This window comes from Anaerococcoides asporogena (assembly GCF_029590275.1).
GTDB lineage: Bacteria > Bacillota > Clostridia > Clostridiales > Clostridiaceae > JG1575.
Genome location: NZ_CP120965.1, coordinates 1781680 through 1839350, shown reverse-complemented (window position 1 = coordinate 1839350; position 57671 = coordinate 1781680). Strand labels below are relative to the sequence as shown.

The following is a 57671-nucleotide window of genomic DNA, read 5'->3' as shown; positions in this document are numbered from 1 at the left end:
CAGGCGCTTGTCATCCAGAACCAGGATGCCTTCCACAATGATGATGTCCCTGGGTTCAACGATTTTGACCTCTTTGGTCCGGTTATGGATGGTGAAGTCATAGGTGGGCATTTCGATGGGCTGGCCGGCCAGCAGACGCTGCAGATGATCGATGAGCAGATCCGTATCGAAGGCCATCGGGTGGTCATAGTTGGTTTTCACCCGATCCTCGAAGGACAGGTGGCTCTGATCTTTATAGTAGGAATCCTGTGAGATCATGCAGATTGATTTTTCACCGAAGCTGTTATAGATGGCGTTGGCTACCGTGCTTTTCCCTGATCCGGTGCCGCCGGTTATTCCGATTAAGACTGGTTTCTTCATTGTTACATCCCCTCATCAGGCTGATTTGGAACGGAATTTCGGCCAATTCAGGTTGGCCTCAGCCCATTCCGGCGGCTTCTGGAAGCCTTGCTTTCCTTTTCAGTTTACAGGAAAAGGGCGGTCCTGTGACCCCCCTTTTGCTTAAAACACGTATTTCACTTCGCCGGTGGTCTGAATGATCAGATCCCCTGCTTCCAGCTGATCCGGGCAGTCGCAGCTGAAATACATGGCCGCCTTGTTGGCCACTTCAATGGGGCTGCCCTCTACATCCCGGAAATTGGTGAGCGTCGTCCGGAAGACATCGCCTTTGGCGCGCAGCACCTCCACTTCCGTATTGGGGAAGATGCGGTTCTTCTCATGCATGAAATAGCGTCCGTCCGCTTCCCGGCGGACAACGGCAGCGACGATGTCATAATCCCGGACATAGGTCGAGGATTCATAGATCTGCGAGTTGCCGCGGCCAAAGTAGAAGCCGGTATGGTACTTGCGGTGGCTGACCTTTTCCAGCAGTTCCATCCATTTGGGGTCATAGCGGTAATTGGCCGGGTCGGCCAGATAGGCATCCATGGCGGCGCGATAGGCCTTGACGATGGCTGCGACATAATACTCAGACTTCATCCGGCCCTCGATCTTGAAGGATACAATGCCGGATTCCATCAGCTCGGGAATGTGCTGGATCATGCACAGGTCCTTGGAGTTCATGATGTAGGTGCCCCGTTCGTCTTCGAGAATTTCCATCGGCTGATCCAGCCGCTTTTCTTCGACCAGGTAGTACTTGTAGCGGCAGGGCTGGGCGCATTCGCCGCGATTGGCGTCACGGCCCACCATGTAGCTGGACAACAGGCAGCGGCCGGAGTAGGCCATGCACATGGAGCCGTGCACAAAGGCTTCAATTTCCAGCGTATCCGGCGTTCTGGCAATGAGATCGCGGATTTCCTCCAGGGTCAGCTCCCGGGCCAGAACGATCCGTTTCACTCCGTTTTGGTGCCAGAACATGGCAGAACGGTAGTTGACGTTGTTGGCCTGGGTGGACAGATGGAGCTCCATCTCGGGAATGACTTCCCGGCAGGTCATGATGATGCCCGGGTCCGACACAATCAGGGCATCGATGCCCAGGTCCCGGACGCTGCGCAGGTAGTCCTCCAGCCCCTCGAGATCTTCGTTGTGCGGGAACACGTTCAGCGTCATGTAGACCTTGCGCCCCCGGCTGTGAGCGTACTCGATGCCTTCCTGCATCTCCGCATCGGAGAAATTGTCGGCAAAAGCCCGCAGATTCAGGCGGTTTCCGCCCAGGTAGACCGCGTCGGCGCCGTAGTCGATCGCAACTTTTAATTTGGACAGGCTTCCGGCTGGAGCCAGAAGTTCAGGTTTCGTATTTCGATTCATCGCTTATTCCTTACATTTGATAATGAGAAGTCCGTCTCCCACCGGCAGCACCATGGAATGGAACCGCTCGTCCTGAGAAACCTCCTCGATAAACTGCCGCATGTTCATGATAATGGTGGAGTGCTTGCGCTCCACGCCTTCGTGCGCAATCAGACCTCGAACCAGAATGTTGTCGCAGATGATCATCGCCCCGGGTGAGATCAGCTGCAAAATTTTTTCCAGGTACTCGCGATAATGGCTCTTGCCGGCATCGATGAAGACAAAGTCATAGGGACCGGTCAGATCGTCCAGCACCTGGAGGATGTCCCCCTCGTGCAGAGTGATGCGATCATCCAGACCGAAGGCCTTGATATTCTGCCGGGCCAGGGCAATCATGCCGGGGTCCCGCTCAATGGTATCGATCGTTATTTCAGGGGATGCTCCGGCCATGACAATGGCGGAGTACCCCATGGCTGCACCCAGTTCCAGAACGCGTCCGGCTTTCTGCGTACGCAAAAAATAGAGCAGACAATCGGCCGCTTCCTTGTGGATGATGGGAATGAAGCGGCGCGAGGCATACTCTTCGAGGGCGGTGAGCCTGGGGTCGCCTTTGAGCGCGGCGATTTCCCGGAGATATTGTTTTGTTTGTGGATCCGTGATGCTCATGGGTCCTCCTAGGGTACTGATGGAGTGGTTGTGGTGGGCGCAGTCGTCTGAGACGGCTTGGTAGCGGGCAACACTTCAAAGGGGAGCCCGACCGGTCCCGGATAAGGATTCTGCGGCTCGGTCTCCACCGGCTGCGTCCCAGGCGTGGTCACCGGAGTGGTCGATCCGCCGCCGTTAAATTCTTTCTTTTTTGCCAGGAACTCATCATAGGAAGCGGTGAAGAAATGTTTGCCTGTCTGAGGATTCAGAACATAGTAGATGTAGTCCGTGGTAGCCGGCGCCAGGACGGCCCGGATGGAGTCCGTGGATGGATTGCAGATCGGACCGGCCGGCAGGCCTTTGACATGATAGGTGCTGAACGGGCTCTCCAGGCGCATGTCCTGGTTGGTGACCGCCTTGGAATCCACGCCCAGGGCATACAGGATGGTCGCGTCCAGCTGCAGCTTCATGTCGATGGCCAGCCGGTTTTCAATGACCGACGCGACCAGGGCGCGTTCATCAGCATTGTTGGTCTCCCGTTCGATCATGGCTGCCTTGTTGATGATGGCATCGTAATCCGCGCTCGTGATGTTCGTCCGACCGCTCTGGTCCAGGATGGCCTTCAGATTCCGGTCGAACTCCGCGCTGAGCTTGGCAACGATGGCATCCGCCGTTGTCCCTCTGGCGAAGGTATAGGTGTCAGGTTTCAAGTATCCTTCCATTCGGTAGCGCCGTTCGCCCTTGACCGGCACATAGTCCGGCGGGGTGAACGCTTCCACCGCGTTCAGAAATTCATCTTTCGTAACGAGGCCCGACTTGTCGAATCGGGCTGCCATATTGGCAATGGTAAACCCTTCGGGCAGCGTAACCCGGACATTGTCCAGATTTTCCTGCTTCAGGGCATCCAGAAGATCCTTCAGCGATCCGGTCAGAGCCACTTCATGCCGGCCCGGCTCGATGTCCAGATTCAGCCCGGACAGCCGGTAGTAGAGCTTACTCAGCCAGGCATTTTTCAGCACACCGTCTGCCGCCAGCTGATCCACGACCTGATAGAGCGACTCCTGATCCCGCACCAGAATGGACAGTGGATCTGAAGCCCCCTGCAGGGGAGCACCGGCATTGGAATGATAGACGTAGAGGGAACCAAAAATAGTTCCCCCCAGAAGGAGTATGACGATCAACAAGGTTACGAGTACTTTTTTCACAAAGAATCACCTGATCCGCTCTAATGATTTCACGGCCAAGCCGCGATGGGTTTACTCTATTTCCGGGCAGCCCGCTTGCGCATGGTCGTATCAAGGATCCGTTTTCTCATGCGAATGGTTTTCGGGGTAATTTCAACCAGTTCATCGTTATTGACGAACTCCAGACAATTTTCCAGGCTCATGACTCGGGGAGTGGTGAGTTTCAGCGCCTCGTCCGAACCCGAAGACCGGGTGTTGGACAGGTGCTTTTTCTTGCAGACATTGACTTCAATGTCCTCGGCCCGGGAGCATTCGCCGCAGATCATGCCGGCATAGACTTCCATGCCCGCGTTGATGAAGAGCGTACCGCGTTCCTGAGCGTTGAACAGTCCGTAGGTAATGGCTTCGCCGGTTTCAAACACGACCAGTGAACCGCGCGAGCGTTCCTGAATGTCACCCTTGTAAGGACCGTAGCCCTTGAACACATGGTTCATGATGCCGTTGCCCCGGGTGTCCGTCATGAATTCATTCCGGAAGCCGATGAGGCCGCGGGCCGGAATATCGAATTCCAGGCGGGTATAGCCATTGACCGAGGAAGTCATGTTGGTCATCTCAGCCTTGCGCGGTCCGAGCTTTTCCATGACCGGCCCGACGTATTCTTCCGGTACGTCGATGGTCAGATATTCCATGGGCTCCATTTTTCTGCCGTCTACTTCCTTGAAGATAACGGACGGCTTGGAAACCTGCAGTTCATAGCCTTCGCGGCGCATGGTTTCCAGAAGAATGGACAGATGCAGTTCTCCGCGGCCTGACACTTCAAAAGTATCCGGCGAGAGTTCCTTCACGCGCATGGATACATTGGTCTCGATCTCACGCATCAGGCGGTCGCGCAGATGGCGGGACGTAACAAAATCGCCTTCCCGTCCGGCAAAGGGCGAGTCGTTGACCATGAAGTTCATGGACAGCGTCGGCTCGTCGATGTGCATGAAGGGCAGTGCTTCCGGATTCTGAGCGTCGGCAATGGTATCTCCGATGCTGACGCTGCCAAGGCCGGCAATGGCAACAATGTCGCCAAGGCTGGCTTCCTGGGCTTCCACGCGCTTGAGTCCCTCATTGACAAACAGAGCGGACACGGTATTTTTGACGATCCGACCATCCCGGTTCATGATCGCCACATTTATGTTCTTGCGGATGCGACCCCGTTCAATCTTGCCGATGGCCAGCTTGCCCATGTACTCGGAGGAGTCCAGGGTGGAAACAAGAAGCTGAAGCGGGCCTTCCAGGTCGCCCTGGGGCGCTTTGACCTTGCTCAGGATCGTATCGAATACGGGCGTCATGTCACTTCCCGGCTCATTGGCTTCAAAGCTGGCATAGCCTTCCCGGGCCGAGGCATAAAGGACCGTGAAGTCGCACTGCTCGTCCGATGCGCCCAGTTCCAGGAACAGGTCAAAGACTTCGTTGATGACTTCGTTGGGGCGGGCATCCTTGCGGTCAATCTTATTGATCAGAACGATGGGATCGTGTCCCAGTTCCAGAGCCTTCTTCAAGACGAACTTCGTCTGCGGCATCGGTCCTTCATAGGAATCCACGACCAGGAGTACGGAGTCGACCATCTTCAGGACGCGCTCGACCTCTCCGCCGAAATCGGCATGGCCGGGGGTATCCACGATATTGATGGTATGATTCTGGTATTTTACGGATGTGTTCTTGCTCAGGATCGTAATGCCGCGTTCGCGTTCAAGGTCATTGGAATCCATGACCCGTTCGGCCACTTTTTCATTTTCACGGAAGGTGTGACTCTGCCGCAGCAGCGCATCCACCAGCGTGGTCTTGCCGTGGTCAACGTGGGCAATGATCGCTATATTTCTGATATCTTCTCTTGTGTACATAGTTCCTCCTGGTGTGTGGAAAGATCAACACAAAAATTGGATACTCCAGATACAGGGTATCCAATTTTGCATGTTGTATGGATTAACCGATGATGTCAACACCAATGGCTTCGTTGATGATTTTCATGATGTCATTGAACAGAATCGAAAACCGCTGTTCAATTTCCAGGTAGCTGGAAATTTCCGGATTCAGGGTGATGACCGAAACCAGGTTCTCCATCTGCTCTTTGGTCTTGGCAGATACTTCTCCAGTGGTCATTTTATCCTGATAAGCGGCAAACTGGACGGAGCGGAAATCTTCCACCATCCGTTTCTTGGCTTCATCCTGCTCAATTTTCTGAACGGCTTCGCGGTAGGCGATCACCGTCTCGTCCTGCTTCATGGCGCTGGCCAGTTCATGGGCCTTATCATGTACGTTGGTCATTTGGTATGATCCTCCCCGATCTTTGATATTTTTCATATCTTTGATATTTTTCATCTCTCTGAGATTTAACATATCCTGGAGATTCTGCATCTCCTGTCAACTATTGCTGGAGCCGCTCCCAGGGAACGGGACCGGGCGATCCAAGGTTCTTGTTTTTCAGAAAACTCTGCCGGATGATCGATCCGGACTAAATTTCCATGATGATCGGCACGATCATCGGACTGCGCTTGGTGCGGCGGAACAGGAAGTTCCGCAGCTGTTCGCGGATCTGGTTCTTCACGAACTCCGTATTCTTCAGGCGGGTGCCTTCGGCTTCCGTCAGAAGGTTGCGGACGATAATCCGGGAATCCTCCATCAGCTGCTCGGCCTCCTTGATGAAGACAAAGCCGCGGGAGATCAGGTCCGGGCCCGCAATCACGGTGCCGGAAGTCATATCGACCGTCACAACCACCGTAACCATGCCGTCTTCGGACAGATGCTTGCGGTCACGCAGCACAATGCTGCCGACATCGCCGACGCCGAGGCCGTCCACCAGAATCTGGCCGGACTGAACCTTGCCGTTCTTGCGCAGGCTGGTCTGGGACAGTTCAAGGATGTCACCGGTTTCCGGAATCAGAATGTTTTTGGATTCCATCCCCATTTTTCTGGCCAGATCCGAATGGATCTTCAGCATGCGGTACTCCCCGTGAACCGGAATGAAGTACTTGGGCTTGACCAGCGCCTGGATGAGTTTGAGCTCTTCCTGGCAGGCATGTCCCGAAACATGAACGTCTTCCTTGGAATCGTAGATGACCTCGGCTCCCAGTTTGTACAGGAGGTTGATCGTCTTGAAGATCCCCTTCTCATTTCCCGGAATGGGATGAGACGACAGGATGACGGTGTCATTGGGCTGAATCTGAATCTTGCGGTGTTCGCCCAGTGCCATCCGGGACAAGGCGGCCATGGGTTCGCCCTGGCTGCCCGTGGTCATGATGACCAGCTGATCGTCGCGGAAGCGCTTGATTTCGTCCACCGGCACGATGCTGCGATCATCGATGTCCAGATAGCCCAGTTCCCGGGCCACGTTGACATTGTTCTCCATGGACCGGCCGTTGAAGACCATCTTGCGGTTCGTCTTGAGGGCCGCGCCGATGACCTGCTGAATCCGGTCGATGTTGGAGGAGAAGGTTGCTACAATGATGCGGCCCTTCGCTTCCATGAACAGTTTTTCAAAGCTGTTGCCGATGGTGCTTTCCGACTGCGTGTATCCGGGCCGCTCCGCGTTGGTGGAGTCTGCCATCAGGGCCAGAACGCCCTGAGTTCCCAGCTCGGCAAAGCGGGCCAGGTCGATGACATCACCGGCTACCGGAGTCAGATCAACCTTGAAGTCACCGGTATGAATCAGAACGCCGGCGGCAGTATGAATCGCCAGAGCCGACGCGTCGGCGATGGAGTGGTTGGTTTTGATGAACTCCACGCTGATGTGGTTGAAGCGCACGATATCCCGCGGCTTAACCGTCTGCAGCTTCACCTTATTGAAGATGTTGTGCTCGCGCAGTTTAACCTCAATGAGTCCCAGGGTAAGCCGGGTGCTGTAGACCGGTACATTCACTTCCTTGAGGATATGGGGCAGCGCTCCAATATGATCCTCATGGCCGTGGGTGATGAAGAAGCCTTTGACCTTATGAAGATTGTTCTTCAGGAAGGTGACGTCCGGAATGACGCTGTCGATGCCCAGCATCTCGTCTTCCGGGAACTTCAGGCCGCAGTCGATGACGACGATCTCATCCCGGTACTCAATGGCGGTCATGTTCTTGCCGATTTCATCCAGTCCTCCCAGGGGAATGATCCGGACAATGTCCTTGTCGCTGGGATTGGATACCGTGAAGTTTACCGCTTCCGGTCTTGGCTTGTTCCACATGCCCCCTCTGGGGTTGCGGCCCCGCGGGGCTTCGCTCCGGCGGCGATTTTCCGCCTTTGCCGGACCCGGGATGGCTGCCGATGGTTCCGTCTTTACGACAGGTTCGGTTTTCACCACTGTTTCATTTACCGGCTTTGGCTGCTGTTCGCGGCGCGGTCTTGGCTGCCGGCGGCCTTTGGGTGCTTCGACTGCGCCAGTCTGAGCTTCCGGTGCGGGTGCCTGGCCCTTGCGGCGGTTTTTAACCGGGGCTTCCGGCTGCGGCTTCTGGGTCTGCGCGTTGGGCGCTGCTCCAGCTTCCGGCTTGGGCCGGGGGGTCCGGCGTCTGGATGGCTTGGGCGCTTCGGCCGAAGTCTGAGCCTGAGCCGGTGCCTGAGCCGGTGCCTGAGCCGGAGCCTGATCGATATCCGCGATCAGCGGCTTCTGCCGTTTGGGGCGGATCGCCTTTACTACGCTCTGGAGGCGGCTTTCCTTCGGCTCTTTGACTTCCGGCGCGTTGGAAGAATCCTGTTTCTGGATCTTCTCCCCATACTGGTTGCGCCCTCTGTCTTTGGACTGATTGTTTTTATTTTTCTTTGGTTCGTTATTTTGATTTTCGTTCATTCGTTTCCTCGCTTTCATTCAGATAGCAGTCACTGCATAAGCCATAGAATTTCAGCGAATGGTCCTTGATCCGGAATCGGTAATCCTTCTCGATGATCTGTTCGACAGAGTCGAGCAGATCGTCCCGGACTTCTTCCACTTTGCCGCAGGCTGAACACACCAGATGGTGATGCCCATGGAGCTCTTCCTCGTGGTTGAGTTCGTATCGGTAGATTCCGTCATTTAAATCTAATTTCTTGACGATGCCCAGTTCCTCGAAGAGCAGGATCGTGCGGTAGACCGTGGCTACGCCCGTCTCCGCCTTAACTTCCTTGACCTTGTTGTAGATCTCTTCGATGGTCAGATGCTTCCCTTCCTGCTGGATGATGACATCCAGGATGGTCAGGCGCTGCGGGGTCAGCTTGGCCCCGGCTTCGCGCAGCATAGTCTTGAGGTTATCCACATAACCGCTTTCGTTAATTTTCATTAAATCTCTTCCTCGTCAATTAAAGCCAGGCTGTAAGCCTCTTCCACTGCGTTCAGTTCCTCGTCGTCCTCGACGACCGTAAAGACCTCATTGCCGTCATCATCAAGGTCTACCCGCAGCGCGGTATAAACATCCTCTTCTTCCACGGGTCTGACAATAAAGTATTCCTGTCCTTCCACTTCCACGCGGTCAATGACTTCCACTTCAAAGGTTTCGCCGTCTTCTCCGGACAATACGATTAAATCGGTGGTGTTTTCCATTCATTTCACCTTCTTTCCTTGCTGTTCTCAGTCCGCTTAGCGCGACTGGTCCTGTTCTTTCCGCTTTTTGAATTCTATGGAGTCAAGAAAGCCCTGCAGGATAAAGCAGGCAGCGATCTTGTCGACATCATTCTTGCGCTGGTTGATTTTGGTTTTTTTCTGAGCCATGACCATATGAGCGCTGACCGTAGTCAGCCGTTCATCCCAGGTCAGGACCTCGCCGTCCCAGACTTTTTTCAGTTCTTCAATAAAATCCAGAACTTTCCTGGCCTGGAAGCCGACGGTGCCGTCCATGTTCTTCGGCAGTCCGGCTACCACGAGCCTGACATCGTACGCCTTGATCTGCTCCAGCACCTGCTGGACAGCGGCAATATTGCCCTGGGAGGACCCATCCCGTTTAATGACGCCAAGACCCGTGGCCAGAAAACCGGTGGGATCCGAAACGGCGACACCGATGCGGCGATCGCCCACATCAAGACTCAATACTCTCATCCAAAAACCTCTTTTTTCTAAAAAATCATGCAGTGACTGCTGACTAAATCAGTAGCAGCAAACAGCGTGCTTCCACCCGGGGGTGGCTTTGCCGGTCTATTTGTTCCTATTGATCTGGTTCCAGTCACGGGGGTGTCCGGCACTGCCGGCTGGCCAGTCCGGAAAGATCTGGCGCAAATTAACGATTAACTTAAATATAAGGGTGCCAGATTTTATGGCACCCTTAAAAAATCACTCAATATCCAGGTAAGTCCTTAAAACTTCTTCCAATATTTCGTCGCGTTCCAGTTTTCGGATCAGTGCCCTGGCTCCATTATAATTGGTAATGTAAGTAGGGTCTCCGGAGATCAAATAGCCCACCATCTGGTTTACAGGGTTGTATCCTTTCTCAGACAAGGACTGATACACTTCAGACAGGATCTCTTTTGTTAGAGTAACTTTATCCTTTTTGAAGTCCTCAAACTGCATGGTGTTCTGTAGATTATCTTTCTTTTCCATAGCGGTGCTTAAAAAAGTCCCACCTCCTTCGACTAACCTTACATCTCATTATAAAGCTTTTGCGAGCATTTGTATACAGTGAGATTGATTATCATTGAAAATCACGAATTCACCGGAAAGCCCCTTTCAACCGGCCGGTCAAAGGAGGGTCCAAGGGGCTCGGGCGGCGATTTCGAGTCGTAAGTTCCAGCGGCCGATCCCCGGTTTGAATTAGACCAGGGCGTCAGCCTTAACCAGAGTATTCAGCAGCACATTGGCGCCGTTGGCGCAGTCTTCCAGCGGAGTGTATTCATCCGCCCGGTGGCTGTAGCCGTTGACGGAGGGCACAAAAATCATGCCGATGGGACAGAGTGGTCCAAAGTGCATGGCATCGTGGCAGGCGCCCGACGGCATCCGCAGGCTGGGCAGCGAGAACTCGCCGGCGGTCTCTTCGATGACATTCATCAGAGCGTCGTTGCACAGGACCGACGGGGTGCGCACACGGTCACTGAACTCGATGGTCACGCCCATTTTTTCCTCCAGAAGTCGTGCTGCCGCCTTGATCTCGGCTTCCGCCTGATCACGGTCTGCCATGCTGACGTCCCGCAGGTCGATGGTAAAGTCCACCTGAGCCGGAATGACGTTGGTCGTTCCCGGGTCAGCCTTAATGTAACCGGTGGTGGCGACGGTGTCCTGGAACTGGCGTGCGATGCGGTCGCATTGATCAATCAGGCGGGCGGCCGCAACCATCGGATCGTGGCGGATCCGCATGGGGGTTGATCCGGCGTGGCCGGCCTGTCCTTTAATGTTGACAGCAAACCAGAGCGGTCCGGCGATACCGGTGACAATGCCGATGGGAATCTGCATGGTTTCCAGAACACGGGCCTGTTCGATATGAAGTTCGAGATAGGCGGCGTAGCTGCCTGGCTCTACTTTCGAGTTGAAAATGCCCTGGGGATCATAGCCGGCGTCGGTCATGGCCTGGCGCAGCGTGATGCCATCCCGGTCGGTGCGGTCAAGGAATTCTGCCGGGAGGGCTCCGAGCATAGCCTCAGTTCCGAACATGGTGGAACCAAACCGGGTGCCCTCTTCATCCTTGGAAATAAAGATCACAATGGGGTGATTCAGTCGAATCCCCTGCTCATGGAGACACTGGACTGCCTCCAGCGCGCCGAGGACGCCCAGGTTGCCGTCGTAGCGGCCGCCGTTGCGCACGGAGTCGATGTGCGATCCCGTGACGATGGGCTTCAGCTCCGGATTGAGTCCTTCATAGCGGGCAAACAGATTCCCGAGCGGATCTTCCGTCACCGTCATGCCCAGAACGGCAAATACTTCTTTGAGGTAATTCTGCGCATCTTTCTCTTCCTTGGTGTAGGAAAAGCGGTTCATCCCCTGCTCGCTTCCTCCGAACTGTGCCAGTTCCTCCAGGCGTCGTCCCAACCGTTCCTGATTGATTTTCAACATAATCGTTCCTCCTGTTGTCTTTCATCGTTGGATTCATCGTATCCCCGGCTGTATCAAGATTTTGCCCTGACGCAGCCCCGGGGATGGAAACGGCTTCTCTCCCGCCGCACCACTACCTCCAATTATGACACAAAGACCTTGCCCTGGGCTGAAATTCCTATGGCCTGTCTCAAAAATAACGATTTATCAATCCAATCCGATCTGCCTTTTCACATGCACGAAAACCGCCTGATAATCAGGCGGTTTTCTATCAGTCTATCATGATTTTCGCTTACGTCTTGTTAAGCCCGTGACATTTTTCCGACCAGGCATTTACTTTCCGCCCGCTGCGGCAGTCACTGGATCCTGACCCCGGTCCCATTCCTGCATGGCCTGATTGATCAGTCCCGTCAGTTTGCGGGCTCCGGCGGCATTGACATGGTCGGCATCGTAGAAGTCAGATTCGGCAAAGTGCGGATCCTCCAGAAAGTTGAGGTAGATCACCTCCTGGCTGGACCGGTCCAGGGTTTCGGCTAGCTCCTTCATCTGTCGGACCGCGGCCGGATCGAGCCGCCCGACATATTCGTCGTGTCCCGGCGGCGTGTATAGAATCACCCGGGCGCCGATGGAACGCGCATCCTGCAAGAGCGCATCCAGAATGTGCCGGTTTTCGGTCTGATGCACCGGATTCATAGCGTTATGCCGTTTGGCCGCTCGGATTCCGGTTGCTTCCAGATCCTGCGGATCCTCGGGCGGGCGGGCAAGAAATCCCCTCTCGTCGCAGTTCACGCCCTGCCCGGTCCTGAGGTAGTCGGCCACCCGCTTGAAATTGGTAAAGCCGTCGTTGCCGGTCACTTCATACAGCGGCGTGATCCCCTGGGGTACCGCCAAATCATAGTACAGGTGATAGCTGCGCACCCGCCAGGCTTCGGTCCCGTCTTCAATCCGATGGGACAGCGTAAAGGACGAGATGGGCAGCAGAATGTATTTGAGCTGAGTCATGTCGTCCTTGAATTTATCCAGAATACCCAAGTCATAGAACAGCGACTGGGAGACATGGCTGGCGTTGAAGGAGGGCCGGTCAAAATAAGCCGGATCAATGCCGTAGTAGCTGTGGGAGGACCCCAGGCTCAGCACTTCCAGGGAGGAGGCATGCTCTTCCAGGTAATGGTTTTTATAAGCGTAGTCATTGGGAATGCTTCGCAGGCCCAGCTCCAGCGCGCCAAACAGGGCGGCCAGGAGCAGAATAAAGCAGCCGGATCGCAGTAAAAATCGCTTCATGAATTGTTCCTCCCCCTAAAACTGAAAATAGATGAACTGCTGCGACCGGCCGCTGAAAAAGTAAATCACCAGCACCAGCGAGTAGTACAGCGACCAGCGGGCCGGCCAGGGCCAGTGGAATCCCGCTCCCTCCAGGGGATGGGCCTTCGTCCGGCCCCGCCACTCGATCACGACGAGCAGCAGGATCAGTCCCAGGGTATAGATCGTGCGTTCCGGCAGCAGCGGCATGGTAAACAGGCTGGGCGAGAAAATCCGGTCGATATAGGCGAAGGCATCGGACAGGTGATCAGACCGGAACAGGATCCACCCCAACACCGTCAGCAGAAAGGTGCGCAGGATGGCCGGCAGATCGCGCAGCGTCGCGACAACCGCCTCGTTCCGCTTAACAGGAACCCGGCGGCCCATGAGGGATGGAACCATATAAAACGCATGGAGGGCTCCCCAGGCGATGAAGGTCCAGTTGGCGCCATGCCAGAAACCGCTGACCAGAAACAGGATCAAGGTGTTGACAGCCGTACGGGCCAGGCCGCGCCGGCTGCCGCCCAGCGGTATGTAGACATAGTCCCGGAACCAGGTGGACAAAGAGATATGCCAGCGGCGCCAGAACTCCGGAATACTTCGCGAAAAATACGGATTGGCGAAGTTGCGCATCAGGCCAAAGCCGAACAGGCGGGAGGTTCCGATGGCGATGTCCGAGTAGCCGGAAAAATCCCCGTAAATCTGGAAGGCAAAGAGAATGGCGGCAATGGCCAGGGCACTGCCCGGCTGATTGGTGTAATTGCCGTAGACGCTGTTGACATACTCGGCGCAGTTATCGGCGATGACGATCTTCTTGAACAGTCCCCACAGGATCTGACGCAGACCGTCCACTGCCCTCTCCCGGTCAAAGGTACGGTCCTTCTGGAACTGAGGCAACAGGTTGCTGGCTCGTTCAATGGGGCCCGCCACCAGCTGCGGAAAAAACGAAACAAAAGCGGCAAATTCGACAAAGCTCTCCGTCGGCTCGAGCTCCCTTTTGTAGACATCAATGGAATAGCTCAGGGTCTGGAAGGTATAGAAACTGATGCCCACCGGCAGCACAATGTTGAGCACAGCCGGTGAGAACGGCAGGCCCAGGAAGGAAAAAGCCCGGGCAAAATTCTCGCTGAAAAAATTATAATATTTAAAAAAGCCCAGTGACCCCAGATTAAAGAGCAGGCTTACGCCCAGCAGAAGCTTTCGCCGCACGTTATCTTCAGTCCGTGACAGAGCGACCCCCACCCCGTAATCCAGCACCGTACTCAAAAAAATCAGGATCAGGAATTTCCAGTCCCACCAGCCATAAAAGACATAGCTGGCCACCAGAAGCAGCGCATTCTGCAAGGTTCGCCGGGGCAGTACAAACCAGTACAGCAGGAACACAATGGGCAAAAACACCGCAAAATCGATGGAGTTGAACAGCATCCTGCCACCCCCTTTCAAAAAATTACCATTCTGATTCTACCACTTTTCACCCCAACTGCAAGGCGGGAGAAAAAATGATACCTCACCAAAAATGATTCATCCTCAGATTTGACTTAAATCCTTTCCTATTCGGATTAAATCAGCCTCAGATTCGCTCTCAGATTCGCTCTCAGATTCGCTCTCAGATTCACTCTCAGATTCGAAAGTTGGGTTCAATCTCAGATTCGCCTCATATTCGAAAGTTGGGTTCAATCTCAGATTCACTCCCAGATTCGAAAGTTGGGATCAATCTCACTTTCGAATGCTTTGTGTGCTCACCACTAGTTTCAAAGACCTGTTCGAGCAGTCAGGTACTGGGCCGATCCAGCTTTCGGAGTGAAAAAGAGCAAAGCAAGACCGCTGCGGTCTGAATCCGTTCAGTCCACAGCGGTCGAAGGTTTATGGGATTGTCAAACCAAGGGATATTACCCTTAGCTGACTAGAGCAGTTCGAAGATTTTGTTGACTGCTTCCTGCGCTTTCTCGGGGGACTTGCCGCCGGCCTGAGCCATATCGGGGCGTCCGCCGCCTTTGCCGTCGGCAACCTGAGCAATCTGGCCGATGAGTTTGCCGGCATGGGCGGTTTTTCCGGCCAGATCCTTGGAGACCATGACGCAGAAGGAAACCTTGTCTTCCTGGCGGGAAGCCATGACGGAGACACCGGATACGATCTTGTCCAGGGCTTTTTCAGCCAGGTTGCGCAGGTCTTCTCCGCTCATGTTGTCCACGACACCGGTGACGACCTTGATGCCGTTGACTTCGCTGATGTTGTTGAGGATGTCCTGCAGGCTGCCGGAAGCCATGGTTTTCTTGATGTCGGCGATCTCCCGGTCCTTGTCCTTGAGTTCAGCGGTGAGCTGACGGGCCCGCCGCACCAGTTCATGGGGATTGGTCTTCATGATCTGGGCAGCTTCTTCCAGGACGTCCTCCTGGTTGCGGACAAAGTGCAGGGCATTGAGTCCGGTGACAGCTTCGATCCGGCGAATGCCGGAGGCTATGCCGGTTTCGGAAATAATCTTGAACAGACCGATTTCCCCGGTATTGGCGACATGGGTGCCGCCGCACAGTTCCTTGGAATCCTGACCGGCTGACACGACGCGGACGGCTTCGCCGTACTTGGCGTCAAACAGGGCCATGGCACCGGCTTCCCGGGCTTCATCCAGGGTCATGACGTCCGTCCGGACCCTGGAGGCTTTCAGAATCATTTCCATGACCAAATCTTCCACGTTACGGATCTCTTCTCTGGTCATCGGGGTGAAATGATTAAAGTCAAAGCGGAGCCGGTGGCTGTCCACCAGGGATCCGGACTGGTTGACGTGGTCGCCCAGAACCTGTTTCAGCGCTTTGTGCAGCAGATGGGTGGCGGTGTGGTTCTTGCGAATAGCATCCCGGTAAGGTTTGGCGATGGTACTGACCACCGGTCCGGTGACGGCGGTGCCGTCGGTGACTTCTACCAGGTTGACGGTTTCGCCGAACAGGTTTTTCTTGGTGTCCAGCACGTTAAGGGTGAAGTTCTCGCCCCGGATTTCTCCCAGGTCGCCGACCTGGCCGCCCATTTCAGCATAGAACGGAGACCGGTCAAGAAGGACATAGCCGCTTTCACCCTGCTCCAGGGTTTCCACTTCGCCGTCTTCGCCAGCCAGCAGGAGCAGGCTGCCCTTGGAGGATTCTTCTTCATATCCGGTGAATTCGAAGGTGGTGCCGGTCTTCAGGGTATTGATGATGTTGGCATCCTGACCCATGAAGTTGCTCTGACCGCGGGCGGCCCGGGCGGTTTCCTTCTGATTTTTCATATTGGCGTGGAACTTGTCGTAGTCGAGCTTGAGGCCTCGTTCGGCCACGATCTCCTCGGTCAGTTCCAGGGGGAAGCCAAAGGTATCATACAGCTTGAAGGCATAGTCGCCGCTGAATACATCCCCTTCGGTCTGCTGAATGTAGTCGTTGAGCACAAGCGTTCCCTGATCGATAGTCTGGTTGAATTTCTCCTCTTCCAGGGACACGATCTTCTTGATGTATTCCAGTTTTTCGACGATGGCCGGATAAGGCTGACCGTAGTTTTCAGCCACGGCATCCAACATCTGAGCCAGGAAGGCTTCCTGCCGGCCCAGAACACGTCCGTGCCGGGCAGCCCGTCTCAGCAGGCGCCGCAGGATGTAGCCGCGCCCTTCATTGGAGGGCAGCACACCATCGGAAATCAGCATGGCGGCTGATTTAATATGGTCGGTGATGATGCGCAGGGACACATCGGACTTGGCATCGGTTCCGTAGGATACGCCGGTCAGTTCTTCTGCCCGGGTCATGATGGCCCGGATGGCGTCCGTTTCAAAAATGCTGCGCACGCCCTGCATGATGGTGGCCAGTCGTTCCAGGCCCATGCCGGTATCAATGTTGGGGTTGGCCAGCGGCGTGTAGTTGCCCTCTTCATCCCGGTCAAACTGCGTGAAGACCAGATTCCAGACTTCCACGGTCTTGTCGGCTTCCGAAGCCGCTTCAAATTCTTCCCGGGTGGTCAGAACGCCGGCATTGCCGTAATCATAGTGGATCTCGGAGCACGGTCCGCAGGGTCCAACGCCGATTTCCCAGAAGTTGTCCTTCTTGCCCAGGCGGAAGATGCGGTCTTCGCCGATGTCGGTCATGGTGGCCCAGATTTCGAAGGCTTCATCATCATCTTCGTAGATGGTGGCATAGAGCCGGTCCTTGGGCAGTCCCAGCACCTGAGTCATATATTCCCAGGCCCATGGAATGATCTCTTTCTTGAAGTAGTCGCCGAAGGAGAAGTTCCCCAGCATCTCAAAGAAGGTGGCATGACGCGAGGTCTTACCGACATTGTCGATGTCCAGGGTTCGGATGCATTTCTGGCAGGTGGTGACCCGCTTGCGGGGCGGGACCCGGGCACCCGTAAAATATGGTTTTAAGGGGGCCATGCCGGAGTTGATCAGCAGCAGGGATTTGTCATCCTTGGGGACCAGCGAAAAGCTGTCCAGAGCCAGATGGCCCTTTTCCTCAAAAAACTTGAGGAAGCTTTCGCGCAGTTCATTCATCGTCGGTTTTTTCTGTTCCATTGATTATTCCTCCAAATCAAAAAGTCCTTTTGTCCCTGATCATAAGGGACGAAAGGACAAAACTTCCGCGGTACCACCCTGCTTACGGTACAATCATACCGTCACTCACAAAGCCAGGACTCCAAAGCTGCTTCCCCTTCAGACTCAACGGAACATTCACACCGGCGGTTCCTCTCTTTAGTCTACCTCTCAAGGCTACTTCTCTTCTTCAACGTCCATATGTAATTACAAGTATTATAGGGAGCGAAGGCTTTCTTTGTCAATGAGATTTCGATGAACAACCTCTAAATAATCCGGTATTTTTTCGCAAGGCCGTCCGGTGCTGCCTCCCACGAGTCGGGTTTCTCCTCCCCGGGCGGGACCGGATGACTCGCTCCGTCCCGCCTGAAAAGCCCTGAGTGGACGAACGCTAAGCCATGACCCGAATCAGAATCATATAGGCCGCGGTTCCCAGCGCGATGGATAAGAGCGTATTGCGCTTCCAGGCATGAACTGCCGCCGTCAGGCCAATGCCGATGAATTCAGGCAGGCCATGAGTGCCCGCCAGAAGATCCACATGGCGCAGGGTCATCAGGATGAGGATCCCCATGATGGCCGGAGGCAGCACACCGCCCAGGAAACGAACCGATTCGGGAATGCGGCGTCCGCGGTGAAACAGCGCAAAGGGCGCAAAGCGGATGGCCAGGGTCACCAGACCGGCCACCAGAATGATCCAGAATGCCTTATTCATTAATCCACCCCCGTTTCCGGCCGATCAGGAGCAGCCCCACCGTTGCCACAAGGGCCGGCGGCAGAAACTGCTCCGGACCAAGCACCACCAGCAGCAGCGTGGCTGCCCCAATGCCCATCAGAGCGGGTAGGTGATTTTTCGCTTTGATCCACTGCTCTTCAAAAACCACGGTAAACAGCGCCGTCATGGAAAATTCGATGCCGGCCAGATCCCAGGGAATGGCCTGTCCCAGCAGCGCGCCGGCTAAGGAACCGGCCACCCAGTAGAACTGATCCAGGGCACTGACCAGCAGCATGACGCCGTGCCGGTCGGTCTCCGGATCCGTTTCCAGTCCGGTAAGCAAGGAATAGGTTTCATCGGTCAGGGTATGGATCATATAGGGCTTCCAGGCTCCCATGGCTGAAAATTCATCCAGAAAGGAAAAGCCGTAGAATAAGTGTCGGATATTGACCATAAACGCCAGCACCGCCGTTTCCCAGAGCGACATCCCGCTGACCAGCAGCGGAATCAGAAGAAACTGCAGCGCTCCTGTATAAAGATACGCACTCATGAATATTGCCCAGATCCAGGAGAATCCGGCCTGGTTCAGCACCAGCCCGAAGGCTACCCCTAAAAACAGGTATCCTGTCATCACCGGCAGTGTCCAGCGCAGGGCTGACTTCCATTCTTTTTTACTAATAACCATACTTTCTGACCTTTCTCGTAAATCATTGTATAATTATACATTTAAAAGAACGAAAGCGAAACCCTCCTTAATGTTTATTATTTTAGAATTAATTCGTTGTCCTGTCCTATGATCGTTCCGATCCTGGAACAATTAGTAAAACTCCCCCACAAGAGCCTACAGCTGAGTCCTGTCCAGTCGCATCAAATGCCTGGCATTCCTTTGGTCCTAATACTGAAACTGAGAAAACGAGAATATTTTAAGAATGATCCTTTGGATTGCAGGCGATAGTAAAACTGAAAGCCGACCTTTCATCCTACGGGGAAAAAGGTTGGCTTTCAGTCAAAGCTATGGTTCGTCCAATGAACCAGACTCGCTGCATCTGGTCTTAATAGATCTCCCGAATGATTCCGCCGCCAAAGACCTTCAGCCCGTCATAGAAGACGGCACTCTGTCCCTTGGTGATGGCGCGCTGCTTGACGTCGAATACGGCTTTGAGGCGTCCGTCAGGCAATGGGTAGAGGGTACAGGCCGCCGGTTTGGCAGCATAGCGAATCTTGCCCATCAGGCGGACAGGCTCGGTCAGAACATCGGTCAGAATCAGGTTGACCTCATCCATAATGAGGGTATCATGCATCAGGTCTTCATCCGAGCCGATGATGACTTCATTTCGGTCCTTGTTGATGCCCATGACGAACACTGGTACGCCCAGGGCCAGTCCCAGGCCTTTGCGCTGACCGATGGTGTAATAAGCAATGCCTTTGTGAGTGCCCAGCACCTTGCCGTTCTTGTCCACGAAATTCCCGGGATTCTTCTTTTCGGGAACCATGGAATAGACGAAATTTCCGTGATTGCCGTCTTCCACAAAGCAGATATCCTGAGAATCCTTTTTGTCAGCGACAATCAGCCCGATCTCATGGGCAATGGCGCGGATTTCCTCTTTGGTGTAGTCGCCGCAGGGCATCAGGGTCTTTTTCAGCTGCTCCTGGGTCAGGTTGTACAGCGCATAGGTCTGATCCTTATGGTCATCTGCCGCTTTTTCCAGAATATAGCGGTTGTTCTCTTCATAGATTCTCGCGTAGTGGCCGGTGGCGACATAGTCGGCACCCAGCCCTTCGGCTCTCCGAAGCAGCTCGTCGAACTTGATGTACCGGTTGCAGGCGACGCAGGGGTTCGGAGTTTTGCCTTCGAGGTAGTCCTCGACAAAGTAATCAATGACTTTCTCCTTGAAGATCTCCTTGAAGTTCATGACGTAGAACGGGATCCCGATGCGGTCGGCGACCATGCGTGCGTCGTTAACGGAAGAAAGGGAACAGCAGCCGCCTTCCCTCTCCGAAAATTCTTCATTTTCCTGCCATACCTGCATGGTGATGCCGATGACATCATAGCCCTGCTGTTTCAGAAGATAAGCCGCAACGGACGAATCGACTCCCCCGGACATGCCGAGGACTACTCTGTTTCCCATTGTGCTCTCCTTCTTTCATATGGTTTGATTATGGCTTGTATTTGGTTTGATGGTTTGAATTTGGCTTGATGGTTTGAATTTGGCTTGACTTTGTTGTTTCACTTTATCCGGGCTTTCGATTAAACCTCGTCATCCACTGTGGTCGGTTCTTCGGCCTCGTGGTGATCATGATCATGTTCGGTATAATCCCATGGTTCACGCCCCTGCGACTTGAGGTAATTGTTGATGGCGATATGGATCGCGTCCTCCGCCAGAACGGAGCAGTGCATTTTTACAGCCGGCAGGCCGTCCAGCGCATCAGCTACCGCTTTGTTGGTCAGTTCCCAGGCTTCTCTCAAGGGCTTGCCCTTGATCAGTTCCGTTGCCATGGAAGACGAGGCGATGGCCGAGCCGCAGCCATAGGTCATGAATTTCACATCAACGATAACATCATTCTCCACCTTCAGGTAGATTCTCATGATATCGCCGCATTTGGCATTTCCGACTTCACCGATGGAGGATGGGTCTTCCATCTCTCCGACATTTCTTGGATTTTTAAAATGGTCCATTACCTTTGGGCTGTAGATCATCATATATAGTTCCTCCCCGAATCGATTCAAATTCTGATATCTTAAAGTTTAGTTAAAATAAACATGGTGCGTTTGCCCGGACCCAGTGCATGGTCCGGCGCAGTTTCTGAGGCTGCCGGCAGCTGTCCCAATGGTGGTTACTGGCCCTGCTGCTTCAGTTGCTTCAGGTGGTTGTTCCAGAGCGGGGAGTAGCTGCGCAGGGTCTCTATGATGCCCGGCAGGACAGAAATGACTTTTTCTACTTCCTCATCGGTGTTGAAATCTCCCAGAGACAGGCGCAGGGAACCGTGTGCCAGTTCGTGGGGCAGTCCGATGGCCAGAAGGACATGGGACGGATCCAGAGAACCGGAGGTGCAGGCAGAGCCCGAGGACGCGCAGATTCCTTCGAAATCGAGATTCAGCAGGATCCCTTCCCCTTCGATGAATTCAAAGATGATGTTCACGTTGTTGGACAGACGGCGGTCGCCGCTCGGTCCGTTCAGACGGGAATATGGAATCTGGAGGATGCCCTCGATCAGGCGGTCCCGCATGGCGCTCATGCGGCGGGTATGGTCTTCCAGCTGCTCCGTGGCCATTTCAATGGCTTTTCCCAGGGCAACGATTCCGGCGACATTCTCGGTGCCGGCCCGGCGGCCGCGCTCCTGAGCTCCGCCATGAACCAGATTGTCGATGCGCAGTCCCTTGCGGACATAGAGAACACCGATGCCCTTGGGGGCGTGGATTTTATGCCCGGACAGAGATAACAGATCAATGTTCATCGCCTTGACATCAATGGCAATCTGGCCGATGGCCTGCACCGCGTCGGTGTGGAAGGCAATCTTCTTTTCCCGGCAGAGGGCGCCGATTTCCGCGATGGGCTCAATGGTGCCGATTTCGTTGTTGGCTGCCATGATGGAAACCAGAATGGTGTTGTCCCGGATGGCTTCGCCAACCTGCGCAGCCGTGACAAAGCCGTCTTTATCCACTGGCAGATACGTTACTTCAAAGCCCTGCTTTTCCAGCCACTGGCAGGTATGCAGGACGGCATGATGCTCGATGGTGGTGGTGATGATATGGTTGCCCTTCTCCCGATTCTTGAACGCGATGCCCTTTATGGCAAAGTTGTCCGCTTCGGATCCGCCCCCCGTGAAATACACTTCATCCGGTGAACAGTTCAGAGCTTTGGCGACCCGCCGCCGAGCCACGTCCATGAGCGCTTTGGCCCGGCGTGACTGGGAATAGATCGATGAGGGATTGTAGTATATTTCGTTATAACAAGGCAAAAGCTCCGCGATGACCTCATCTTTGACTTTGGTCGTCGCCGCATTGTCCATATATATAATCGGCTGCTGTTCCATTGGTTAGTTATCCCCTTTCCCCGTTGTCATAAAATTGATGGAATCATTGTTTTTATGATAGTCATTCACAATATCCTGCAGCGTAATGGCGCCCATGACGCTGTCGATGGAATCCTTCAGCTTCTTCCAGACGGTCCGCGTGGCACAGCAGTCAATGTTGCTGCAGGCATCGCTGTCCAGACAGTCGGACACCTCAATGGGACCCTCCAGGATGTTCATGATGTCCAGCACCGTGATATCCCTGGCCGGTTTATTCAGTTCATAACCGCCCTGGGCTCCCCGGATGCTCTTGATGATTTCTGCCCGACGAAGCGGTGCGAACAGCTGTTCCAGATAATATTCCGAGATATTCTGGCGCTGACTGATACTTTTAATGGATACCGGTTCGGTTCCCTGATGAATCGCCAGATCCACCATGGCTTTGACCCCATATCTTCCTTTGGTAGACAGTTTCAATCCGACCCACCTCCTCAACAATACAATTATAGGTATTCCGACTATTCATGTCAACATTCGATTCTTCATCGAATCCAAACATTTGCTGAGCTTTTTTTACTCCGGATTTCTTCACGCACAAAAAAGCAGCGACGACCCAGGCAGCGAGTCCCTGAGTCGTCTGAAATTGAATGGGTTAAGCCATTTTATTTTTATTCTTTTGAGCGTAGTCCATGACCATCTTGTTCAGAACAACCGATCCTTCATAGTGAATGTCATACATCACCAGATTCCCCCGATCCAATTCGGCCTGAGGGGCATTGGCAAAAGGCACGGACTTCAGAACCGTTAACCAGGCATTCTTCATGATCTCATCCTGTCCAAACAAATTAATGACCGATACCCCGGACTGGGTGGTTACTTCCAGAAAGCGATAGGCTGCTGCAGGATCCAGCAGAACATTCCAGCGCCCCTTCTCGTAAGTTTTGCTGGCGCCGGCCAGGCCGTTCAACTGTTCTGGAACCAGCTGATTCATCTCTTCCACAACGCGATTGGACTCCTCCAGTGAAAGCTCCACCAGCTGATTCTCCTTATTATTATAATTCAGGCTTTCGCACACGCGAATCTTCACGATTCCATCGATTTTAAGATCCCCGATTCGAATGGCACTGATCCTCTCTGCCGTAGCCGCAGACGATTGTCCCGCAGCCAGGGTTTGCGCGTTTGAGTTCACCTGTCCTCCTGAGCTGCTGGCATTTGGCATCTGGTTATTGGCGGAGCCAAACTTCGTGCAGCCCGTCATCGTTAAAAAACATAACACAACAATCAAGAATTTCATCAGAAGTTCCCCTTTCTGGAATTCAGCTCTGATCACAGTTTCTACCGGATCGTCCCTTCCCTCGACATCTGAAGCAGTGAACCGATCGAATGGGATTGCAATTGGTCTAACCGGAATCCCTGATCATAATCCTATTGCACAATCCAATTGCGATCAATTTCTTATACCGCATCCTTCTTTTATGTAAATTGTATTACTATTATCATTTATTTCTACAGGTACTTAAAAATCGATCCGCTTCGCCCATTGTTATCGACAAGCAAAAATCGAGCCCCAGTGAATGGGGCTCGACGCAAATTCTTGCTTTAGTTTTTGAAGGTTGGGTTACATGATGGTTCCCATCTGGACTTTGGCATCGACTTCGTTGGCGATGATGGCTTCGATGGAAAGCTCCAGCGCTTTGGCAATTTCTGCCAGAGACATGAATGGGGTGCCCACCGGCTTGTCAACCGCCTGCTCGGTGGCAAACGGAACGTGGATGAAACCGGCGCGGATGTTGGGGTATTTCGTTTTGGTCAGATGCAGCACATTGTACATAATGCTGTTGCAGACATAGGTTCCGGCGGTATAGGAAATGCTGGCCGGAATCTTATTGTCCTTCAGATGAGCCACGATGGCTTTTACCGGAATGGTCGCAAAATAGGCGGTTTCGCCCTCTTCCACCAGCTTGGCATCCAGCGGCTGTTCGCCGTCATTGTCCGGAATTCTGGCTTCGGCTAAATTGATGGCGACTTTTTCCACGGTAATGTGAGAACGGCCGCCGGCCTGGCCGATGTTCAGCACAACATCCGGCTGATGGAGCAAAATCGCATCCTCGACAACCTTGGTGCTGCGAGTAAAGACGGTGGGGATTTCCAGCTTAATGACCTGTGCTCCCTTCACTTCCTCCGGTACCAGCTTGACCGCCTCAAATGCCGGGTTCACGCTTTCTCCGCCAAACGGATCAAATCCTGTAATCAGTATTTTCATCGTGTTCTCCTTTGTTCAACGTATTTCAGTTTCATAGTTTCATAGTTTCATTTTTTCATAGTTAGGGATCCTTTCTCCGAAAGTACTCTTCCGGGAAGGGATTGCAGGTTCAGTTACAGTTTCAGTCTCTGTTCACTCTACTTGAACAGAATCATGTAGCCGATCTGGAAGGTAACCATGATCAGAGCCGGGATGACCTGGTTCTTGATGACGCCCATCCGGTCCTTCATATCCAGCATGGCCACCGGAACAATGTTGAAGTTCGCAGCCATGGGGGTCATCAGAGTGCCGCAGTAGCCGCAGGTCAGAGCCAGCATTCCGATGAGTACCGGGTTGGCGCCGTAGGCGAGTACGAAGGGAGCTCCGATTCCAACGGTCATGACGGTGATGGCGGCAAAGGCATTGCCCATGATCATGGTGAAAAGCATCATGCCAAGAGCATAGACGATGATACCGACGTTCACATTGCCCTGGGGAATGACGTTTCCAACCAGCTTGGCAATGACATCGCCAACACCGGCTGCCGTGAAAATAGCACCCAGGGAAGCCAGCAGCATGGGCAGCATGGAGAGGGGTCCAACCGTTGACAGCAGACGCTCGGAATCGTTGAGGAAGGTCAGCGGCTTGTTGTTGGAGGAGTACACCATCAGAAGCAGAATGGCAGCAAAGATGCCGGCCCCGACTCCTACCAGTGCGCCGAGCTTGGTGAAGATGGCGAACAGAATGGCGAAGAAGCCGATAGCCAGCGCCGGCAGGAAGATTTTCATGCCGATGCGCTCAAAGGACGCGCCGGTCTGCTCCGCGGTGGGAACATTCTGCTGGCCTTTGCTGACTTTGCGCAGAATGGCGGGCAGGGTCATGATGATGATCAGAATTCCATTCACCAGGTTCGGAATCCAGCGGCCAAAGGCCAGAACGACGCCCATGGTGATCCAGAAGACGCCCGTGCCCAGCGGCGAAGGATTGGTTTTGTCGGTCAGATTCTTGACTCCGGTATAGACGGCGATCAGACCCATGACGATAAAGAGGACTTCCAGCAGTTTTGCTCCGATCAGTACGTTCGGATCCGTAAAAAATGTCATCGCTTCGATCCCCCTTATACAGTCGTTCCGTAATACTTCTTACGGAGCTTACGGTCTTTCAGATAGTAGTACACAATGGCCACGGTGACCGCGGTGATAGCCACCGGAATTTCCACCTTGACCAGATCCAGCAGGCTCACTTCATAACCCAATGATTTGAGGGTCGACTGAACCAGCAGACCGCCTGAACCACCGACAAACAGAACCTGACAGAAGAACCAGGCGATGTTTTCCATGCCGGAAGCCATCCCCTTGATGTCTTCCAGGTGTTCCGGGTGAACTTTCGTTCCCTTGGACTCAATGGCACCGGTTGCCATGGGCATGATGATCGGACGAACAAATCCGGCGACGCCGCCAAAGCTGACATTGAAGGCTCCGAAGATTCCGCGCATGATGCCGTAAAGGCCAATGACAAATCCAGGGGAAGCCCCTTTGAATCGGCCGATGAGTTTGGCGGCAGCTTCCTTGAGCCCATTGCGCTCGAGGGTGCCGGTTACCAGCATAATCAGAATGAAGATGGCCATGGCGCGGTTTGCGACAAAGGACTTGCCCAGTGTCTCGAGCAGCCCGTTCACGCCAATTCCCCCGACCAGTGCCGTCACAACGGCGGCCGCCAGAACGATGAGGATAGAATCCAACTTCAACGCGAAACCGACGATCACGATCAGGATCCCTAGTAATTTGATCAGTTCCATAAAATAACTCCTTTATATAAATATAAATTTCACATTCATTATACCCCAATAAACCGTTGAAAATTGCCCATTTTCGATAAAAAACGGGCTGCCTCCAAGATTTCAGACATCCGCAACCCCCCTTACCTCCTAATCGGTTTCAGTTAACATTCTCATAAACGGTCTCATGATTGACAACTTAACATCAAGCCTCCGGTCGGGTACTGCCACTGCCCCTCCGGTTGGGTAAGGCCACTGGCCAGCCGGTTGGGTACGGCCATTGCGAGCCCCAGATAGTCCGACCGCTGAGAGCCCGAGAGATCCTTTTGCCGAAATGAACCGTCCGTCCCCATCACCGGTGGGAACGGACGGCAGAAGTAGTTTTTAAGAATGGATTGAACATGGTTGATCCGGGGGCGTCAAATTGCGCCAAGCCGATCTTCTCCCCGTTTACTCGACCGGGCGGGAGTCGGGGTCCGAACGAAACCGGAGGGGCCGGTGCCGGATGTCCTTCAGCCGGAGGACGCCGTCCCGGAGGGAACATTCTGTTTCATAATGGCTGACGGCATGGCTGAGTTCCTCAATGACGGCCAGGTCATGGGTGAGATGCGCTCTGGCGCAAAGTCTCAGGTACTCTCCCTGGGCGGTTTCATCGGCTACTTCGCTGGTATAGGCCACGCTGGTGATCCAGGGGAAGCGGACGGAGGGATAGCGGTGAGCCGGATCATGGTCAAAAGCGATCCAGTAATTGATCATATTCTTGTAGTAATCAGCCGGGAACAGGCGCGGCATCCAGCGGTGGGCATAGATTTCAAAGATCTCCTTCCAGGCTTCGTTGTGAGCGGTCAGTTCCGGCTCAGCCAGGATGGCCTGGGCGATGACGTCTTCCACCGAGCGGTTGAGCCGGATGTTCTCCTGCCAGGTCTCATCCCGCACAGTCCAGAAATAGCCGTAGAGCAGGGAGCGAGGAATCCAGAATCCCTTGTAGGCGGGTGAGGTATAGCCTGAGAAGGGCTGTTCCCATTCATGACTGGGAACGCCATGATTGTCGATCATCAGGTCCGGCAGCATCCGGTGCCACAGGCGGGTCAGGCCCATGGCTTCGGTATGGATGGTATCCGGATTGAAGTGATCGCGGTAGAATTCCTTGCCAATGGAATTGAAGCGGGCGACATGGAGCTTCCAGGTCGGATGTTCCTTCTGCAGCTCATAGTGGATGGCTGTGCCGTCGGGATTTTCCAGGGGGACCACCACCAGATTCAGGCGCTGAGCCAGACCCTGCCACCGGTCGTCCGTCAGGAGTTCCCGCAGCAGCATCAGGGCTGCGTTGGTGGAGGAAACCTCATTGGCATGATGCCGGGCATTGATATAGAGCGAAGGATAGCGGGTCAGCCGCCGGGTCCTTGAGGTATAGCCCGGTTCCTCCGTGGTCAGTTCAAAGGCATAGATCGGGCGTCCTTCATAGGAGGTGGCGATGGGGTAAACACTCAGGCCGCCAACCTGGCGAAGGGATTCCGTCAACGCTTCAAAGTCTTCGACTCCGATGACCCGATCTTCCATGAGGTCCAGCTCCGTGATCTTTACGGTTTTCTCCCGAACCAGTCGGGCGGGCAGGACGGTGCTCCACTCCCCCGCCGGCGTAGTCAGGCTCAGGGCATTCACGCCGTCCAGGATTCGGTTGACTGACAGGCTGCCCTGTGCCAGCAGCTCCAGATAGGCCTGGAGAAAATCCCCATCCGTATAATCCGTCTGAAGATGGGCCGTCAGCCGGCCATCGGTCTGGCTGAGTCCCTGCAGCCAGAGGCCGATGTCTTTTCGTTCCAGGGGTCCTGCGAGGATCTGTCCGCCCTGTCGGATGCAGGGAGCGACATCCGCTGCCTGAAGCAGCTGAACCGTCAGTTGCGGCTTCCCCTGCCCCTGATGAATCAGCGGCAGGATCAGTCCCGGCGCATCGATGCCCGCATCGCCATGCTCCAGTCCCAGCTGTCTGAAGTAATCGCTGCCGACAAAGTAGAGGTCCTCATGCAGGGCATTGAGCGAGGAGATCATATCCTGGCGCCAGGGAAGGGCAAAATCGGGCTCACTCAGGGTCACATCCAGCTCGAGCCGGGTAAAAAACGGCTGATCCTGGGCCCTTACCGTGCCATTACGAGTCAGTATCGTTTCCCGGACCCGCGGCAGGATCTCATTCTGGTAACTGTCCCAGACTTTCTCCAGATCGGTCGTGATTCGCTGATCCACGGTCCTGGTGCCGTTGATCCAAACCCGCAGATGACCGGTGGGCGGATGAACCAGGCCCATTCCCGGATACCCGGTCAGGTACGGGCGCTCGCTCCAGCTGGCGGTATAGGCCGCTTCATGCACCATGTCACCGGCTTTATTCCGGCCGACAAACTGATAGGTTGCTCCCTCTGAGTCGGTCGAATCTTCCATCGCCTCAAACCGGACCGAACCCGGGGCCAGGCCCAGAGCATCGGTCACCAGATCATGGGCCGGATATAGTTCCTGCAGATGGCGGATGGGCAAATCCAGCCAGCGCTCCGGATTCCCGCCGCCTAGCTGGTAGCTTGGGACGGCCCCGTCGACATCGCCCCAGTCACTGATTCCGGGGGCCAGTAATGGCCGAAACCGAATCAGCACCTCATGGATCGGCAGGTTTCGGACTTGGGGCAACACTGCTTCTTCCAGCCAGGAGTAGCCCTGCTTGTAGGCGCACAGCAGCTGGATCCGACACCCGGCTCCCAGCGAATGGATGTGATCTTGAATCAGCTGGCTGGTTGTGGCGCGGACGGCATAGTCCTCACTGAGACAGGCTTCCAGCACCACCTCATCTCCCGGTGTTACCCTGGGATACACGTCCCGTTCCAGAAGATCCAGCAGATCCTGAACTTCCCAGGTCAGGTCAACGGATTGTTCCCACAGCGAACGAGGCGCCTTATGATCGACAAACGTTACCCCGGGAAAATCCCGTTCTGTTTCCTGAACTCGGCTTCGCAGCTCAGAGGAAGCCGACACCTGAAGATCATCCAGACCCTGTTTCTGCAGTGCCCGCACTTTCGCCAGCTGACCATCCAGATCCCGCAGCGCCAGGCTGTCAGTCATCTGCTGCAGGAGCTGGATCCAGGGGATCCCTGGCCCTGCCTCGGGGAAGCGGCTGCATATTTGAGCCATCAGTTCCACCAGGTCTTCCCCGTCCCCTTCGATGAGGACCCGACAGCCGGTTCCCTCCTCCCAGGTCAGGCGGCAGACTTCCCCGGGGATGAATTCAATCACATTCCCCTCCCAGTCCGGTTCCGCCAGGATGGGACCCTCATAGGCAGTGGTATCCATGCCGAAGCGATAAGCCAGGTTGGCCGAGGCGGCGGCCTGATGCCAACTGAACTCCAGGGGCAGGCGGATTTTAAAGTTCAGCTGGTCCGCCAGCTGATCATGATTCTGATCGATCAGAAATTCCCCGATCGAGAAAAGTGTCTCAAGCCCCTTGCGCCTGCGCCAGTCCAGCTCCGGAATCGGTCGAGCCTGACGGGTGGCGGACTGAAAACCAGTCGGCACATCCGCTGTCCGGTGACTCCGCTCAGCTACCAGCTCCGCCAGCGACACAGCCTTCCCGTCCCCCTTAGTCGCAGTCACCGGAAACACTGCCTGTTCCGCCTCAAATCCCAACAGGAGACAACATTCCAGCAGCTCCCCGACCTGTGCCCGGGTCAAATTCGGTTCAATCCTGATTCGATCTGTTTCCTTCATGCCCTTTCCCTTTCCTTCCACTGACTTGCTCATTGACCATGCGCTTGTCCACTAAATCTGCAAATTGATCAATGATTGTGTAACTCACTGATCATTATACAGAACTTATGTCCTTGGCGCTCATGAAGTTGCATGAGATTCCCCTGCGGACTTCCTGACTGTTTGGACTTGTGGATGTTCTAGATGGCGACAAAAGCCAAGGAATACCCAGGATTCCTGCTTCAGTTCATCCCGCATTTTGGATCAGCAGGCCATTCTCTATATCTGAAAGAGCTTGGCTGACGAACGAGGCAATAGAGTATGGGATAAGAATAAGGCAAAACACCGGCTGCCTGTCTTATGGACTGGCTGCCGGTGCTCCTGCTCTGTTTAGTTCTCTTTCGGATAAAACTACTCGTACTCAATTCCAACTGCGGTCAGAAACGCAGCGTGGTTGACACTGTGCCAGAGCTCGGCGGTCAGGGGATAATCCCGGACCTCTGCGGGCTTATACTGGATTGTTCTCAGGCTGTGCTCAAAGCAGAGCAGGATGAGATCGTAGGGATTCGCTTCATCGGACTGGACCTGCTGGATAAACGCCTGGACTTCTGAATCCTCCGCTCCGATCATGGAGTAGATGAACAGACCATTTTTCTCAAAGCTGCCATAGCCTTCTTTTTGCATGCTCTCCACTTTTTTCTGATAGGCTGCGGCATAATCCACCGTAGGCCCCCAGAGCGCAAAACCAGGGAGTGTCATTCCCTGCCAGTCTGAATCATTCACATGATCCTGTCCCAGATAGGCGGTTTCATGGCGGTTCAGTTGATCCCGCGTCTTTCCCGTGATGCGGCTGACCATGGCCAGATTCTGCCTGACCGGCCGAAGGGTGGCATCCGTCACTTCGATGCCGATTCGCCCATCCTTGGTCTGAATGTCAGGCCGATCCGACAAGACGGTATCCGTCAGCTCCTCCGGAAAGATCTGAGCCAGGATGAGCCTGGCCCGTTCCTCATCGAACTTTTTTCTGACCCCATTATCCAACTCTGCTTTTTTCCGCTTTTCTTTTTCGATCTGTTTGATCAGTTCCTCTTGATCCATGCATAACCTCCGTGATCGTGTTCCTTTGAGATGTTTCTGTTTCTTTCAGGTGATTATGCCTTCCCTGCCTTTTTCTATACAGCAGGTTTTAACGATTGTTTTCCCTCATCGCTGCCCGATTCACTGCTGCTGCAAATCTCGACGTTCCTTTTGCCTGAAACTAATTTCCGGCTCGACTCGTCTATTCTTCATCCGTCTCGATGGAATCCTTCCAGTCTTTGGTAATAAGGTTTCCCTGGCGGTAGTTGCTGACAACATCGCTCACCACCGCGTAATTCAGGTTGACGCCTCTGGAGCTGTTGGTGAATTTCACGGCCCGATCCCGCTCAATGCCGAACTTGGCAGCCTCTGCCACCGCATCAATATTGGCGCCCAGGAACAGGAACTCCCACCCGTCCTTCTGCTTTTTCTCCAGAATGAGATTCCGGATCTTGTCGTAGGAATACTCCCGGCTGGCATTCTCGTACCCATCCGTGGTAATGACGAACAGGATCCGGCTGGCTCGGGCCTTGGCCGGTGCCAGTTTCTGGCTCAGACTGACCTTCTGGATGGAATAACCGATGGCGTCCAGCAAAGCGGTGGAACCTCGGACATAGTATTCTTTATCCGTTATCGGCAGCATTTCAGCCAGGGGGATCCGATCATGGAGCAGTTCCACCCTGTCATCGAACAAAACCGTCGTGATCCAGGCCGTGCCCGGTTCTTCCGTCTGTTTTTTCAGCATGCTGTTGTATCCGCCGATGGTATCACTTTCCAGTCCGCTCATGGATCCGCTCCGATCCAGAATGAAAACTACTTCTGTCTGTTCACTACCCATAGCCGCTGCCTCAGTCCTTTTCTTTTTCCCTTCATTTTGCTGTTTCATTGATTCTTTCCTCCTGGATCTTTCAAAAATTCGTCGTTCGTTGTATTCACTGTAGCAAAGAACCGGAGGGATCAGGTCGCCTGCCAGGCGACATTTGAGAACCAAGCACGGAGGGATCAATGAAAAGGCAGTGAATCCTCCGGATCCGCCTCGTATCGGCCAGATCCGCAGAATCCACTGCAAATAGTATATGATTCATTATCAACAGGGCTGTTTTTCTGGCTTTCCTGTGCAGACTGTCTGGGTCCCAGCTCTCTTAATGCCTGGATTCCAGCTGATACACTTTCGGGATTCTATTTGAAACACTCCCTTGATTCTATCTGGAACACTCCCTTGATTCTATCTGGAGCACTCCCTTGATTCTATCTGGAGCACTACCTGAATTCCAGAACAAAGACCTGAGCCAATGCCGGCCCAAAAGGAAAGGTCCGTCATGAAGAGTCCGTCATGAAGAGTCCGTCATAAGGAATCCGTAAGGAACAGTCCATTCCGGAACGTCAGTCCTTGAGAAAATGGATCAGGATGGCTGGGGCATCCTGCCTTGCCATGGCTTGATAGAGTTCCTGTTCCGATTGGGGAAGATCCTCAAGATCAACGGCCGTGAGGCGTTGGCTGAGTTCGTCATCCATCAGGATCTGCTTGATCCGATCCATCTTTTCTTCCGGGGTCTGTTCCGGGAAGGTCGCTTCGCGCTCCAAAGCTGTCTTGGTAAACAGCAGATACCGGATATTGAGCCGGGTGGCCAGCTGGTCGTTCCAATAGGATTTCAGCACTTCTTCCAGCCGGTGCTGGACTGCCTTGCGCACTTCATACAGATGGCTTTCATGGCGGTGAACCAGTGATTGAGGATGGATCAGGTAATGGTAAAGCGGCTGATGAACCAATGCCAGCTTCGGTAGTGGAAGGAATAAGGTCATGGTAAACAGCAGATCTTCCATGATGTGCAGATCCTCCGGAAACCGCAGCCTGCGTCGGGTGATCTCCTCGGTTTGGATCATCAGCCGCCAGACGCTGCCCATAAAGACGGTGGGTGTTCCCATCAGATGATCCGGACCCAGGAGAGCCGGAATCACCTCATTCTGGATCTGGACCTGATTCAGCTCCGCTTCGGGCCAGGGGATCTCCATGGTTTTGACATGATCCGGATACTCCTTTTGGTAGCCGCACAGCGCGGCATTGCTCCCGGTTCGCTGAAGTGCGTTCCACATTACTTCCAGCATGTCGGGTTCGATCCAGTCATCCGAATCCACAAAGCACACGGTGTCCCCGCGCATGGCCTCAAGGCCTGCGTTGCGGGCAGCACCTGGCCCCCGGCCATCCAGCGTCAGCACCCGGATCCGCGGGTCAAATTCGGCATAGTTGAAGCAGATCTCCAGGCTTCGGTCAGATGAGGCATCATCAATCAACAGGAGTTCCCAGTCAGTCCAGGTCTGTCGCAGAATGCTGTTGAGGCATCGGTTCAGAAACGATTCGCTGTTTCGGATGGGGACGATCACACTGCAGGTCATGGAGCACCTCCCGGTCTGAATTGGAGTTGACAAGAGTTCAAAATGGCCAGCTGGATCGGACTCCAATGAATGCCAGCCACATCGCATCAATTAAAAGCTTCTGCAATGTTAACCCTGGAATCAGGCGCCCAGCAGGGCCTGCCCAAAGTAGAACAGTGCCTGGTTGATTTCGTGAATGTCGTAGATTTCACTGCGAATAAAGTACTCCACGATCAGATCCGACCGGCTGGCCGGAGACAGGGCATAGCCGGCGGTGCGAAGCAGTTCCCGGGTTTCCTCCAGCGACAGCTTCAGAGAAATCGCAAAGGCCAGCACGGTGGCTTTGCTGGGCTGATAGTTGGGATTGCTGCGAATCTTGGAGAACAGCTTGCGATCCAGGTTGGCTCGTTTGTATGCCAGTACGTCGCTGATTCCCCGGTCATCGATCAGGCGCAGCAGTCGTTCGGAAAAGCTTTCCCAGGGACGGTTCAGGTAGTCCTCCAGGGTTTCCGCCTTGCGGCGTGGAACCTCATAGTGTTCCCTTTGGCCGTTCGGTCCTTCCGGCGGCCGGCTCTGCTCCACCCGATCCAGGGTAAGCAATGAAACCGGGTCCTCCAGATTTCTCTCCTGCAGGGAGCGTCGGCGCAGCTTGCGGGCTGCATCCTCCGGATGTTCCACGATTTGGGCAGCTTCTGCCAGCTGGTCCTCAAACTGATCTTCCAGATAGGAGCTGATGTCCTCCACCAGATCCGGAGACAGCTGAAAGCTCTCCCGATCATAGATGATCAGATCTACGGCCAGGTCCGTCTCTTCCAGGAAGTTTGTGATTTCCGATATCGCCACTTTCAGGACTTCGGCTTTGGGGTACCCGTAAATGCCTGAGGAAATCAGGGGAAAGGCAACGGACTCCAGTCCGTTGTCCCGGGCCAGTTCCAGTGACCGGCGGTAGGCCGAGCGCAGGAGCAGTTCCTCCCCTTTCCAGCCCCCCTGCCAGACGGGCCCCACGGTATGGATGACATGACGTGCTTTGAGCCGGTATCCGCCGGTGATTTTCGCTTCGCCAGTCGGACAGCCTCCCAGGGTGCGGCATTCCGCGAGAAGTTCCGGGCCGGCTGCCCGATGAATCGCTCCATCCACTCCGCCGCCGCCCAGCAGGGAGTTGTTCGCCGCGTTGACGATGGCATCGACATCCTGTTTTGTTATGTCTCCAAATTTGATTTGTAACGGCATGATTTCCCTTCCCTTTCGTTATTGATCTGGATTGATCTGGATTGATCTGGATTTCTGCTTTCATAATACCAAACGAGTCGGACAGCTTCGCCTATAGTCTCTACCTGATTAGCGCTTGATTCGCCCCTGCGCTGCCAGCCACTGCCAGGTGTCATAAAGCGTCTGCCGCATGTCTCTGGTCTGGAAGCCGAGTTCCATGGCGGCTTTGTCATGGGAATAGTGATTGTCCGCCGTGAGAGTCTCTATTGAATAGCTCGTGAACAGCGGGGACTCATGGCGCAGACGGTAATACAGTTCCGCCAGCGGGGCGGTTCGCCGGATAAACCAGGTGGGGAGATAGGACCGGATCTTCTGTTTGCCTGTGATTTCACTGAGCAGATTCAGGATCTCCCTGATTTCGAAATAACGATTGGACAGAATGTAGCATTCTCCGGGCCGGCCCCGGTCGGCACAGGCGATGATGCCTCGGGCAACATCGCGGACATCCACGAAATCATAGCCGCCGCTCATGCCGGCAATCAGGCGGTGGGCACAGTAATCCAGAACCATTTGGGTCATGTGGCCATGGCCATAATCATAGGGACCGATGATTCCCGAAGGATGCACGACCTTGACAGCCAGTCCGCGGGAGGCTGCTGCCAGTACATAGGCGGAGGCTTCTGCCTTGGTTTTGGCATACTGGCCCACCACCTGATCGGGCGAAAAGGATGTGATTTCCCGGATGATGGATCCCCCCACAGAGTCCGGGATGGCATGAACCGAGCTGACATAAATAAGCTGCGAAACCCCGAATTCCACGCACAGATCCACGATGTTTCTGGTACCGCCCACATTGACTTCCTTCAGTTTGTCGGAGTGCTCTGATCGGATCGACACAATGCCGGCGCAGTGAATCACTACTGCCTGCTCCCGGGCCAGGGCTTCGAACAGCGGAATCAGGCTGGAGCAGATTGTGACATCTCCGGAAAAGATCCGCTCGGTACCCTCGACCACGCTCTGCTCGCCTTCCAGAAGAAACTGCCAGACCCGCCGCTTCTTCGCCAGAAGTTCTCTGACCACGACATTGCCCAAATGACCGGCCGCTCCGGTGACCACATATACGGGTTCCATGTCCGGCCTCCTTGTTCTTTGATGCTTCTATTCTACCGCTAATTTTTGAACAAACCGTGATTGAACCCGGGAGGGGCGAAACACAGAAATTGGAAACCCGGATGCTGGAAACACGGAGGATGGAAACTCGGAGGATGGAAACTCGATTCGTCTAAGCTGGGATGTCCGACGGTGCAGATATTTCCTGACCGAACGAATCGGGGACTGATTTCAATGAATTGAAATCAGTCCCCGGTGGCATTGGTTTTATGCTGCAAGCAGATTAATCAAGCTTTTTTCCAGTAATATAAGCGTCGATGTGCATGCTGTCCACGGCCTTATGCTGAAAGTTGAGCTTGAAACCATCAAACTTGATGTCAAGCTTTTCGCCCTGATCGGTTGCTGTCCAGTGATCCGGATCTTCCAGATAGGCGTACAGTTCCTGGTTGTCAAACTTTTCGGTAAACAAGCCAACCAGGAAGGTCATCCGATTCAATGCCTCATAGTCTCTTAAGTGATTGGAGAAGATTTTGGAGATTTTGATCTGGAACTCACTCATATCCGGAGAACAGGTCAGTTCCAGCGGTGTGGTGGCGCTGCTGTAGAAATATTGTTCGATGTAGAGATGAATTTTGCCCTCCTTGAGTTCAGCCTCAAAGGGAGTCAGTGTATTGCTCCCACCTGTTTCGATATCGAAGGATCCGATGCGGAATCGCTCCAGGCTGGCCATCGCCTGTATGATCGTATTGGTATTCTTATAGCCCTCGCATTGATCAAACCATGTCATTGCTGCCTTACCGAATTCTTCCGCTTCGTAATAATCGCCATTCAGGGCTTCGAGATAGTCGTCAAATTTTGCCAGGCCCCTGGTGTAGTAATGGTTCAAAATGATCTCATTGGCATCTTTATAGTCTTTGCATTGCAGAAGGGTCTCTATTCCCTCTTCTACTCTGCCCTGTTCCATTTGCTGTTTGCCGATTTCATACTGACACTGCTGCACTTTCTGGAGAGCGTCCAAATAGTCACCTGCCTCCGAAAATTGTTCCAGGGCTGACTCATATTCTTTCTGTTCGAGGGATTTCGATGCCAGGTCATAATGCCATGCCAGGATGATCGTGTCTGCGTCCTTGTATCCCGCGGCCTGATCAAAATATGGTCTTGCCTGATCGGCCTGGCCTTGCCCCAGCAGTTCAACCCCCAGAAGATAATTGCACTGAATCAGGTGATCCTTCGCGTCCTGATAATCTCCCGCTGTTTCAAAATGGAGAATGGCCCCCTGGTAATCCTTAATTTCCGCCTTCTGCTTGCCTTGAAGGTAATGATATTCCGGAATTTTTCCGGCAGCATCCTGATAACCCGCTGCGGCCTTGAAATAAACGGCTGCCTCATCAGCCAGGCCGGAAGTCAGCAACTGCTCGCCATAAAGATAATTTGACTCCAGGAACTGATCGGCTGCGTCCGAATAATTTCCGGCATTTTGGAAATGCGGAATTGCCTTCTCATAGTCCTTAAGCTCTTTGTACTGCACGGCAAGCAAATAGTTGGATTCTTTCAATTTCTCCGCACTGTCCTGATAGGACATGGCTTTTCCAAAGAAATCGATGGCAGACGCGTAGTCCTTTTCTTCGAGCTTCCCTAAGGCTGCTTTATAGTAAACTTCCAGTTTCCGCTGAGGGGCATCACGGTAGGAACCAACCTTATCAAAGTATTCGGCCGCTTCGGACAGCTGGTTTGATGCCAGCAGCTGTTCCGCTTTCCCATAGAAAGCCTGAGATTTGCGGTCATCATTCAGCAGCAGACGGTCCATCAGCAGTATGGTGCCCTCATAGTCTTTTTCCTGGAGATAGCGGTCAATCAGCCGAGTCTGGAACGTTCCTGTGGTATTCGGCGTCCAATAGAAGCCCGCTTTATAATCTGATTTGCTGATGGCTGTGATGGTCAGCTCCAGGCCGTTTTGTGTTTTATTCATCTCGTACAGCAGCTGATCCTGGAAGAAGGCGGGATTGTTAGAAGGAATCAGGTCTTTGCTCTCCAGAATTCTGGCCAGGATCTTTCCAGCTTCCTTGTCAGTCATGCCAGTCAGGGTCCTGATCGCTGAACGGAACACTCCATTGCTGGTCTCTCGGTACTCCTCGCCGGTTGGATTGTAGTTCGAAACACCGGTGGTAACCGCGGAAACATTTCCCAGGGCTGAGTCAGAATAAATCCCGATGACAACATCCTCATTCACAAAGCTCGACATCAGTAAGTCCTGCGTTTTTGTCAGATGAATGGTTTCATCCGCGATCATCGTCCCATCCGGTATCATCACGCCCTCAATTTTGGATTCCATCGGATGGAGTCCGAATTGATTCATGATTTTCAGCACAGGAATACTCGAATATTCCTTCACTTGACTGAACGTCGAGGAGTATTCGAAATTCCCTTTCTTGTCCATTTTGGTAATGCAAACGTAAAAATCATTCCTGGCGTAACCGCCAAAGGCATTCTGCCCGGATACATCCAGGTGAATGATTGCTCGCCCGTATGGATCCTTCTCGAGGACTCTGGATTCATTGTAGACTGCTGTCGACGGGTTTAGCAGAGTCCCTTCCAGTACTTTTTTGGCCGAACCGATATAGTAGTCGTCCCCCACCTGATCCACTTTCTGTTCTGTGAGAAATTGTGCTCGGATTAACTCATTGTACTTGGAGGTATATTCATGGACTTTCATGGACAGATTGGGCACCCCCTGGTACCCGTCCGGATTGCTGCCTACATTTACCGAGTTAACTGTGGAGGAATCAAGGGAAGAGCTGCAGCCAGTCACCAGGAACAGACCGACCAGAAGGACCAGAAAAGTTTTTCTCATAGAACACCCCTGTCATATGTATTTATATTTAAATATATGTTATCATTTCATCGATTATTTTTGTAATCCTTTTAATAAAATCAATATGTTTATAAATTACATTACAAACACCCACTTTCTTTAATAATTCAAATGATTCATCACGATTAATAGCATCTCCGTTTATCAAATTGAATTTTTCTGTCGTCTAATGATTTCTTAAAGCAAAAACTGATGGAAGTCCCCGGGAAACCTGGTTCAGATTTCCCGGGGACTTCCATTGAATTCTGCGATGACCGCAGTTTGTCTTTTGTTAATGTTGGTTGTTTTTATCTTTTGATATTCCAGAGCACTTTTTCTTTGAATTATCAGCAAACAGCAGCTGCATCACTTTCCAGTGATTACAACAAATGCCAATGAATCAACCCTTGCTTTGGACTATTTCAGCAGATCCAGAGCCGCTTTGACAAACAGGCCGACACCGGAGGGGAGCAGATCCTCATCAATCGCGAACTTCGCGTTGTGGTGGGGATAGCAGACACCGTCAATGGCCATCGGGTTTTCAAAGAAGATAAAGGTTCCGGGTACTTCCTGCAGGTATTCAGCAAAGTCTTCTCCGCCCATGACCGGTTTGGTCATGTAGAGTACGCGGTCTTCGCCGAAGAGTTCCTTGGCGGACTCATAGGCCTTGGCAGTAATTTCGCTGTCATTGATCAGCGGAGGAGCGCCGCGGAAGTATTTGAATTCCACACTGCCGCGGAATGCTTTGGCAATGCTTTCTGCAATTTCACCGATGCGGGTTTCCAGCATAGCACGGGTTTCTGCGGTCACTGCGCGGGCGGTTCCTTCGATTTCAACTTCACCGGGGATGACATTGTAGGTGGTTCCGGCATGGAATTTGCCGATGGTAACAACGCCTGGCTCAGCCGGCTCGATTTCACGGGAGATGATCTCCTGCAGAGCGGTTACGATGTAGCTGGCGATGACAATGGTGTCCTTGGACTGGTGCGGATAAGCGCCGTGTGAACCTTTGCCCTTGACTTTCAGGGTAAAGCGGTCCAGAGATGCCATCATGGGGCCCTGCCGGAAGGAGAACGTGCCTGGTTTGCTGTCATCGCTGAGATGACCGATATGCAGACCCAGGATGCAGTCAACGTCGGGGTTCTTGAGCACGCCGCCTTCAACCATCGGACGGGCTCCGGCTGAGACTTCTTCACCCGGCTGGAACAGGAACTTGATGGTTCCGCCGAACTGATCCTTCATGGAATTCAGGACTTTGATCGTTGCCAGCAGGATTGAGGTGTGACCGTCATGGCCGCAGGCATGCATGCTGCCGTTAGTGGAAGCAAAGGGCAGACCTGTGTCTTCCACAACCGGAAGAGCGTCCATGTCAGCGCGCAGGGCGATGACTTTGCCGTTGCCGGCTCCGGTTCCGGTGATGGTGGCCACGATTGAGGAATTCACGCCGACATTGGTCTTGTACTCAATGCCCAGTGAATCCAGGACTCCAGTGACATATGCCACCGTCTGGGGCAGTTCGTTTCCCTGTTCCGGAATCTGATGCAGATCCCGTCTCCAACGAATCAGTTCGTCTTTGACTTCATCCATTAATCTTGTGATGTCCATTGAAACCTCCTTATGGTCAAAAAAAATATCAGGATCTTCTCCCGGGGGTAACCCGGGAGAAGATCCTGTAATGGTTACGCTTTTTTCGCCTGCTGGCTGTTGAGGAAGAATCCAAAACCAACCGTACTGAAGACAACGATCGGAATCATGAAGTAGACCGGAATAACTTTGACCACGACGACCAGGAATAATCCAAGAGCCAGAGCAAAAACGGCCAGAATCGGTTTCTTGACAGCATACATGCCAAAGGCAGCGGCGAAGATGGCAGTGGATACATACTTGAAGCCTTCGATCACGATGGGAGGCATGACGCTCATGATGGCGGCTCCGCCCACAGCTGCGATGGTCACAACGATCAGGTTGGTGATGATGGATCCGGCGATACCCAGGGTGGAAACGAGCTCTGCCCGCTTGCTGCCTGGCTCAACGCCGACAGCTTCCTGAGCCACGGCAGAACATGGTACACGCATGTTTCCGATGTTTCCCGCGAGGAAGGACATGTAGGTTCCGGGCAGACCCAGTACCGGGAAGTAGGAAATGGGTTCAACGATGGCGTAGATGCCATAGATGGATGCGATCAGGACCCAGCCCTTTAAGATGTCAGCGACGGGAGGCATTGCTCCGAACACCAGAGCCATGACGCCGGCAGGAATGAAGCACAGTGGGATGGCGATCAGGTTCGTCAGACGACCCCACTTGATGATCTGTTTTGTAAAATGCTGCTCGTATAAAGCTTCTTTGTTTTCCATGTTCTTCCCCTCCTACATGTGGTTGTAAGCAACTGCCGCGATCATACCGATGACCATGGCGATGCCCAGATTGAATTCGACCAGTTTCGGGATTTTCTTAGCGATCCGCTCAAGGACGAGCATGGACACGAAAGCGGCAACTGCGGCCACAATGATTCCGCCGGCACCGGGTTTGAGTCCCTTGTTGATTTCATTGGAGACGAGGAATCCCATGGCTCCGAGCATCGCTCCGGTTCCGAGGATACCGATCTTCTTGGCATCGCCGCCGGATACTTTATGAGTGATCTTTTCCAGCTTGTCTGAGAATAGAGCGGTGGTCAAAAGCCAGGCGCTGCCGTTCAGGGCCATAACCCAGGTTGCATTGGCAAAGTTGAGGAGTCCGTAGCCTTCTCCACCCAGTGATACGCCCTGAGCCTGAGCTGCCATGTTGGCGGCTGCCAGTTCTGTCGGAGCGGCACCGATGATGGCCAGACGCTGCCAGGCCAGCGGTCCGCCGATGGCTGCCATGAGGCCGAGCATTACGACGAATACGCCGAGAGCCGGTCCGATGGCTGACGTTGCGCCAACCCGGAACGCCTTCATGGCTTCATCGTGGGAGAGGTCCGCGTACTTGGCGCTGTCCAGAGCCTTGCGCACGAAAATGATGGCCTGCAGGGCTACGATCAAAACGACCGGGCTTACAGCGAGCCAAAGGTACATGCTGTTCGCTTTGCTTAAATAATCCATAACAATACCCCCATATGATTAGGTTATCCGCAAACTTAATCGTTTACGAATTTACAAGTATTATTATAGAATGCCCACAATCCGAATACAATCGTTTTCCCAAAAATTGATAAGTTATGAATTTAGTTGTATTTTTTTCATAATAAGGTCACTCCTTCCCAAAAATGTCGCCTCCAATTAAATAATTCACAATAATTGAGAAGTTGTAAATAACACTTGATTTTTCAGTTTTCATCACAAGTTGATCCACATCAAGTTATTATGTTATCCCAATGGTTTTTCTATCTTCATGTTAAAGTGCCCTATTCGTCTTTTTTCTGTATCCATGCTGAACATCATCTGTTTATCATCTGCATCCTAAGTTAAGGCACTGGCCAAAACCCTGTTTTTCCTGATCAAAAATACCCAGGCAATCCGTCCGAACGGATCCCTGGGTATTTTTGATTCAATTGATTTTTTTGTGTTCTTTAGGGCAATCGGTCCACCCCCGCTGCCCAATCGATGGGTTCTATTTCTTCCTGCTGTCTTTTTCCTGACGCAGAACTTCCGCCTTGAGCGCCTCCCAGTATTTTCGGGTGGTGTCCTCCATCTTGTTGTCCCCGTACTCGTAGAAGGTCTGGCCGGTCAGTCCCGTCGGCATGTACTGCTGGGCGACCCAGTGACCGGGAAAGCTGTGAGGATACTTATAGTGCTGAGCCCGTCCCAGGGACTGAGCGCCGCTGTAATGGCCATCCCGGATATCCGCCGGGATTTCTCCGATGTTCTGCTGCTCAATGGCCTTGGCGGCGGTCCAGTAAGCCATGGGAGCACTGTTGGATTTCGGTGCGGTGCAAAGCAGTACGGTGGCATTGGACAGTGGCAGCAGCGCCTCGGGCATGCCCAGCTGGAGCGCGGTGTCCACCGCGGCCTTGACGATGGGGATTGCCATGGGATAGGCCAGGCCAATGTCTTCGTTGGCAATGCACAGCAGCCGGCGGGACACGGACAGCAGGTCCCCGCCCTTGAGCATCATGGCCAGGTAGACAATGGCTGCGTCCGGATCGGATCCGCGCACGGATTTATGGAAAGCAGACAGCAGATCATAATGGCTGTCCCCGTCGGAGTCATAGTTGAGCATCTTGCGCCCCAGCAGCGCCTCGGCATCCGCTTCGGTCACTTCCACCACCTCGGAGCCCGCGCCGTACCGGCTGATAAAGAGCATCTCCAGGGCATTGAGGCCTTTTCTCATATCGCCATCGCTCTGCGCTGCGATGTTGCCCAGGACTTTTTTCGGCACCCGGAACTCCTTCAGGCTGTTTTCCCGGCGCAGCACCTCCATGCCGCGATCAAGTCCTTTCAGGATGTCCGCCGGATCCAGGGGCTTGAACTCAATGACCAGACAGCGGGACACCAGCGCCTTGAACACCGCAAAATGCGGATTTTCCGTCGTGGATCCGATCAGTATGACGCGGCCGTCCTCAATGTAGTCCAGCAGTACCTGCTGGTTCCGTTTGTTGAACATATGGATTTCATCGATGTACAGGATGATCCCCTGATACCCCATCATGGTATTGAGCTGATCCAGGACTTCCCGCACATCCTTGAGCGAATCCGTGGAGGCGTTGAGCATGAAGAACTGGCGGTCCGTCAGATCCGCCAGAAGCCTGGCAATCGTGGTCTTGCCGGTCCCCGGCGGTCCGTAGAACAGCATGTTGAGCAATTTTTTATTCCCGATCATGGAGGACAGGATCTTCCCCTCCCCCACAATATGTTTCTGCCCGATGACCTCATCGATGTTCGACGGACGCAGGCGTGACGCTAAAGGTTCCATGGTATTCCTCTTTTCTTGGCTTCAAACTCTTGTTCTAATTATACCACACCCAGTCAGCTCCGTTGGCAGCACTCGGAATGTACTTCCTGCATCCCCCGGAATCATCTTCCTGCATTACCCGAAATCCACTTCACAGCATCCCTCAGAGCACACTTCACAGCATCCCCCAGAGCACACTTCATTTCATCAAGGGAATGTACTTCGCTCATCGGCCGGATGGCATGAGCAAGCCACCCTGATGCGGTTGCAGGGTGGCTTGCCTTTTTAAATTGGAGTGGCTTGCTGTCATCACTCCAGGGTAACTTGATGCCATAATGTCTGATTGACTTCACCGGATTTGCCTGAAGCCGGAGATCTGGCTGCACACCGCCTGTTCAGAGTTCCCGCTTTCAACCTCCGATTGTCATCCGTCCGCTCTGCCTGCAGTCTGTTCTTTGACCCGTGGACTCCGTCATAAGACCATTCCGGCAGCCGAATCCCGCTAACGGGACTGTTCCACCAGTTCAACGAACAGGCTGTGATAGATGGTGTTGCCGTCGCTGTACATGCGTTCCGGATGGGCGTCGATGCCCAGGAAGAAGGTTTTATCGGTGGCTTCGATGCCTTCGATGCCGCCGTCGGTGCTTCGGGCGCTGATTTTCAAGTCCTGGCCCAGGGTCTTGATGATGAAGCGGTGGTAGGAGTTGACGTTGTCGCGGCCGGCGCCTACCAGACTGGCAAGGCGGGTACCGGACACAATGTCGATGTCATGGTAGTAGAAAGCATTCTTGCTGGGATCGCGGTGGATCAGGGATCGTTCATAATCGGTGGTGACCAGATTGGTCAGGGATCCGCCGGAGAGCGCGTTCATGAGCTGGAATCCGCGGCATACGCCCAGGGTGGGAAGATCCCGGTTCATGGCTTCGCGCATCAGGTGGTAATCGGACACGTTGTTCTCGCTGCCCGGTACCTGTCCGTCGCCATAATACGCCCCGTAATAGTAGCGGGAATCCACCGCTGCGCCGCCGGGGAAAATGATGCCGGATACCGAATCCAGGGCTGCTCTGGCCTGGGCCCGGGTCGTCACTTTCGGCAGAAGGACGGCTTCACCCCCGGCCCGGGTCACAGCATCCACATAGTACTTCAGGGGATAGGTTGATCAGGCAATGCCGATGCGGGGTCTGGCCGATGTGCTGAGAGCCTGGGGCGAGACAAACGCTGTATTCATGTACCCGGTCTGCCGTCCGGCTGTCGTTTCATAGACAATCTTTGCCCAGGAATCCGCCAGGGAGACAACGCCTACTGCCGTGCCGGGATTGAGGCGGGCTATTCGGCTGAAGCCGGTCCCGGGACCGCTGCGGACATCGCCCTGAGCGTTCAGAACATAAGGCTTGGCGCCTTCAAACACGGCGCGGCGGGCAGCGGGCTGCTGCAGCAGCACCGGCGTGATGTAGGACAGGGTCAGATAGCCGGTGCGGCCGGCGGTGCGGACCTGGGCCCAGCCTTCCTTGGCCAGGCCGATATAGGACAGCGTGGTCCCCGCCGGCAGGTTGCGGATCAGCGGGTAGGTCGACGCCGGGCCAGTCCGCAGATTGACCGTAGTCCGGGTCACATAAGGCACGATGGAGACTTCCCGGGTCGGATCCCCCGGATCTTCGGGACTGCCCGCCTCGGCCAGATATCTGGCAAAGGCATAGCCGGTACGTCCGCCATAAGAAATCTTGAGCCAGTCTGCTCCGGCGTAGCCCAGGAGCTGAACCCGGGTGCCTGATGACAGGTAGCTGATCAGCGCGTAGCCCGACCCCGGACCGGTGCGGAAATTGACGCTGGCAATGGTGACATAGTCCTGGGAAGGCACTTCCACCTCAATGGCCTTGAGGTATTTGGCAGAGAGATATCCGATCTTGCCCTGAGACCGGACTTTGTACCAGGTGGAGGTGGTTTTGGCAATCAGCTCCACTTCCACGCCCTGTTCCAGCTTCTGGATCACGGCATAGGCGGTCCCCGGACCAGTCCGGAAATTCACCGAAGAGGTGGTGACATAGGATCCATAAGTCCGGATATTCTCCGACGGGTTGATCCAGCCGCCGGGCTGACCTTCCTCCCGGGAAACATTGACCATTCCGTTGAAGGTCTTGTAGAGATAATAAGTGCCGGCTTCATAGGTTCCGGCCGGGTCAGCCGTCTGGGCTGCCTGATAGGAATCCAGATAGACGGGGATCCGGGAGTGAACGGTGTAGACGGTGGCGGCAAATGCCGGCGGCGCGGCTGCGAAAATCATCAGGAAAAACAGGGCAAGGGCCAGCGTTCGTTTCTTCATGGAAATCTCCTTTGATGCATCAGTTCGTTCAGTCCGAAGCCAATGTCCAGGCGTACCGTGGGATCCGATCGGGATCCAGGCCGCATGGACAGGGGTTCTTCCTTATTTTATGGGATTTCATGAGGCGCCGCAATGCTTCAGGAGCATTTTTCCTATGATACAGCACAGTTTTTCACATTTCCGACCGGTTTATTTCCGGGCCCGCGCATCCAGCTCCCGGGCAAACCGGGCAATGCGCCGGGTCTCCTGCCGGACCTGTTCCAGGTTCTGTTCCTGATCCAGCGTTTTCATCTTCCGGTCCTGCATCAGGATGCGGCCGCTGACCATGGTCAGCGTAATGTTGTGAGGGTGAGCCGCATAGACGATGGCGGAATATGGATCATAGATCGGCTGGATGTTGGGCGCTTTGGTGTCCAGGAAGATCAGGTCAGCCGCTTTGCCCGCTTCGAGGGAGCCGATGAGGTGATCCAGCTTCAGGGCTCTGGCTCCGCCGATGGTGGCCAGTTCAAGAGCTTCGGCGGCCGGACAGAGGCGGTTGTCCAGCGCCTTCTGCTTGTGGGTCCGGGTATAGGTGCTCAAAAGACTTTGGATATCCTGGTGGTTTCCGCTCATGGGGCCGTCGGTGCCCAGTCCCAGGGCGAGCCCGGCCTGATGCATGGCCGGCGCCGGTGAAATGATGCGCCCGCTTTTGGCATTGGCGGCCACGTTATGGGCTCCGCCCACGCCATGGCGGACCAGGGCGCGGATATCGGCCTCGTCCACATAGACCAGGTGGGCGGCGATGAGCCGGTCCGTCAGAAGGCCAATGGCTTCCATCTGCTGCACCGGGCTTTTGCCATAGCGCCGGGCAAACTCCTCCACCTCAAAGGTCATTTCGGCCAGGTGCATGACTACGGGAACGCCATAGGATTCGGACAGCTGATTGATGATCTGCAGGTGCTCCTCATCGCAGGTATAGGGTGCATGGGGCGCAAAAGCTGGCGTGATCAGAGAGTCCCCGCGCCAGGCTTCGACAAACTGACAGGCCCGGTCGATGCCGCCGTAGGGCTGCGGAGCGTCCGGCGCCGGCTTGCCCAGAATGGTCTGCCCCAGGACGGCGCGGACTCCGGCCGCCTGGACGGCTTTGGCGACCTCTTCTTCAAAGTAGTACATGTCACAGAAGGTGGTGACGCCGCCCTGGATCAGCTCCAGCAGGCTGAGCCGCGCACCGGCTGCCACCATTTCCGGATCCAGCAGTTCTTCTTCCAGGGGGAACATGTAGCGGCGCAGCCGGTCGGGCATGTCCTCGCCCAGGCTGCGGAACAGGGACATGGAGATGTGGGTGTGGCAGTTGACAAACCCCGGCAGCACCAGGCTGCCCCCGGCATCGATCCAGTCGATGGTCTCGTCCCGGACCCATTCCGACGGTTCCCCCGCCCCCAGGGCGGCAATGCGGCCCTCCTCGATGAGGAGCCAGCCGTTCTCATAAACAGTCCGTTGGGGATCCATGGTGATGATCCAGCCGTTTTTGATTCCGGTCTTCATGCGTCTGCCTCCTCGCATGCCTGTGTTGCTTCCGCTGAAGCGGGATCGGCTTCCGCTGAAGCGGTCTCTGCGTCCGCTGCGATGCCCAGCCAGTCGGCCAGATACTGCTCCCGGGTCAGGCGGGGCGGATTCTTCTCCAAAATGGTTCGGGCCAGAGTACCTTGTTTCATCACCAGATCAACAATGGTGCCGGTGACGGCTTTGGCGGGAATGAGGTAGGCCATTTCTTCATCGGCGATCTCAAAATTAGGTCCATGGACGTTGCCGGAAAAGCCGCCGAACCCGAACTGGATGACGGGCATCAGTGCGCCCAGGTCGCCGATGTCGCCGGAGGCAAAGGAGCGCTGGCCGTCGATGATGGCATCTTCCCCGATGAAGCGCGTCAGATTGCCGCGCAGCACGGCGGAGAGATCACGGCACTGAGCCAGGGGCAGGTATCCCGGGGTGTCTGTGATGAGGACCTGAGCGCCCATGGCATGGGCTCCGGCCTCAAAGGAGCGGTTGACCTTGCGGCTGGCATCGGCCATGGCTTCCAGGGTGCGGCCCCGGACGTAGTAATCCAGGCGAACCCGTTCGGGGACGGAATTGACGGTCTGGCCGCCTTCAGTGATGATGCCGTGCACCCGGATCATGTCGTCTTCCCGGAAGGTCTCGCGCTGGGCATTGACGGCCATCAGCCCGATGTTGGCCGCCTGAAGGGCATTTACCCCCAGATGCGGGGTGGCGCCGGCGTGGGCGGCCTGGCCGGTATAAGTGATCTGCTTGGACAGGAAGCCATTGAGGGAGGAATTGATGTCTCCGGCCCGGTCCGGCACCCCGCCCATGGTATGGCAGGAAATGGCCAGATCGATGTCGTCGAACACGCCGCAGCGGATCATATCCTGCTTGCCGGACATGTGGCGGATGAGGCCCTGTTCCATGAGGCTGCGGCGGAAGGCAAAGTCGGTGAACTCCTCCGCCGGAGTACCGATGAGGCTGACGCGGCAGCCCGTTCCCGCCAGGACGCCGGAGTCATGAATGGCTTTCATCACCCCCAGCATGATCGTCAGCTGATTGGAGTGAGCACAGGCATGAGCGGCCCCCTGATCCGTACTGGCGCAGCGATGCCCCGGAGTGGGAATGGCATCCAGTTCCGCGATTAACGCGATGTGCGGCCCCTCCCCCTGCCCCAGCGTACAGCGAAAGCCGGTCATGGACAGTCCGGTTTCCAAGGACATGCCGTGACGCTCCAGGAACGATGCCGCCTGATCTCTCGTTCGGAATTCTTTGAACCCCAGTTCCGGGTGTTCAAACAGATCCCGCCCCAGCGCCAGAAGCTCCTCCCGGATCGAATCGATGATCTTTTCCATCTCCTCTTTATGGTTCTTTTTATTTTCTCCGCTTTTGAGTTCTTCCCTGCTTAGGTTGTCTTCCCTGCTTTGGATGTCTTTCCTGTCTTTCATGTCATTCAAATTTTGTCTGTCTTTCATTTCATTCACGTCTTCCCTATCTTGTATGTCTTTCAATGCTCTTCCTCCTCCCCTTCCGGTTATTCCTGATGTACTGCTCTGATTCCTCTATTGCGGCATTCGCTTCCTTGTGGATCAGATGTTCTGATGCCTCTTGGCTCGTTGGAACATATGGCTTGTTCTTGTTCTGTTATGCATCGCTCTTCCCAGTTTATGAGGCCGAGGTCTTATGGCACTGGGGTCATCGCTCCTGGTCGTTCGTGGTTCTTATACGGGAACAGGCCGCTGTCCTTGCGGCAGCGGCCTGTTCCCTTTGTCCCGTTGGGAGGCGGGTCATGGGGTTCATGCCCGCTGCCCGTTCAAGCAGTCTGTTTCCAGGGCTTGCTGTCAGTATCATTCATGTCGGTTCCGTTGATGTCGGTTTAAGCGGGATCTGTTCCTGTGATGGACCGTTTGTCGCTGTGGGTTGACCGCTAGTCCATGGAGGCTGCCATGACTTCATCCAGGTATGGGATGGAGACGGCGGCGCCTTTGCGGGTGACGGAGATGGCGGCCGCTTTCTGGGCGACGGCGATGGATTCAGGCATGCCTTTGTATTTGGCGGTCATGCCGATGAAGTAGCCGGTGAAGGCATCGCCGGCGCCGGTGGTGTCCACGGCTTTGACCCGGAAGGCACGCTGGTGGCCGGAACCTTCCACAGGGGACGTGTAGTGCACGCCGTCCGCGCCCAAGGTCAGGATGATGTTGGAATTGGGATACCGGCTGCTCATGGCGGTGAGGATCGCATCGGGTGCGGTCTCGCCGGAGAGGAGCTGTCCTTCCACTTCATTGACGATGAGATAATCGCACAGGTTCAGGGGCAGGTTCTTGATGGTTTCATCAATGGGTGACGGATTGAGGAAGATTTTGATGCCTTTCTCGTGGGCCCGGGTGATCAGGTAGCCGAGGTTGTTGACTTCGTTCTGGAGGACCAGGAAGTCGCCGCGGTGGAGCTGATCGAGTACCGTATCGATGAAGGGGGTGTCATTTTGCTTGTTGGCACCATCGTAGAGGATGATGCAGTTTTCGCCGGTGTCGTTGACCTGGATGACGGCGGTGCCGGTTCCGATGTCCAGGGTGCGGACAAGGCTTCGGTCCAGGCCGTTCTCATCGCAGACTTCCAGGAGCATGGCACCGTCGGGTCCGACCGATCCGGCCATGAGTACGGTGGCCCCGGATTTCATGATGGCCATGGCCTGATTCAGGCCTTTGCCGCCGGGGTACAGGGTAAGGCCCTTTGACTGGATGGTTTCCTTAGGTTGCACGAATTCGTGAACCGAGAAAACCATATCGATATTCAAAGAACCGAAGCAGCAGATTTTCATTCTTTCACTCCTCGCGTATCGGGTTTTCGTTCAAATGCAGTTGATGGGCCATGGGTTCGGTGAACTTTTCCATAAACCAGGCGATCAGCGGTCCGCCGGTGAGTACCGAGATGACGGAGCCGAACCCGAACACGCCGCCCAGCAGGATGCCGGCGATGGTATAGATCAGGTCGGACAGCATCTTGATCACCTTGTACTTGAGCCGGAATTTTTCGCACAGCCGAACCAGCAGGGAATCCACGGTGCCAAAGCCAAACTTCACCGACAGGTTCAGGGCAATGGCATAGCACAGGACCACCTGCCCCAGGAGCATCATGCCGATGCGGGTGCCCAGGCGGGGGTCGGCACCGAAGATCTTAAGGATGACGGGATCGAACAGATTCATCAGGGGTCCGGTCACAACGGCGCCGATGACGGTGCCGATGTGGATGTACTTGCGAGCAAACAGGATGGCCAGGGCCAGCATGACCAGGTTATTGTACAGCGAAGCGGTACCCATGGGGAGCGCCAGCGACAGGCGCAGGCCGTCAATCCAGACGGTGATGGGGTCTGAGCCCAGGCGGCTTTGCAGAAACAAGGTAATGCCCAGGGCAATCAGCACCGTGGAGAAGCTGATCAGGATCGATTTCTTCAGGATTACGTCGGATGGTTCTTTTCGGATCATCTTCCCTCCTCCTTTCGGATCGGCGGTTCACCGGATCGCGGGATTATGCTTCCACTTTCTTTTTCTTTTTGACATTCCGTTCCCGGATGATGGAGAAGATCACCAGTCCCACGATGGTGGAGACGTAGGGGATCATTTGAACAAACTCGGCGGGAATCTTCAAGGCCTGGAGGGAGTTGGCCGCCACGTCGGCGCTTCCGAAAATGACGGAGGCCAGGAGGCTGCCCAGGGGGGAGCCGTTGCCCAGGTTCATGGCTGACAGACCGATGAAGCCGCGGCCGGCCACCATGTCGCGGGCAAACCAGGAAACATAGCCCATGGACATGTAGATGCCGCCCAGGGCGCCGATGAAGCCGCTGATGACGAAGGAGCTGATCTGGATGCGTTCCACGTCGATGCCGACGGATTCGGAGGCATTGGGATTTTCTCCGACGGACCGGATGCGCAGTCCCTGGGGCGTCTTGAAAATGAAGAAATTGACGAGGAAGACGGTCAGGAACGCGAGGTAAGTCATGGCATTGTGGTTGGAGAAGACCGCTCCGAGGAACGGGATCGAGGACAGCAGCGGGATTTGCAGTTCGGGCACCACCAGGCTCTTCAGGTTCGAAGAAGTTCCCTTGTCGCCGGAGGCGAGGAACATGACCACGATGGTGAGTCCCGATGCCAGGAGGTTGGCCGCGATGCAGGTCAGGACCATGTCGGCCTTGAGCCGCAGCGACAGATACGCGATGAAGAACGCGAACAGGACACCGGCTAACAGGGCAATCAGAATGCCCAGCACGAGGCTGCCGGTGGCAGCGGATACGACAACGCCGGTAAGGGCGGAGATAAGCATGATACCTTCCACGGCCATGTTGGTCAGGCCGGCTTTGCGCGAGACCAGGGCGGCCATGGCGGCAAAGATGATGGGCGTGGAGACGCGGATGATGGAATACAGGATGCTGGCGATGGTAGTCAGATTCAGATCCATGCTATTTGCCCTCCTTCAGTTCCAGTTCTTTGCGGGATGCCTTGGTGATGGCGCGGTGCTTCATGCCGGAGAGGAACATCTCGGCGGCGATGAACATGATGACGATGGCCTGGATGACCTGGACGAATTCCACGGGAATGTCCGAGGTCCGGGAGATGACGTCGGCGCCGATGCGCAGGTACGCCAGGAAGAACGCGGCAAAGGGTACCAGGGCCGGGTTCTTTTTGGCCAGGATGGCGACCAGCATGCCGTCCCAGCCGTAGCCGGGCTGCTTTTCCCACTGAAAGCGGGTGTACATGCCGAGGATCTCGGTGGCGCCGCCCATGCCGGCCAGGATTCCGCCCAACAGACTCGCCAGGAGAATGACGCGGTTGACCTTGATGCCGGAGTATTTGGCGAAGTTCTGGTTTTCACCGGTCATGCGCAGTTCATAGCCCCATTTGCTCTTGTAGAGGAACAGGTAGACCAGAACGATCATAACGACGACCAGGAGGAGACCGGCATGGATCCGGGTCTTGGAGATCAGAACCGGGAGCTTGGCCGTCTTGGGGATGAGATACGAGGCGTTGAAGCCGGAAGCCATGTCTTTCATATGATACATCAGGACGTACATGCCGGCAAAATACAGGACATAGTTCATCATGATGGAGGAGACGACTTCACTGGCCTTCCACTTGACCTTGAGCACGGCCGGGATCAGGGCGATGACACCGCCGACCAGAGCGGACAGGATGATGACCACAGCGGCATGCAGGCCGGTGGGCATGGAAATGTTCAGGGACAGCCAGGCGGCAAAGGCGCCGGAGAAGTAGAAGACCCCTTCCCCGATCAGGTTGAACTGGGCGGCCTGGAACAGGATGCAGATGCCCAGCGCCGTAAAGGTGATGGGGATCATGAGTTCGATGACGTTGGCAAAGCGCCGGAAGGATGAGAGCGGACCGATCAGAAAGTTCTTCATCGCCTCAAAGGGGGCATCACTGATGGAAGCGATGACCAGAAGGGCCAGCACCAGGGCGATGCCGATGGCGATGAGGGTCCGCAGCAGATCATATCTGCGCTCAATTTGTTTGGTGTTCATAGACTGCCCTCCTCAATTCTTCCGGAGTCTGTTTGTTGATGCCCAGCATGTATTCACCCAGGGTGAATTCGGTAATCTGCGAGGCATCCTCAAAGTAGGCGACGATTTCGCCGTTGTGCATGACGATGATGCTGTCGCTGGTTTCCAGGGCCTCGTTGAGGTCCGCGGACACCAGGAGCACGCCGACGTTCTGTTCCCGGGCGATCTCAATGAGCTTGCGCCGGATGAACTCGGTGGCGCCGACGTCGATGCCGCGGGTCGGCTGGTTGGCGACGATGACTTTCATGTTGGCGGTGAATTCCCGGGCCACGATGACCTTCTGGATGTTGCCGCCGGAGAGCATGCGCACCGGCTGATCCTGGTTGTCGCACTTGATCTTGTAGTCCTTGATCAGGCCGGCGGAGAGCTCTTCGATTTTCTTGTGGTTGAGCAGTCCCCGGTTGAATTCTTTCTTGTAGTAGCGGTCCGAGATCAGGTTGTCCTTGACGCTGGCGTTGGCGGCCGCGCCGAAGGTCATGCGGTCTTCGGAGATGTGGGAGATGCCCGCTTCGCGGATCTGGCGGATGGACAGTCCCCGGATGTTTTTGCCGTCGATGATAACTTCTCCGCCGTAGCCGGTCATAAGGCCGGTCATGACCTGGGTCACTTCATTCTGGCCGTTGCCCTCGACGCCGACGATGCCGACGATCTCGCCCTGACGGATGGTAAAGCTGACGTCCTTGATGACGTCCTTGCCGTCAGAGTTCTTCAGGTAGAGGTGCTCAATGCTGGCCACGACTTTCTTGGGCTGAGCCTTGTCCTTCTCGATGTTTAAGATGACGTCGCGGCCCACCATCATGCGGGAAATGTCCTGCTCGGAGACTTCATCGATGTGCTTCTTGCCGATCATGCGGCCGTTGCGCAGCACGGTGACGCGGTCGCAGATCTCCTTGACTTCGTTGAGCTTATGGGAGATGAAGACGATGGTGTAGCCGTCGTCGCGCAGCTTCTTGAGCTCGACGAAGAGCTCTTCGGTCTCCTGGGGGGTCAGTACGGCGGTGGGCTCATCCAGAATGAGCACTTCAGCGCCCCGGATCAGGGCCTTTAAGATCTCCACCTTCTGTTTCTGGCCGACAGAGATGTCCTCGACCAGATCCATCGGATCCACGCCCAGGTTATATTTCGTGGAGACCTCGCGGGTCATGTCCACGGCTTTTTTCATGTCAAATCGAATGCCTTTTTTGGGCTCCATGCCCAGTACGATGTTTTCGGCCACGGTCAGTGACGGAACCAGCATGAAGTGCTGGTGGACCATGCCGACGCCCAGGGCGATGGCATGCAGCGGGTCCTTGATCTTGACTTCCTGGCCTTTGATGAAGATCTGGCCCTCTTCCTGATTTTCAATTCCAAACAGGATCTTCATGAGGGTGGTTTTCCCTGCACCGTTCTCACCAACCAGCCCATGGATCTCGCCCTTTTCAACGGACAGCGTGATGTCCTTGTTGGCGACAAAGCCATTGGGATAGACTTTGGTAATGTTTTTCATGAGGATCATTTCCTGTGGCAAAATAGCACCTCCTGCTAAGTGTATGGCGAAGTTTTTTCAAAGATTCAGGGAGCCATCAGCGGCTCCCTGAGTTCCAAGCAGCCAGATTATGGCTTGATGCTGTTCTTCAGTTCGACAAATTGTTCGTTGGTCATGGTGAAGGCGCTCGGTACGGTGTACTCGCCGTTCTTGACCTTGTTTTCCAGTTCATCGACCCAGGTCTGAACCTCAGCCGGAACATTCTTCTTGTAGTTGTCATTTCTGGCCAGGCCGACAGCGCCTTCCTTGATACCGAAGGATTCCAGCTTGCCCCAGTTCAGGGAGCCTTCCTGGTGCTTCTTGATCACGAGGTAGAGGGTGTCGCCGACGTTCTTCAGCGCGGAGGTCACAATGGCATTGGCCTTGGCGGAATCGCCTTCAAACATCAGGGTCTGGTCGGAGTCAACGCCGATGGCCCACAGTTTCTTTTCCGCAGCGGCTTCGATGACGCCCAGTCCGGCTCCGCCGGCTACGCCGTGGAGGACATCCGCACCCAGGAGAACCTGCGCGAAGGACATTTCCTTGCCCTTGGCGGAGTCAGTCCAGTTTCCTACGAAGGAAACGGCCACTTTGATGGCAGGGTTCGCCTGCTTAGCTCCGTCGATGTAGCCTACGAGGAAGTCGTTGATGATGGGGTTTTCCTGTCCGCCGACAAATCCGATGACGCCGGATTTGGACATTTTGCCGGCAATGGCGCCAGCCAGGAAGTCGGCTTCATTCTGCTTGAAGATGATGCCGTACAGGTTGTCGTTTTCTACAGCGTAAGACGGGCTGACGTCGAAGGAAACGAATTTGACATCGGGATATTCCGGAGCAACCAGCTGAACGGCTTCGATGAGTCCGCCGGAAGCAACCATGATGATGTCGGTACCGTCATCGGCGACGTCGCGAACGGTGGGTTCCTGCTTGGACGGGTCGCCGCCCAGCTCGATGACCTTCACTTCGGTGCCCAGCTCGGCTTCGGCTTTCTTCAGTCCGGCCCAGGCAGAGTCATTGAAGGACTTGTCGCCCAGGTTACCGCCGACAATCAGGGTTACCTTAAGCTTTTCGCCGGATGCCGTGGTGGTGGCAGGCGTTGTTTCAGCTGAAGTTCCGGCTGTGGTGGTTCCGGCAGCAGTGGTTCCGGGGGTGGTTCCGCCGGCTGTGGTGGTCGGTGTGGTCGGAGTGCATCCGGCTACGAGGCCGATTGCCAGGACGGAGGTGGTCAGGATGGACATGAGTTTCTTCTTCATTTTGTTCTCTCCCTGTTTTCTACAGATTTTTTTGATTGAATCTTTTGTCTTTGGCTTTGAAGAATTTTGTCTTTGGGTTGTCCTGAAGGGTCATCTTGGGTTCTTGGAGTTGTCTCAGGTTCATCTTGGGTTCTTGGAGTTGACTAAGGTTTCGTCTTTGGTTGTTTGAGTTGTTCTGAGGGTCATCTTTGATTGGTTTTGGTTCAACTTTGGTTTCGTCTTTGGTTCAACTTTGGTTTCGTCTTTGGCTGATCCGGAGCTCATCTTTCAATGGATCCGGAGTTCAACTTATGTTCGGGTGCTGGAGTTCCCTCCTGCTGCCGCTTACGGATGACAGATCAGGTATTTTCAGATCAGGTATTTTCAGATCAGTTCTTGTAGAACTCGAGCATGGACGCCAGCATCTGCTTGAACAGATCCCGGTTGGTGACCATGGCAACCTCCACGTTGGGGGCTTTGCCGCACAAGCCTTTGAAATCACAGACGGTCTGGCCGTAGGTGTTTTTGCCGGTGTACTCGCAGGTCACATAGGCCGGTTTGGTCTGGGCAAAGGATTCGTCCATGAGGTAGGCGACGGTGATGGCATCATGCAGGGTGATGGTGCCGCCCCAGTCCTTGCCGTCGCGCAGGCCGAACACGTAGTGGTTGATGCCGGCGATGAGACCGCGCACGGAGGTGTCGGGCTGTTCCATCTCATACATTTCCTCGGAGGTCAGAGCGGACTGGCGGGTTGCGTTGAGTCCGAACATGGTCACGGGGATGCCGGAATGGAAGACGATTTCGGCGGCGTGGGGATCAACCCAGATGTTGAATTCGCCGTACTGGGAGTGGTTGCCGACGGTGGCGGAGCCGCCCATGATGACGATGCGCTTGACGTAGTCTTTGAGATCGGAGTATTTCATGATGGCGATGGCGACGTTGGTCAGGGGTCCGACGGCGATGATTTCGAGTTCGCCGGGGAATTTCTTAGCTTCTTCGTACATGACGTCCCAGGCTTTCATGGGATCGTAGTCCCGTTTGGCCATGGGCAGCGTGTAGCCGGCCATGCCGTTGCCGCCATGGATCTCCCCTGCGGTCTGCAGTTCGATGATCAGCGGGCGGTCTGCCCCTTTGGCGACGCGGGTTTCAATGCCCAGCATGTCGGCCAGGTCCAGGGCGTTGCGGGTGGTGTGCTGGTATTCGACGTTGCCGGCTACCGGGGTGATGGCCCGGATGTCGAAGCCGGGGAAGCTGTGAGCCAGCATGATCGCGTAGGCGTCGTCCACACCGGGGTCGCAGTCAATGATGATTGGAATCTTAGGCATGGGGCTTCACCTCCTCGGTCAGCGCGGTCAAGGCTTCGACCATATAGTCAACGAAGGCGGACCGGTCCACATCGAGGACCACTTCCACGTTCTTATGGGCTTTGGTGACGTCATCCAGATCGGTGACGGTGCAGCCTCTGGTGTATCGTCCGTCCAGGTCGATGACGACGTTGTAGAGAGCGGAGGTAAACAGCTCGGGGCGCAGAATCTTGGCGACGGCCACGGCGTCGTGGACGGCGATTCCCTGATTGCCGCGCAGGGCAATGGCATGTCCGTAGAAGTCAAGGATCTCGCCGGTCAGGGTGGAGGCTTTGTTGCCGATGGCCTTGATCCGGGCGACGTCCGCTTCGGTCAGGCTGGACTTGTAGGTGACGTCCAGACCGCACATGGTGAGCGGTATGCCGGAGGAGAAGACGATGTGGGCGGCTTCGGGATCCTGCCAGATGTTGAACTCGGAGGTCGGGGTTTTGTTTCCGCCCAGGGCCGCTCCGCCCATGATGACGATCTCGTCGATGCGGTCGCGCACTTCCGGGGCCGCGGCCAGGAGGGTCGCGATATTGGTCAGCGGGCCGATGGCAATGATCTTGATGCGCTCGGTGGTTGCCTTGAGTTCATTTTCCATGAACTGGACGGCGTTGATGGCTTCCGGTTTGCCCTGGCACAGGTCTGGCAGACTGGTGCCGTCCATACCGGATTTGCCGTGGATGTCCTCGGGCAGTTCCTGGATCTGAACCAGCGGCCGGCCGGCTCCCCGGTAGACTTTGATGTCACGTCCGAAGTGTTCGAGCAATCGCAGTGCGTTATTGGTGTTATTCTCAATGGTGTTGTTTCCGGCAACGATGGTGATTCCCCTGATATCCAGCTCCTTGCTGGCCAGGGCCATCATCAGAGCGATGGCA

48 protein-coding genes (2 of these 48 only partly in view) are annotated in these 57671 nt (G+C 54.8%); all 48 read right to left on the bottom strand.

Annotated elements, in window-relative coordinates:
- A protein-coding gene (udk, locus tag P6M73_RS08620; RefSeq protein WP_277855698.1) for a uridine kinase crosses the window boundary here: on the bottom strand, window positions 1-360 show its 5' portion. It extends 261 nt beyond the left edge of the window; the window shows 360 of its 621 coding nt (coding positions 1-360); it begins with the start codon at window positions 358-360; the stop codon falls past the left edge of the window.
- 141 nt (window positions 361-501) lie between these two features.
- Window positions 502-1746, bottom strand: coding sequence for a peptidase U32 family protein (locus tag P6M73_RS08615; protein WP_277855697.1), 1245 nt, complete (start codon window positions 1744-1746; stop codon window positions 502-504).
- Between the two features lie 3 nt (window positions 1747-1749).
- The gene (locus P6M73_RS08610; RefSeq protein ID WP_277855696.1) at window positions 1750-2391 is read right to left on the bottom strand and encodes an O-methyltransferase; all 642 of its coding nucleotides are present in this window, start codon (window positions 2389-2391) and stop codon (window positions 1750-1752) included.
- Window positions 2392-2399: 8 nt separating this feature from the next.
- Window positions 2400-3575: an endolytic transglycosylase MltG gene (gene mltG, locus P6M73_RS08605; protein WP_277855695.1), complete on the bottom strand. Its 1176-nt coding sequence runs from the start codon at window positions 3573-3575 to the stop codon at window positions 2400-2402.
- A 56-nt stretch (window positions 3576-3631) separates the two neighbouring features.
- Window positions 3632-5443 carry a translational GTPase TypA gene (gene typA / locus P6M73_RS08600; RefSeq protein WP_277855694.1) on the bottom strand — a complete coding sequence of 604 codons (1812 nt, stop codon included), beginning with the start codon at window positions 5441-5443 and terminating at the stop codon, window positions 3632-3634.
- A gap of 82 nt (window positions 5444-5525) precedes the next feature.
- Window positions 5526-5867: a YlbF family regulator gene (locus P6M73_RS08595; protein ID WP_277855693.1), complete on the bottom strand. Its 342-nt coding sequence runs from the start codon at window positions 5865-5867 to the stop codon at window positions 5526-5528.
- Between the two features lie 187 nt (window positions 5868-6054).
- Complete coding sequence (locus tag P6M73_RS08590; RefSeq protein ID WP_277855750.1) at window positions 6055-7767, bottom strand: ribonuclease J; 1713 nt, start codon at window positions 7765-7767, stop codon at window positions 6055-6057.
- Window positions 7768-8347: 580 nt separating this feature from the next.
- Window positions 8348-8833: a Fur family transcriptional regulator gene (locus P6M73_RS08585; protein WP_277855692.1), complete on the bottom strand. Its 486-nt coding sequence runs from the start codon at window positions 8831-8833 to the stop codon at window positions 8348-8350.
- Window positions 8833-9093, bottom strand: a complete 261-nt coding sequence (locus P6M73_RS08580) for a DUF1292 domain-containing protein (protein ID WP_277855691.1) — start codon at window positions 9091-9093, stop codon at window positions 8833-8835. The genes P6M73_RS08585 and P6M73_RS08580 overlap by 1 nt, the downstream gene beginning before the upstream one ends.
- Window positions 9094-9129: 36 nt before the next feature.
- Complete coding sequence (ruvX, locus tag P6M73_RS08575; RefSeq protein WP_277855690.1) at window positions 9130-9585, bottom strand: Holliday junction resolvase RuvX; 456 nt, start codon at window positions 9583-9585, stop codon at window positions 9130-9132.
- Between the two features lie 231 nt (window positions 9586-9816).
- Window positions 9817-10083: an IreB family regulatory phosphoprotein gene (locus P6M73_RS08570; RefSeq protein ID WP_277855689.1), complete on the bottom strand. Its 267-nt coding sequence runs from the start codon at window positions 10081-10083 to the stop codon at window positions 9817-9819.
- A 210-nt stretch (window positions 10084-10293) separates the two neighbouring features.
- A complete protein-coding gene (locus P6M73_RS08565; RefSeq protein WP_277855688.1) occupies window positions 10294-11526 on the bottom strand; it encodes a Zn-dependent hydrolase in 1233 nt (410 codons plus the stop codon).
- A gap of 312 nt (window positions 11527-11838) precedes the next feature.
- Window positions 11839-12786: an SGNH/GDSL hydrolase family protein gene (locus P6M73_RS08560; RefSeq protein WP_277855687.1), complete on the bottom strand. Its 948-nt coding sequence runs from the start codon at window positions 12784-12786 to the stop codon at window positions 11839-11841.
- A 15-nt stretch (window positions 12787-12801) separates the two neighbouring features.
- Entirely contained in the window at window positions 12802-14229 is a 1428-nt protein-coding gene (locus P6M73_RS08555) for an MBOAT family O-acyltransferase (protein ID WP_277855686.1), read from the bottom strand.
- 478 nt (window positions 14230-14707) lie between these two features.
- The gene (gene alaS, locus P6M73_RS08550) at window positions 14708-17329 is read right to left on the bottom strand and encodes an alanine--tRNA ligase (protein WP_277855685.1); all 2622 of its coding nucleotides are present in this window, start codon (window positions 17327-17329) and stop codon (window positions 14708-14710) included.
- A gap of 409 nt (window positions 17330-17738) precedes the next feature.
- Complete coding sequence (locus P6M73_RS08545) at window positions 17739-18059, bottom strand: branched-chain amino acid transporter permease (protein ID WP_277855684.1); 321 nt, start codon at window positions 18057-18059, stop codon at window positions 17739-17741.
- Window positions 18052-18744: an AzlC family ABC transporter permease gene (locus tag P6M73_RS08540; protein ID WP_277855683.1), complete on the bottom strand. Its 693-nt coding sequence runs from the start codon at window positions 18742-18744 to the stop codon at window positions 18052-18054. The genes P6M73_RS08545 and P6M73_RS08540 overlap by 8 nt, the downstream gene beginning before the upstream one ends.
- Before the next feature lie 367 nt (window positions 18745-19111).
- Window positions 19112-20188 (bottom strand): tRNA 2-thiouridine(34) synthase MnmA, encoded by a 1077-nt coding sequence (gene mnmA, locus P6M73_RS08535; protein ID WP_277855682.1) that lies wholly within the window; start codon window positions 20186-20188, stop codon window positions 19112-19114.
- 119 nt (window positions 20189-20307) lie between these two features.
- Window positions 20308-20757, bottom strand: coding sequence for a Fe-S cluster assembly scaffold protein NifU (gene nifU, locus P6M73_RS08530; RefSeq protein ID WP_277855749.1), 450 nt, complete (start codon window positions 20755-20757; stop codon window positions 20308-20310).
- A 137-nt stretch (window positions 20758-20894) separates the two neighbouring features.
- Window positions 20895-22094 carry a cysteine desulfurase NifS gene (gene nifS, locus P6M73_RS08525; RefSeq protein ID WP_277855681.1) on the bottom strand — a complete coding sequence of 400 codons (1200 nt, stop codon included), beginning with the start codon at window positions 22092-22094 and terminating at the stop codon, window positions 20895-20897.
- Between the two features lie 3 nt (window positions 22095-22097).
- A complete protein-coding gene (locus P6M73_RS08520) occupies window positions 22098-22550 on the bottom strand; it encodes an RrF2 family transcriptional regulator (protein WP_277855680.1) in 453 nt (150 codons plus the stop codon).
- Window positions 22551-22725: 175 nt separating this feature from the next.
- Window positions 22726-23262 (bottom strand): hypothetical protein, encoded by a 537-nt coding sequence (locus tag P6M73_RS08515; protein WP_277855679.1) that lies wholly within the window; start codon window positions 23260-23262, stop codon window positions 22726-22728.
- 429 nt (window positions 23263-23691) lie between these two features.
- The gene (gene pcp, locus P6M73_RS08510; protein ID WP_277855678.1) at window positions 23692-24336 is read right to left on the bottom strand and encodes a pyroglutamyl-peptidase I; all 645 of its coding nucleotides are present in this window, start codon (window positions 24334-24336) and stop codon (window positions 23692-23694) included.
- Between the two features lie 137 nt (window positions 24337-24473).
- Window positions 24474-25418: a DUF979 domain-containing protein gene (locus P6M73_RS08505; RefSeq protein WP_277855677.1), complete on the bottom strand. Its 945-nt coding sequence runs from the start codon at window positions 25416-25418 to the stop codon at window positions 24474-24476.
- A 14-nt stretch (window positions 25419-25432) separates the two neighbouring features.
- Window positions 25433-26113, bottom strand: coding sequence for a DUF969 domain-containing protein (locus tag P6M73_RS08500; protein ID WP_277855676.1), 681 nt, complete (start codon window positions 26111-26113; stop codon window positions 25433-25435).
- Between the two features lie 429 nt (window positions 26114-26542).
- Window positions 26543-29836 carry a M14 family metallopeptidase gene (locus tag P6M73_RS08495; RefSeq protein WP_277855675.1) on the bottom strand — a complete coding sequence of 1098 codons (3294 nt, stop codon included), beginning with the start codon at window positions 29834-29836 and terminating at the stop codon, window positions 26543-26545.
- A gap of 390 nt (window positions 29837-30226) precedes the next feature.
- A complete protein-coding gene (locus P6M73_RS08490) occupies window positions 30227-30913 on the bottom strand; it encodes a hypothetical protein (protein ID WP_277855674.1) in 687 nt (228 codons plus the stop codon).
- Window positions 30914-31094: 181 nt separating this feature from the next.
- Window positions 31095-31778, bottom strand: coding sequence for a vWA domain-containing protein (locus P6M73_RS08485; protein WP_347276322.1), 684 nt, complete (start codon window positions 31776-31778; stop codon window positions 31095-31097).
- A 497-nt stretch (window positions 31779-32275) separates the two neighbouring features.
- Window positions 32276-33286 (bottom strand): glycosyltransferase family 2 protein, encoded by a 1011-nt coding sequence (locus P6M73_RS08480; RefSeq protein ID WP_277855673.1) that lies wholly within the window; start codon window positions 33284-33286, stop codon window positions 32276-32278.
- Window positions 33287-33406: 120 nt separating this feature from the next.
- Entirely contained in the window at window positions 33407-34495 is a 1089-nt protein-coding gene (locus P6M73_RS08475) for an O-acetyl-ADP-ribose deacetylase (RefSeq protein WP_277855672.1), read from the bottom strand.
- A 108-nt stretch (window positions 34496-34603) separates the two neighbouring features.
- Complete coding sequence (locus P6M73_RS08470) at window positions 34604-35605, bottom strand: NAD-dependent epimerase/dehydratase family protein (RefSeq protein ID WP_277855671.1); 1002 nt, start codon at window positions 35603-35605, stop codon at window positions 34604-34606.
- Between the two features lie 262 nt (window positions 35606-35867).
- Complete coding sequence (locus P6M73_RS08465; RefSeq protein WP_277855670.1) at window positions 35868-38435, bottom strand: tetratricopeptide repeat protein; 2568 nt, start codon at window positions 38433-38435, stop codon at window positions 35868-35870.
- A 417-nt stretch (window positions 38436-38852) separates the two neighbouring features.
- Window positions 38853-40040, bottom strand: a complete 1188-nt coding sequence (locus tag P6M73_RS08460) for a M20 metallopeptidase family protein (protein WP_277855669.1) — start codon at window positions 40038-40040, stop codon at window positions 38853-38855.
- A gap of 74 nt (window positions 40041-40114) precedes the next feature.
- The gene (locus tag P6M73_RS08455) at window positions 40115-40789 is read right to left on the bottom strand and encodes a hypothetical protein (protein WP_277855668.1); all 675 of its coding nucleotides are present in this window, start codon (window positions 40787-40789) and stop codon (window positions 40115-40117) included.
- Between the two features lie 12 nt (window positions 40790-40801).
- Window positions 40802-41515 (bottom strand): DUF5058 family protein, encoded by a 714-nt coding sequence (locus P6M73_RS08450; protein WP_277855667.1) that lies wholly within the window; start codon window positions 41513-41515, stop codon window positions 40802-40804.
- Window positions 41516-42023: 508 nt separating this feature from the next.
- Window positions 42024-43325, bottom strand: coding sequence for a replication-associated recombination protein A (locus P6M73_RS08445; protein ID WP_277855666.1), 1302 nt, complete (start codon window positions 43323-43325; stop codon window positions 42024-42026).
- Window positions 43326-43806: 481 nt separating this feature from the next.
- On the bottom strand, window positions 43807-44439 hold the full coding sequence (locus P6M73_RS08440) for a gamma-glutamyl-gamma-aminobutyrate hydrolase family protein (RefSeq protein WP_277855665.1): 633 nt from the start codon (window positions 44437-44439) through the stop codon (window positions 43807-43809).
- Between the two features lie 24 nt (window positions 44440-44463).
- On the bottom strand, window positions 44464-45624 hold the full coding sequence (locus P6M73_RS08435; RefSeq protein ID WP_277855664.1) for an SH3 domain-containing protein: 1161 nt from the start codon (window positions 45622-45624) through the stop codon (window positions 44464-44466).
- A 189-nt stretch (window positions 45625-45813) separates the two neighbouring features.
- Window positions 45814-47148, bottom strand: a complete 1335-nt coding sequence (locus tag P6M73_RS08430) for an amidohydrolase (protein ID WP_277855663.1) — start codon at window positions 47146-47148, stop codon at window positions 45814-45816.
- Entirely contained in the window at window positions 47145-48653 is a 1509-nt protein-coding gene (locus P6M73_RS08425; protein WP_277855662.1) for an amidohydrolase, read from the bottom strand. The genes P6M73_RS08430 and P6M73_RS08425 overlap by 4 nt, the downstream gene beginning before the upstream one ends.
- 416 nt (window positions 48654-49069) lie before the next feature.
- A complete protein-coding gene (locus tag P6M73_RS08420) occupies window positions 49070-49960 on the bottom strand; it encodes a ribokinase (RefSeq protein WP_277855661.1) in 891 nt (296 codons plus the stop codon).
- 4 nt (window positions 49961-49964) lie between these two features.
- Window positions 49965-50624, bottom strand: coding sequence for a YczE/YyaS/YitT family protein (locus P6M73_RS08415; RefSeq protein ID WP_277855660.1), 660 nt, complete (start codon window positions 50622-50624; stop codon window positions 49965-49967).
- 43 nt (window positions 50625-50667) lie between these two features.
- Entirely contained in the window at window positions 50668-51594 is a 927-nt protein-coding gene (locus P6M73_RS08410) for an ABC transporter permease (protein WP_277855659.1), read from the bottom strand.
- Window position 51595: 1 nt separating this feature from the next.
- A complete protein-coding gene (locus tag P6M73_RS08405; RefSeq protein WP_277855658.1) occupies window positions 51596-52672 on the bottom strand; it encodes an ABC transporter permease in 1077 nt (358 codons plus the stop codon).
- Window positions 52653-54218, bottom strand: coding sequence for an ABC transporter ATP-binding protein (locus tag P6M73_RS08400; protein ID WP_277855657.1), 1566 nt, complete (start codon window positions 54216-54218; stop codon window positions 52653-52655). The genes P6M73_RS08405 and P6M73_RS08400 overlap by 20 nt, the downstream gene beginning before the upstream one ends.
- 86 nt (window positions 54219-54304) lie before the next feature.
- Window positions 54305-55468, bottom strand: coding sequence for a BMP family ABC transporter substrate-binding protein (locus P6M73_RS08395; RefSeq protein WP_277855656.1), 1164 nt, complete (start codon window positions 55466-55468; stop codon window positions 54305-54307).
- 368 nt (window positions 55469-55836) lie between these two features.
- A complete protein-coding gene (locus tag P6M73_RS08390; protein WP_277855655.1) occupies window positions 55837-56772 on the bottom strand; it encodes a nucleoside hydrolase in 936 nt (311 codons plus the stop codon).
- On the bottom strand, window positions 56765-57671 hold the 3' portion of the coding sequence (locus P6M73_RS08385; protein ID WP_277855654.1) for a nucleoside hydrolase. It continues 47 nt past the right edge of the window; the window shows 907 of its 954 coding nt (coding positions 48-954); its start codon lies off the right edge, out of view; it ends in the stop codon at window positions 56765-56767. The genes P6M73_RS08390 and P6M73_RS08385 overlap by 8 nt, the downstream gene beginning before the upstream one ends.

What these genes read in the sequence shown, in the direction of transcription:
- P6M73_RS08615 (WP_277855697.1), bottom strand. Translation starts at nt 1,746, where the DNA reads ATGAATCGAAATACGAAACCTGAACTTCTGGCTCCAGCCGGAAGCCTG.
- P6M73_RS08610 (WP_277855696.1), bottom strand. Translation starts at nt 2,391, where the DNA reads ATGAGCATCACGGATCCACAAACAAAACAATATCTCCGGGAAATCGCC.
- typA (WP_277855694.1), bottom strand. Translation starts at nt 5,443, where the DNA reads ATGTACACAAGAGAAGATATCAGAAATATAGCGATCATTGCCCACGTT.
- P6M73_RS08595 (WP_277855693.1), bottom strand. Translation starts at nt 5,867, where the DNA reads ATGACCAACGTACATGATAAGGCCCATGAACTGGCCAGCGCCATGAAG.
- P6M73_RS08590 (WP_277855750.1), bottom strand. Translation starts at nt 7,767, where the DNA reads ATGTGGAACAAGCCAAGACCGGAAGCGGTAAACTTCACGGTATCCAAT.
- P6M73_RS08585 (WP_277855692.1), bottom strand. Translation starts at nt 8,833, where the DNA reads ATGAAAATTAACGAAAGCGGTTATGTGGATAACCTCAAGACTATGCTG.
- P6M73_RS08580 (WP_277855691.1), bottom strand. Translation starts at nt 9,093, where the DNA reads ATGGAAAACACCACCGATTTAATCGTATTGTCCGGAGAAGACGGCGAA.
- ruvX (WP_277855690.1), bottom strand. Translation starts at nt 9,585, where the DNA reads ATGAGAGTATTGAGTCTTGATGTGGGCGATCGCCGCATCGGTGTCGCC.
- P6M73_RS08570 (WP_277855689.1), bottom strand. Translation starts at nt 10,083, where the DNA reads ATGGAAAAGAAAGATAATCTACAGAACACCATGCAGTTTGAGGACTTC.
- P6M73_RS08565 (WP_277855688.1), bottom strand. Translation starts at nt 11,526, where the DNA reads ATGTTGAAAATCAATCAGGAACGGTTGGGACGACGCCTGGAGGAACTG.
- P6M73_RS08560 (WP_277855687.1), bottom strand. Translation starts at nt 12,786, where the DNA reads ATGAAGCGATTTTTACTGCGATCCGGCTGCTTTATTCTGCTCCTGGCC.
- P6M73_RS08555 (WP_277855686.1), bottom strand. Translation starts at nt 14,229, where the DNA reads ATGCTGTTCAACTCCATCGATTTTGCGGTGTTTTTGCCCATTGTGTTC.
- alaS (WP_277855685.1), bottom strand. Translation starts at nt 17,329, where the DNA reads ATGGAACAGAAAAAACCGACGATGAATGAACTGCGCGAAAGCTTCCTC.
- P6M73_RS08545 (WP_277855684.1), bottom strand. Translation starts at nt 18,059, where the DNA reads ATGAATAAGGCATTCTGGATCATTCTGGTGGCCGGTCTGGTGACCCTG.
- P6M73_RS08540 (WP_277855683.1), bottom strand. Translation starts at nt 18,744, where the DNA reads ATGGTTATTAGTAAAAAAGAATGGAAGTCAGCCCTGCGCTGGACACTG.
- mnmA (WP_277855682.1), bottom strand. Translation starts at nt 20,188, where the DNA reads ATGGGAAACAGAGTAGTCCTCGGCATGTCCGGGGGAGTCGATTCGTCC.
- nifU (WP_277855749.1), bottom strand. Translation starts at nt 20,757, where the DNA reads ATGATCTACAGCCCAAAGGTAATGGACCATTTTAAAAATCCAAGAAAT.
- nifS (WP_277855681.1), bottom strand. Translation starts at nt 22,094, where the DNA reads ATGGAACAGCAGCCGATTATATATATGGACAATGCGGCGACGACCAAA.
- pcp (WP_277855678.1), bottom strand. Translation starts at nt 24,336, where the DNA reads ATGAAAATACTGATTACAGGATTTGATCCGTTTGGCGGAGAAAGCGTG.
- P6M73_RS08505 (WP_277855677.1), bottom strand. Translation starts at nt 25,418, where the DNA reads ATGACATTTTTTACGGATCCGAACGTACTGATCGGAGCAAAACTGCTG.
- P6M73_RS08500 (WP_277855676.1), bottom strand. Translation starts at nt 26,113, where the DNA reads ATGGAACTGATCAAATTACTAGGGATCCTGATCGTGATCGTCGGTTTC.
- P6M73_RS08495 (WP_277855675.1), bottom strand. Translation starts at nt 29,836, where the DNA reads ATGAAGGAAACAGATCGAATCAGGATTGAACCGAATTTGACCCGGGCA.
- P6M73_RS08490 (WP_277855674.1), bottom strand. Translation starts at nt 30,913, where the DNA reads ATGGATCAAGAGGAACTGATCAAACAGATCGAAAAAGAAAAGCGGAAA.
- P6M73_RS08485 (WP_347276322.1), bottom strand. Translation starts at nt 31,778, where the DNA reads ATGAAACAGCAAAATGAAGGGAAAAAGAAAAGGACTGAGGCAGCGGCT.
- P6M73_RS08480 (WP_277855673.1), bottom strand. Translation starts at nt 33,286, where the DNA reads ATGACCTGCAGTGTGATCGTCCCCATCCGAAACAGCGAATCGTTTCTG.
- P6M73_RS08475 (WP_277855672.1), bottom strand. Translation starts at nt 34,495, where the DNA reads ATGCCGTTACAAATCAAATTTGGAGACATAACAAAACAGGATGTCGAT.
- P6M73_RS08470 (WP_277855671.1), bottom strand. Translation starts at nt 35,605, where the DNA reads ATGGAACCCGTATATGTGGTCACCGGAGCGGCCGGTCATTTGGGCAAT.
- P6M73_RS08465 (WP_277855670.1), bottom strand. Translation starts at nt 38,435, where the DNA reads ATGAGAAAAACTTTTCTGGTCCTTCTGGTCGGTCTGTTCCTGGTGACT.
- P6M73_RS08460 (WP_277855669.1), bottom strand. Translation starts at nt 40,040, where the DNA reads ATGGACATCACAAGATTAATGGATGAAGTCAAAGACGAACTGATTCGT.
- P6M73_RS08455 (WP_277855668.1), bottom strand. Translation starts at nt 40,789, where the DNA reads ATGGAAAACAAAGAAGCTTTATACGAGCAGCATTTTACAAAACAGATC.
- P6M73_RS08450 (WP_277855667.1), bottom strand. Translation starts at nt 41,515, where the DNA reads ATGGATTATTTAAGCAAAGCGAACAGCATGTACCTTTGGCTCGCTGTA.
- P6M73_RS08445 (WP_277855666.1), bottom strand. Translation starts at nt 43,325, where the DNA reads ATGGAACCTTTAGCGTCACGCCTGCGTCCGTCGAACATCGATGAGGTC.
- P6M73_RS08435 (WP_277855664.1), bottom strand. Translation starts at nt 45,624, where the DNA reads ATGAAGAAACGAACGCTGGCCCTTGCCCTGTTTTTCCTGATGATTTTC.
- P6M73_RS08430 (WP_277855663.1), bottom strand. Translation starts at nt 47,148, where the DNA reads ATGAAGACCGGAATCAAAAACGGCTGGATCATCACCATGGATCCCCAA.
- P6M73_RS08420 (WP_277855661.1), bottom strand. Translation starts at nt 49,960, where the DNA reads ATGAAAATCTGCTGCTTCGGTTCTTTGAATATCGATATGGTTTTCTCG.
- P6M73_RS08415 (WP_277855660.1), bottom strand. Translation starts at nt 50,624, where the DNA reads ATGATCCGAAAAGAACCATCCGACGTAATCCTGAAGAAATCGATCCTG.
- P6M73_RS08410 (WP_277855659.1), bottom strand. Translation starts at nt 51,594, where the DNA reads ATGGATCTGAATCTGACTACCATCGCCAGCATCCTGTATTCCATCATC.
- P6M73_RS08405 (WP_277855658.1), bottom strand. Translation starts at nt 52,672, where the DNA reads ATGAACACCAAACAAATTGAGCGCAGATATGATCTGCTGCGGACCCTC.
- P6M73_RS08395 (WP_277855656.1), bottom strand. Translation starts at nt 55,468, where the DNA reads ATGAAGAAGAAACTCATGTCCATCCTGACCACCTCCGTCCTGGCAATC.
- P6M73_RS08390 (WP_277855655.1), bottom strand. Translation starts at nt 56,772, where the DNA reads ATGCCTAAGATTCCAATCATCATTGACTGCGACCCCGGTGTGGACGAC.